This is a genomic window from Fervidobacterium sp., assembly GCF_059913585.1.
Genome location: NZ_DBOLZL010000020.1, coordinates 1 through 57,671, shown reverse-complemented (window position 1 = coordinate 57,671; position 57,671 = coordinate 1). Strand labels below are relative to the sequence as shown.

General features: G+C 38.1%; 55 protein-coding genes and 1 tRNA gene (1 of these 56 running past the window's edge). 34 read left to right on the top strand and 22 right to left on the bottom strand.

Translation table 11 applies throughout. From position 1 onward, the window contains the following. A protein-coding gene (locus AC3M61_RS07475; RefSeq protein ID WP_500780243.1) for a SpoIIE family protein phosphatase crosses the window boundary here: on the bottom strand, positions 1-1,235 show its 5' portion. The gene continues 124 nt to the left of window position 1, outside the view; 1,235 of the gene's 1,359 nt are visible here — the first part of the coding sequence; its start codon is at positions 1,233-1,235; its stop codon lies beyond the left edge, outside the window. Positions 1,236-1,356: 121 nt separating this feature from the next. Between AC3M61_RS07475 and aglA the strand changes: the two genes are divergently transcribed. Then, positions 1,357-2,766: an alpha-glucosidase AglA gene (gene aglA / locus AC3M61_RS07470; protein WP_500780242.1), complete on the top strand. Its 1,410-nt coding sequence runs from the start codon at positions 1,357-1,359 to the stop codon at positions 2,764-2,766. A gap of 51 nt (positions 2,767-2,817) precedes the next feature. On the opposite strand, the gene AC3M61_RS07465 is transcribed toward aglA, so the two are convergent. The 3 genes from AC3M61_RS07465 to AC3M61_RS07455 are packed head-to-tail and all read right to left on the bottom strand — an operon-like array spanning position 2,818 to position 6,120. Then, positions 2,818-4,350, bottom strand: a complete 1,533-nt coding sequence (locus AC3M61_RS07465; protein WP_500780241.1) for an AAA family ATPase — start codon at positions 4,348-4,350, stop codon at positions 2,818-2,820. Positions 4,351-4,394: 44 nt separating this feature from the next. Then, the gene (locus tag AC3M61_RS07460) at positions 4,395-4,799 is read right to left on the bottom strand and encodes a cytidine deaminase (RefSeq protein ID WP_500780240.1); all 405 of its coding nucleotides are present in this window, start codon (positions 4,797-4,799) and stop codon (positions 4,395-4,397) included. Further along, positions 4,792-6,120, bottom strand: coding sequence for a hemolysin family protein (locus AC3M61_RS07455; protein WP_500780239.1), 1,329 nt, complete (start codon positions 6,118-6,120; stop codon positions 4,792-4,794). The genes AC3M61_RS07460 and AC3M61_RS07455 overlap by 8 nt, the downstream gene beginning before the upstream one ends. Positions 6,121-6,290: 170 nt before the next feature. Here AC3M61_RS07455 and AC3M61_RS07450 point away from each other — a divergent pair, with 170 nt between their 5' ends. Beyond that, complete coding sequence (locus AC3M61_RS07450; protein ID WP_500780238.1) at positions 6,291-7,862, top strand: sensor domain-containing diguanylate cyclase; 1,572 nt, start codon at positions 6,291-6,293, stop codon at positions 7,860-7,862. 28 nt (positions 7,863-7,890) lie between these two features. Here AC3M61_RS07450 and AC3M61_RS07445 read toward each other — a convergent pair whose 3' ends face one another. From AC3M61_RS07445 to AC3M61_RS07415, 7 genes are all read right to left on the bottom strand, one after another. Then, positions 7,891-8,967, bottom strand: coding sequence for an iron-containing alcohol dehydrogenase family protein (locus AC3M61_RS07445; RefSeq protein ID WP_500780237.1), 1,077 nt, complete (start codon positions 8,965-8,967; stop codon positions 7,891-7,893). Positions 8,968-9,095: 128 nt separating this feature from the next. Next, entirely contained in the window at positions 9,096-10,535 is a 1,440-nt protein-coding gene (locus AC3M61_RS07440) for an S-layer homology domain-containing protein (protein ID WP_500780236.1), read from the bottom strand. A 68-nt stretch (positions 10,536-10,603) separates the two neighbouring features. Continuing rightward, positions 10,604-11,641, bottom strand: a complete 1,038-nt coding sequence (locus tag AC3M61_RS07435) for a protein-glutamate methylesterase/protein-glutamine glutaminase (protein ID WP_500780235.1) — start codon at positions 11,639-11,641, stop codon at positions 10,604-10,606. Continuing rightward, the gene (locus AC3M61_RS07430) at positions 11,623-12,138 is read right to left on the bottom strand and encodes a diacylglycerol kinase family protein (protein WP_500780234.1); all 516 of its coding nucleotides are present in this window, start codon (positions 12,136-12,138) and stop codon (positions 11,623-11,625) included. Before AC3M61_RS07430 ends, AC3M61_RS07435 begins: the two co-directional genes overlap by 19 nt. After that, a complete protein-coding gene (locus AC3M61_RS07425) occupies positions 12,062-12,658 on the bottom strand; it encodes a 2-oxoacid:ferredoxin oxidoreductase subunit gamma family protein (RefSeq protein ID WP_500780233.1) in 597 nt (198 codons plus the stop codon). The genes AC3M61_RS07430 and AC3M61_RS07425 overlap by 77 nt, the downstream gene beginning before the upstream one ends. 2 nt (positions 12,659-12,660) lie before the next feature. Further along, positions 12,661-13,485 (bottom strand): 2-oxoacid:ferredoxin oxidoreductase subunit beta, encoded by an 825-nt coding sequence (locus AC3M61_RS07420; RefSeq protein WP_500780232.1) that lies wholly within the window; start codon positions 13,483-13,485, stop codon positions 12,661-12,663. Beyond that, positions 13,472-13,978, bottom strand: a complete 507-nt coding sequence (locus AC3M61_RS07415) for a deoxycytidylate deaminase (protein ID WP_500780231.1) — start codon at positions 13,976-13,978, stop codon at positions 13,472-13,474. Before AC3M61_RS07415 ends, AC3M61_RS07420 begins: the two co-directional genes overlap by 14 nt. Positions 13,979-14,102: 124 nt before the next feature. On the opposite strand from AC3M61_RS07415, the gene AC3M61_RS07410 reads away from it, so the two are divergent. Genes AC3M61_RS07410 through ndk form a run of 4 tightly spaced genes read left to right on the top strand, consistent with a single transcriptional unit; the run spans position 14,103 to position 17,596 of the window. Beyond that, entirely contained in the window at positions 14,103-14,561 is a 459-nt protein-coding gene (locus tag AC3M61_RS07410; protein WP_500780230.1) for a methylated-DNA--[protein]-cysteine S-methyltransferase, read from the top strand. Beyond that, positions 14,558-16,615: a transglycosylase domain-containing protein gene (locus AC3M61_RS07405; RefSeq protein WP_500780229.1), complete on the top strand. Its 2,058-nt coding sequence runs from the start codon at positions 14,558-14,560 to the stop codon at positions 16,613-16,615. Before AC3M61_RS07410 ends, AC3M61_RS07405 begins: the two co-directional genes overlap by 4 nt. Positions 16,616-16,637: 22 nt before the next feature. Beyond that, positions 16,638-17,171, top strand: coding sequence for a hypothetical protein (locus AC3M61_RS07400; RefSeq protein WP_500780228.1), 534 nt, complete (start codon positions 16,638-16,640; stop codon positions 17,169-17,171). Beyond that, positions 17,153-17,596, top strand: a complete 444-nt coding sequence (ndk, locus tag AC3M61_RS07395) for a nucleoside-diphosphate kinase (RefSeq protein WP_500780227.1) — start codon at positions 17,153-17,155, stop codon at positions 17,594-17,596. Before AC3M61_RS07400 ends, ndk begins: the two co-directional genes overlap by 19 nt. A 68-nt stretch (positions 17,597-17,664) precedes the next feature. Here the strand turns inward: ndk and AC3M61_RS07390 are convergent, their stop codons facing one another. Beyond that, complete coding sequence (locus AC3M61_RS07390) at positions 17,665-19,278, bottom strand: Na+/H+ antiporter NhaC family protein (protein ID WP_500780226.1); 1,614 nt, start codon at positions 19,276-19,278, stop codon at positions 17,665-17,667. A gap of 226 nt (positions 19,279-19,504) precedes the next feature. Here AC3M61_RS07390 and AC3M61_RS07385 point away from each other — a divergent pair, with 226 nt between their 5' ends. Both AC3M61_RS07385 and AC3M61_RS07380 read left to right on the top strand, forming a co-directional pair. Then, on the top strand, positions 19,505-19,984 hold the full coding sequence (locus AC3M61_RS07385) for a ferritin-like domain-containing protein (protein WP_500780225.1): 480 nt from the start codon (positions 19,505-19,507) through the stop codon (positions 19,982-19,984). A gap of 102 nt (positions 19,985-20,086) precedes the next feature. After that, the gene (locus tag AC3M61_RS07380; protein WP_500780256.1) at positions 20,087-21,253 is read left to right on the top strand and encodes a CapA family protein; all 1,167 of its coding nucleotides are present in this window, start codon (positions 20,087-20,089) and stop codon (positions 21,251-21,253) included. A gap of 100 nt (positions 21,254-21,353) precedes the next feature. On the opposite strand, the gene AC3M61_RS07375 is transcribed toward AC3M61_RS07380, so the two are convergent. Further along, positions 21,354-21,429 (bottom strand) — tRNA-Asn (locus AC3M61_RS07375). A 271-nt stretch (positions 21,430-21,700) separates the two neighbouring features. Here AC3M61_RS07375 and AC3M61_RS07370 point away from each other — a divergent pair. Next, positions 21,701-21,907 carry an FmdB family zinc ribbon protein gene (locus AC3M61_RS07370; RefSeq protein ID WP_500780224.1) on the top strand — a complete coding sequence of 69 codons (207 nt, stop codon included), beginning with the start codon at positions 21,701-21,703 and terminating at the stop codon, positions 21,905-21,907. 51 nt (positions 21,908-21,958) lie between these two features. Here AC3M61_RS07370 and AC3M61_RS07365 read toward each other — a convergent pair whose 3' ends face one another. After that, entirely contained in the window at positions 21,959-22,159 is a 201-nt protein-coding gene (locus AC3M61_RS07365) for a cold shock domain-containing protein (RefSeq protein ID WP_500780223.1), read from the bottom strand. Between the two features lie 340 nt (positions 22,160-22,499). Here AC3M61_RS07365 and AC3M61_RS07360 point away from each other — a divergent pair, with 340 nt between their 5' ends. The 3 genes from AC3M61_RS07360 to AC3M61_RS07350 all read left to right on the top strand — a co-directional run bounded on the left by AC3M61_RS07360 (position 22,500) and on the right by AC3M61_RS07350 (position 26,259). Beyond that, on the top strand, positions 22,500-23,579 hold the full coding sequence (locus AC3M61_RS07360; RefSeq protein ID WP_500780222.1) for an NAD/NADP octopine/nopaline dehydrogenase family protein: 1,080 nt from the start codon (positions 22,500-22,502) through the stop codon (positions 23,577-23,579). Then, positions 23,579-25,249 carry a cobalamin-dependent protein gene (locus tag AC3M61_RS07355; protein WP_500780221.1) on the top strand — a complete coding sequence of 557 codons (1,671 nt, stop codon included), beginning with the start codon at positions 23,579-23,581 and terminating at the stop codon, positions 25,247-25,249. Before AC3M61_RS07360 ends, AC3M61_RS07355 begins: the two co-directional genes overlap by 1 nt. 107 nt (positions 25,250-25,356) lie before the next feature. After that, positions 25,357-26,259 (top strand): D-alanine--D-alanine ligase family protein, encoded by a 903-nt coding sequence (locus AC3M61_RS07350; protein ID WP_500780220.1) that lies wholly within the window; start codon positions 25,357-25,359, stop codon positions 26,257-26,259. A gap of 61 nt (positions 26,260-26,320) precedes the next feature. On the opposite strand, the gene AC3M61_RS07345 is transcribed toward AC3M61_RS07350, so the two are convergent. After that, positions 26,321-26,521, bottom strand: coding sequence for a cold shock domain-containing protein (locus AC3M61_RS07345; RefSeq protein ID WP_448378388.1), 201 nt, complete (start codon positions 26,519-26,521; stop codon positions 26,321-26,323). Positions 26,522-26,894: 373 nt separating this feature from the next. Here AC3M61_RS07345 and AC3M61_RS07340 point away from each other — a divergent pair, with 373 nt between their 5' ends. From AC3M61_RS07340 to AC3M61_RS07305, 8 genes are all read left to right on the top strand, one after another. Continuing rightward, complete coding sequence (locus AC3M61_RS07340) at positions 26,895-28,760, top strand: putative glycoside hydrolase (protein WP_500780219.1); 1,866 nt, start codon at positions 26,895-26,897, stop codon at positions 28,758-28,760. Positions 28,761-28,848: 88 nt separating this feature from the next. Next, complete coding sequence (locus AC3M61_RS07335; RefSeq protein ID WP_500780218.1) at positions 28,849-29,097, top strand: S4 domain-containing protein; 249 nt, start codon at positions 28,849-28,851, stop codon at positions 29,095-29,097. Further along, positions 29,081-31,402, top strand: coding sequence for a diguanylate cyclase domain-containing protein (locus tag AC3M61_RS07330; protein WP_500780217.1), 2,322 nt, complete (start codon positions 29,081-29,083; stop codon positions 31,400-31,402). Before AC3M61_RS07335 ends, AC3M61_RS07330 begins: the two co-directional genes overlap by 17 nt. 54 nt (positions 31,403-31,456) lie before the next feature. After that, positions 31,457-33,232 (top strand): ABC transporter ATP-binding protein, encoded by a 1,776-nt coding sequence (locus AC3M61_RS07325; RefSeq protein ID WP_500780255.1) that lies wholly within the window; start codon positions 31,457-31,459, stop codon positions 33,230-33,232. After that, positions 33,229-34,131, top strand: coding sequence for a LipS2 family lipoyl synthase (gene lipS2, locus AC3M61_RS07320; RefSeq protein ID WP_500780216.1), 903 nt, complete (start codon positions 33,229-33,231; stop codon positions 34,129-34,131). Before AC3M61_RS07325 ends, lipS2 begins: the two co-directional genes overlap by 4 nt. Positions 34,132-34,190: 59 nt before the next feature. Continuing rightward, positions 34,191-34,964: a flagellar biosynthetic protein FliR gene (locus AC3M61_RS07315; RefSeq protein WP_500780254.1), complete on the top strand. Its 774-nt coding sequence runs from the start codon at positions 34,191-34,193 to the stop codon at positions 34,962-34,964. After that, a complete protein-coding gene (gene flhB / locus AC3M61_RS07310) occupies positions 34,895-36,052 on the top strand; it encodes a flagellar biosynthesis protein FlhB (protein ID WP_500780215.1) in 1,158 nt (385 codons plus the stop codon). Before AC3M61_RS07315 ends, flhB begins: the two co-directional genes overlap by 70 nt. A 50-nt stretch (positions 36,053-36,102) precedes the next feature. After that, entirely contained in the window at positions 36,103-36,894 is a 792-nt protein-coding gene (locus AC3M61_RS07305; protein ID WP_500780214.1) for a hypothetical protein, read from the top strand. Here AC3M61_RS07305 and AC3M61_RS07300 read toward each other — a convergent pair. The 3 genes from AC3M61_RS07300 to AC3M61_RS07290 are packed head-to-tail and all read right to left on the bottom strand — an operon-like array spanning position 36,807 to position 38,773. Next, entirely contained in the window at positions 36,807-37,040 is a 234-nt protein-coding gene (locus AC3M61_RS07300; RefSeq protein ID WP_500780213.1) for a lysoplasmalogenase family protein, read from the bottom strand. The genes AC3M61_RS07305 and AC3M61_RS07300 overlap by 88 nt on opposite strands. After that, positions 36,947-37,312: a metallophosphoesterase gene (locus AC3M61_RS07295; RefSeq protein ID WP_500780212.1), complete on the bottom strand. Its 366-nt coding sequence runs from the start codon at positions 37,310-37,312 to the stop codon at positions 36,947-36,949. Before AC3M61_RS07295 ends, AC3M61_RS07300 begins: the two co-directional genes overlap by 94 nt. 42 nt (positions 37,313-37,354) lie before the next feature. Next, positions 37,355-38,773 (bottom strand): PDZ domain-containing protein, encoded by a 1,419-nt coding sequence (locus AC3M61_RS07290; protein ID WP_500780211.1) that lies wholly within the window; start codon positions 38,771-38,773, stop codon positions 37,355-37,357. A 357-nt stretch (positions 38,774-39,130) separates the two neighbouring features. Here AC3M61_RS07290 and AC3M61_RS07285 point away from each other — a divergent pair, with 357 nt between their 5' ends. From AC3M61_RS07285 to AC3M61_RS07275, 3 genes are read left to right on the top strand one after another with little or no spacing between them, the layout of a single operon-like run. Further along, positions 39,131-40,270, top strand: coding sequence for an acyl-CoA dehydrogenase (locus AC3M61_RS07285; protein ID WP_500780210.1), 1,140 nt, complete (start codon positions 39,131-39,133; stop codon positions 40,268-40,270). 10 nt (positions 40,271-40,280) lie between these two features. Then, entirely contained in the window at positions 40,281-41,075 is a 795-nt protein-coding gene (locus tag AC3M61_RS07280; protein ID WP_500780209.1) for an electron transfer flavoprotein subunit beta/FixA family protein, read from the top strand. Between the two features lie 25 nt (positions 41,076-41,100). Next, entirely contained in the window at positions 41,101-42,105 is a 1,005-nt protein-coding gene (locus AC3M61_RS07275; RefSeq protein ID WP_500780208.1) for an electron transfer flavoprotein subunit alpha/FixB family protein, read from the top strand. 42 nt (positions 42,106-42,147) lie between these two features. Here AC3M61_RS07275 and AC3M61_RS07270 read toward each other — a convergent pair whose 3' ends face one another. Next, a complete protein-coding gene (locus AC3M61_RS07270; RefSeq protein WP_500780207.1) occupies positions 42,148-43,392 on the bottom strand; it encodes an MFS transporter in 1,245 nt (414 codons plus the stop codon). Positions 43,393-43,595: 203 nt separating this feature from the next. Between AC3M61_RS07270 and AC3M61_RS07265 the strand changes: the two genes are divergently transcribed. Beyond that, positions 43,596-45,158, top strand: coding sequence for an FGGY-family carbohydrate kinase (locus AC3M61_RS07265; protein WP_500780206.1), 1,563 nt, complete (start codon positions 43,596-43,598; stop codon positions 45,156-45,158). Positions 45,159-45,298: 140 nt separating this feature from the next. Continuing rightward, a complete protein-coding gene (locus AC3M61_RS07260) occupies positions 45,299-46,618 on the top strand; it encodes a S8 family peptidase (RefSeq protein ID WP_500780205.1) in 1,320 nt (439 codons plus the stop codon). Positions 46,619-46,689: 71 nt separating this feature from the next. Here AC3M61_RS07260 and AC3M61_RS07255 read toward each other — a convergent pair whose 3' ends face one another. Together AC3M61_RS07255 and AC3M61_RS07250 are read right to left on the bottom strand one after the other, a co-directional pair. Beyond that, positions 46,690-46,917 (bottom strand): DUF3783 domain-containing protein, encoded by a 228-nt coding sequence (locus AC3M61_RS07255; protein ID WP_500780204.1) that lies wholly within the window; start codon positions 46,915-46,917, stop codon positions 46,690-46,692. 151 nt (positions 46,918-47,068) lie between these two features. Next, positions 47,069-47,254, bottom strand: a complete 186-nt coding sequence (locus AC3M61_RS07250; RefSeq protein ID WP_500780203.1) for a transposase — start codon at positions 47,252-47,254, stop codon at positions 47,069-47,071. Between the two features lie 117 nt (positions 47,255-47,371). On the opposite strand from AC3M61_RS07250, the gene AC3M61_RS07245 reads away from it, so the two are divergent. The 9 genes from AC3M61_RS07245 to AC3M61_RS07205 are packed head-to-tail and all read left to right on the top strand — an operon-like array spanning position 47,372 to position 55,382. Continuing rightward, positions 47,372-48,460, top strand: a complete 1,089-nt coding sequence (locus tag AC3M61_RS07245; RefSeq protein WP_500780202.1) for a glycosyltransferase family 2 protein — start codon at positions 47,372-47,374, stop codon at positions 48,458-48,460. After that, positions 48,450-49,103: a glycerol-3-phosphate acyltransferase gene (locus AC3M61_RS07240; RefSeq protein ID WP_500780201.1), complete on the top strand. Its 654-nt coding sequence runs from the start codon at positions 48,450-48,452 to the stop codon at positions 49,101-49,103. Before AC3M61_RS07245 ends, AC3M61_RS07240 begins: the two co-directional genes overlap by 11 nt. After that, positions 49,100-49,870, top strand: coding sequence for a tetratricopeptide repeat protein (locus AC3M61_RS07235; protein ID WP_500780200.1), 771 nt, complete (start codon positions 49,100-49,102; stop codon positions 49,868-49,870). Before AC3M61_RS07240 ends, AC3M61_RS07235 begins: the two co-directional genes overlap by 4 nt. Before the next feature lie 24 nt (positions 49,871-49,894). After that, complete coding sequence (locus AC3M61_RS07230) at positions 49,895-50,440, top strand: methyltransferase family protein (RefSeq protein ID WP_500780199.1); 546 nt, start codon at positions 49,895-49,897, stop codon at positions 50,438-50,440. A 21-nt stretch (positions 50,441-50,461) separates the two neighbouring features. Next, complete coding sequence (locus AC3M61_RS07225) at positions 50,462-51,445, top strand: Rieske 2Fe-2S domain-containing protein (protein ID WP_500780198.1); 984 nt, start codon at positions 50,462-50,464, stop codon at positions 51,443-51,445. Positions 51,446-51,456: 11 nt separating this feature from the next. Beyond that, entirely contained in the window at positions 51,457-51,942 is a 486-nt protein-coding gene (locus AC3M61_RS07220) for a nuclear transport factor 2 family protein (protein WP_500780197.1), read from the top strand. Further along, on the top strand, positions 51,939-52,922 hold the full coding sequence (locus AC3M61_RS07215) for an SDR family NAD(P)-dependent oxidoreductase (RefSeq protein ID WP_500780196.1): 984 nt from the start codon (positions 51,939-51,941) through the stop codon (positions 52,920-52,922). The genes AC3M61_RS07220 and AC3M61_RS07215 overlap by 4 nt, the downstream gene beginning before the upstream one ends. Before the next feature lie 5 nt (positions 52,923-52,927). Next, entirely contained in the window at positions 52,928-54,523 is a 1,596-nt protein-coding gene (locus AC3M61_RS07210) for a phytoene desaturase family protein (RefSeq protein WP_500780195.1), read from the top strand. A 31-nt stretch (positions 54,524-54,554) separates the two neighbouring features. Further along, positions 54,555-55,382, top strand: coding sequence for an SDH family Clp fold serine proteinase (locus AC3M61_RS07205; RefSeq protein ID WP_500780194.1), 828 nt, complete (start codon positions 54,555-54,557; stop codon positions 55,380-55,382). A 44-nt stretch (positions 55,383-55,426) separates the two neighbouring features. Here AC3M61_RS07205 and AC3M61_RS07200 read toward each other — a convergent pair. After that, positions 55,427-57,671, bottom strand: a 2,245-nt coding sequence (locus AC3M61_RS07200; RefSeq protein ID WP_500780193.1) for a hypothetical protein, incomplete at its 5' end; no start/stop codon positions are given.

Genomic DNA, 57,671 nt, shown 5'->3' with positions numbered 1-57,671 from the left:
TTAATCAAGAGAGTATAGTTATCCGCTCTAGCACTCAGAAGAATTTCGTTCACTAATTCTTTCATGTTCTGGTCAAAAGGTATCGTCTCGTATTTTGAATTCTCCGAATAGTAGTTTATCCCCCGACTACGTCCAAAAGCAACAAATGAATAGTCATCGGGTAATTCTGAATATCTCTTTTTGAGAGCACCAGCCACTGCAAATGGCAAAGCCTCAGGCATTATACCAGAAAGCTCTTTGTTTAGAAATTCTAACAATAGACGCATTGAATCCTCAAAAGACCTTATTCGCTCGAATATGGAATATAAACCATCTGAGTATGTGATAAAAGTAATACCGTTTTGTAATTCAAATCGCCCACAGTCTTCACTGGTATAGTTATAATCCATGAGTCCGACTGGAAAAACGGACTTCATCATCATCTGACTGAATCTGTGCCCGTCGTAAACAATCAAAGGTGGGTGCCCGCAATTAATGTACTCAACTTCGTTACCGCTTATTTTTAAAAAAAGTCCGGTAACATAGTTGTACCCTAAGACTGTCTTTATACTTTCCTGGAGCTCGTTGACTGTATCAGCCATATTTAGACTCCTCTGTGCTGCCGAACGAACAACAGACTTTACGGCGGAGCACAAAAGGGCCGATTGAATGCCGTGGCCAGATATGTCGGCTGTGTAAAGGTAGACATCATTATTAACAGTAAAGTAATCGTAAATGTCACCGCCTACTATTTGGGAAGGCATGTATTTCGATGTTATCCAAATTTCATTACAAGCCTGAACTGGTTCTGGCAACATTAATGTTTGAAGTGAACTGGCAAGATTGAGGCTGTCTCGAAGTTCTTTGTATAAATTTTCGATTTTTTCCCTGTTCTTTTTGAGTTCGATATGCAAGGCTATTTTCGATATAAGTTCTACATCGATAATCGGCAACTCGATATAGTCCGATATACCTATTTGGTATAATTCCAACAATGTGACATAGTTCTTCTCTTCTATTATCACAATAACAGGCAGGTCCTTTATTTCACCATTTGTCTTAATATACTTAACAACGTCTTGCGCATTTCTAAGAAACCGATAATAAACAAGAATAAGTTGAGCACCTGTTTTTTTCAAAATTGTGCTAACATCTGAGGCAATACTGACATCATAGCCAACAAACTGCAGTAATTCGGCAGTATCTTGGATAACATCTGGGCTGTCTGTAAGGATTATAACACTATCACTCGGCATCCCAGCCACTCCTCAAGCTTCCAATGATTTTTTGTCACTCTTTCACAGTTTTTATTATACAATACTTTTGGAAGAATTAACACTTCAATCTTTCCAGTAACAAAAGAGGGGGGCGCATTCGATGGGTAAAACAGGGTTAAGAGTAAGTATTATAGGTGCTGGGAGTGCAGTGTTTTCAATGAAAATCATCTCGGATTTTTGTAAGATTTCCAACCTTTCAGACTCTCACATTGTGCTCATGGATATCGACAAAACACGAGTTGAGAATGTTGTAGTGCTTGCAAAAGAACTAAGTCAGTACTTTGGTGCAAAACTCACATTTAAGATTGCTGATACTATTAAGGATGCTGTTGAAGGTTCCGACTTTGTTATAAACACAGCGATGGCTGGAGGGCATGGATATCTTGACCTTGTCAGGTCTATTGGTGAAAAGCACGGTTATTATCGTGGAATTGATGCTCAGAACTACAATTTTGTATCTGACTATCTCAACCTCACGAATTGGAATCAAATGACTTTGTTTCTGAAGATAGCTCGAACAATTGAAAAATACGCTCCAAAAGCTTGGTATCTTCAGGCTGCTAACCCCGTCTTAGAAGGTACCACACTTGTCTCTACCCAAACTGGAATAAAAATGGTCGGATTTTGCCACGGACACTATGGAGTAGAGGCTCTTGCAAGGTTCTTAGGTGTTTTAGAATACGAATGGCAAGTCGGTGGAGTAAACCATGGAATTTGGTTAACAAAATTCACAACAAAAGAGGGCAAAAACCTCTACGAGGAAATCGAAAAAGTCGCTCAAAACGTTAAATACGAAGAATTTAAACCTTCCAATCCTTTTGATGACCAGATTTCACCGGTTGCTTGGGAGATGTATAAAACGTATGGTTTGTTCCCAGTGGGTGATACCGTTAGAAATTCAACATGGAAATACCACAGAAATCTGGAAACTAAAATAAAGTGGTATGGAGCTCCATGGGGTGGTGCAGATTCCGAAATAGGATGGAAATGGTATGTAGAACAGCTATCACAAGTTGTTAATGTGATAGATATGTTTGCGAAAATGTTACTTAGTGGAGTAAAAATAAACGAGCTAAAAACCGGAACACCTATTGATAATTATCTAAAAGAGATACTAAGTGAAAAATTGAGCGGTGAGCAACACGTACCGTTTATAAACAGTGTTGTCACTAAAACTCCAGGAAGATTTGTTGTAAACGTTTTAAACACTGGCAAAATTAAGAACCTTGATAACAATATAGCAGTAGAAATCTGCGCTACAGTATGCGGTGAAAATTTTGAGTTTGAAGAAACTCACATTCCAGAACGAATCGTGAACTGGTATTTAAAACCAAGAATCCTACTTGCAAAGCAAGCTTTAGATGCATTCTTAAGCAAAGATGTCAAACTGATAGCCGATATTTTAGAGAGAGACCCAAGAACAAAAAGCAGTGAGCAGGTGGAGAAACTGATATCCGAACTTTACCCGATAGTAATTAAAAAGGCAAAGGAGATAGAAGAACAAGAGTAACACAGTGAGTTGTAAGCAAGTGTTGAAAAAGGCTGGGAACCCATCCCAGCCTTATTTTTCTTTACCATTACTTAAATCTCCAATAATTTCTATAACCTCTTTTCCACCAAACATTCTCTCAATCTCTTCGATTCGCCCTTTTTCATCTAATTCTATCACACGACCGGTGTCACCAATTCTTCTCAAAGACAAATGCTTGTCAGCTTTCAAAGCAATCTGAGGCAAGTGGGTTACAACTATCACCTGATGTTTTTTCGAAAGTTCACTTAGTTTCTGAGCCAATTTTACAGCAGTTACCCCACCTATGCCAGCATCAATTTCGTCGTATACCAGCACATCGGTACTAGCCATGCTGAGTTCCAACGCAAGCATCAAACGTGATAATTCACCACCAGAAGCTATCTTTCGCAATGGATACAGTGGACCATCGGAGAGCGTGCTTCCAACAAGTTCAACTTCATCTATCCCGTTTCTTGCCATTGTTTTTTCATAGAAGGAAAAATCTATCCTTGCGTTCATATTCAAATCCTGCAAATGCTCAGAAATCACTTTCACAATTTTTCTCGCAGCACCTTTTCTTTTTTCGCTTATTTGAAGTGCTAAGTCACGCAATTCGCTTTCCAATCGCTGACGTTCTCTTTCCGCATTTTCTAAGATTTCAATCGTCTTTTCAACAATCCTTATTTCCTCGGACCACTTTTTGAAATTTGCCAGTACATCTTCCGTTGTTGGACCGTATTTTCTGCGTAATTTCTTGTAAACCCACAATCTGTTTTCAATCTCTTCAAGGTTTATATCTTCTATCTTTGCCAATTCTTTGCCAATTCTGTTGTTAAGCTCGGCTATCGATTCAACAGCATTGTCCAGTAAATCGTGATGTTTATCTTCTAACAGTGAATAGACTCTTCTCAATGCGTATTCTATCTCTTCCAGCTGTTGAGAAGCGGTGCTATAATTTTGGAGAAGAGTTTGCATGTTAAGTGCCCTTTTGTATTTTTCTTCGAGTTCTTGTTCTTCGTCTTCACTGAGATTTGCATTCGCTATTTCGCTAACTCTTTCCTTTAGCTCTTCAAGTTTTTTCAACTCTGTAGCTTTGTCCGTGGTAGTGATAATTCTAACAACTTGTTGATATTCATCGTAAAGCTTTTTGTAGTTCTCGAGTTTTTTTGAGTTTCCAGCTATTTCGTCGAGTATCTCAAGGATAAAATCTTTGTCTAATAGCTTCATATGTGAGTTTTGCTTATGGATAGTTATGAGACTCGAAAGGACGTTTTGGACTTGCTCACGACTAACCAATCGACCGTCTATTTTGTAGAATAATCTCTTGTTTTTTCGCTCAACACTGAACACATGTTGACCTTTTTTAATCCCTAGCTCATCGCACTCCATACGGAGGTTTACAACCATATCTGCCGAGAAAGTCTCACTACGGATGTTATGATAATCCAAAAATGAACCAATCACGTCGAGAATTAAGCTTTTCCCAGTTCCTGTCTCACCAGTTATTACGTTAAGGCCTTCCGAAAGATATATATCCACATCCTTTAAATAAACATATTCATTGATGTGTATTAATTCAATCAAGAGCAACTCACCTCAGCAAAATTCAAACAAATGTCCAAAGCGTTTTACTTGTGTTCATCTTTGTCCTTCAAATCTTCTTTATCAAATGCATATGGTAGCAACTCGTCAACAGTGGTCTCAAACACTTCACCTTTCAGATTAGCCAGTATGACTTTAAAATTTCCGAATTCAGCCATAACCTGCCTACACGCTCCACAAGGAGCAACTGGTTTTTCCGTATCAGCAATCACGACCAAAGTGTCAAAGTCCCTTTCACCGTTTGCTACAGCACTAAAAATTGCAGTTCTTTCAGCACAGTTTGTTAAGCCATACGATGCGTTCTCAACATTTGCACCTACATAGATTTTACCACTCTTTGTAAGCAAAGCAGCACCAACATGAAATTGAGAATACGGAGCATAAGCGTTTTTCATAGCCTCTTTGGCTTTCTGTATAAGTTCTTCAGTCATCCTTATCCTCGTCCTCCTCGTTCTCATTCTTAACTGTGTCTTTTTCTTGCTTGATAGTTACCAAGACCTTTTCTATCTTATTTCTTGAGGCAGCAACAACTTTAAAAGCTATTCTCTCATCCTCGTATGTTTCTCCTACCTTCGGAATGTGCTTAAACTTTTCAAGAAGATACCCTGCTAATGTGTCAAATTCCCCTTCTGGGAATTCTATCCTGAGTTCCCTCTCGATGTCATTGAGTGAAAGCGTGGCGTCAACCAAGTAGGAATTATCATCAATTTTCTTGATTCCGATATTTTCTCCTTCATCGTATTCGTCCATTATCTCCCCGAAGATTTCTTCAAGGATGTCTTCCATAGTGACTATACCGGCTGTTCCTCCGTATTCGTCCACAACTATAGCCATATGAACCTTCTTGGCCTTGAACTCTTTTAGCAATTCAGACACTGGCATAAACTCAGGCACAAAGAGAGGTGGTCTCATCAGTTCCTTGACTAAAACTTTATCCACAACATCCATCCCTCTTTCAGCAATGAAGCTGAGCACATCTTTTGCGTAACATATTCCAACAATGTTATCTATTGTTTCGCGATAAACAGGAATCCTTGAGTATTCTTCTTCCACGATGATTTCCATCGCCTCTCTCAATGTCTGAGTTTCTTCTATAGCTACTATATCTATCCTTGGGATCATTATTTCCTTAACCAGCGTCTCGTCCATTTCGATTGTGCGCTCTATCATTAATCCCTCTTCGTGCGTAATCGACCCTTCCTCACGTCCCATCTCCAAATAAGAGGCTATATCATCCATCGTTATAAATGGTGTTTCCTGAACCACATTCCCACCTAAAAGTTTAACTATTGCGTTGGCAATTGCAATAAACATAGTAATTGCTGGTGACAGCATCTTCGAGATAAAAATTATGATTTTGATACTTCTCTCGAACATTTTCTCACTGTTTTGTCTCGCCAAAATCTTTGGAGTAATCTCTCCGAATACAAGCAAAAGAAAGGTCATCACAAGTGTAGAAAGTATTGCTGAAAGCGATTCTGACTTAACCACTTGCGAAAACATTACCGCAGCTAATGAAGAAGCTAAAATGTTCACCAAATTGTTTGATATCAACAGTGCTGTGAGCAATTTGTTAAAAAAGTGCATTTCACTTTCTTCCTCTTCCTGCTCTTCTTTACTCTTGGCAAGAAGTCTCAGCCTGTGACGACTAACAGATGTCAGCGCAGTTTCTGAGGCAGAGAAAAATCCCGATATCATAATCAACAGAACAATGAAAAACGTATACCACAAATAACTCAGTGGGTCTTCCACAAAAACTTCACCTCCAAGGATTTTTAAAAAAGCGTGCACTGATTTATATTATACCATAAGGGCAATACAGGGTCACGTCAAAAAATTTAACGGTATGATATAAGATATGATATAATTTGGATAAGCGGTAAAATTAAAACTAGTCACGATTATAAATTCAAATAAAAGAGGTGGGGTATATCCAAAGCAGCGGACCAGTTTTAGATTTTGAAACCCTTAATGTTGCCCTCGAAAGGTCAAAGATATTCTTACTTATCTTCGATGAACGCGGAGAAATTTTAAAAGTCTCCGATAATGTTCCCGTTTATCTAAAAAATCTAACAAACATTTTTCGTATCTTTCCGGACTTTTCTAACGTAATCAAACGCGTTAATGAAAATGGTTCTTCACAAGATATTATAACTTTGCACAAACCAAAAGCTGAAAAAATAAAACTTTTAACGTTTAAAGCCGAAGAATATTATTGGACCTTAGGCGAAGTAATAACAGAACAGTTACTTGTCGACGAGGTTATAGCTCAAAAGCTTGAAACGTTAACAATGTACCTTGAGTTTGCTCCCGTTTTCTTCGTTGTTTTAAACGAGAAAGGAGAAATCGCATACGTTAACAATTGGACTCTTGAAAAAACAGGCTACAGTTTGGTAGAAGTTCTTGGAAAGAATTGGTTTGATATATTTATTCCAGAGGATATAAAAAGTATAGTTAAGCAGGTTTTTGACGATATCATGAATGGACGAGTTGAACTTCGCAAAACATTTGAAAACGATATCTTAGCAAAGGATGGAAAAACCATTACAGTGCTTTGGGAAAATAAACTGCTCACCAGAAACGGTAAACCATTCGGAACAATAAGTGTGGGAGTTGATGTCACTGAACAAAAAATCAGAAATTTCGAAGAGGATATACTACTTTCCGTTCTCAGCGCTACTTCAGAAACTAACTATCATGACGCCATAAGCAAATTGGCAAAGATATTAGAAGAAAAGTGCAACATAAGAAAAGTAATTGGAAGAGTCCAAACACATGAAGAAACAAAATCTCTGGAACTTCTGAATAAAATTGAAACCTATGAAACGGATACCCACAAGGTCATCTATTATGAACGTAGGTTAGATGAAAAAATCCTAAGCATAGAAATGTTTTACCAGACACTGCCAAAATATGCTACAGCAAGATGTTTGGAAAATATTGCAACGGTCATCCTGAATTTCATAGACCGTGTTTACTATGTTCAGAAGTTAGAAGAAGCCTCCTTCAAGGATCCATTGACCAAGCTTTTCAACAGAAGGTATTTCGTGATGATGTTACAAGCTGAAATTAGACGAATAAAACGATATGGTGGTGACTCGTGTGTCGTGATGATCGACTTAGATGGATTAAAACAAATCAACGACACCTATGGTCACGACAAAGGTGACCTTGCGATAACTACGTTAGCCCAGGTCATGATAGAAAACACACGAAATACCGACGTGTGTGCGAGATTTGGTGGCGATGAATTTGCAATACTACTTCCAAATACTCCTCCGGAATTCGCCAATCTAATTATTCAAAGAATAATTGACAAGCTCGATACTCTTGATATAAAAGAATTTCGAATATCAATAAGCGCTGGTATTACCAAAATCCAACCAAGTGATGATGCCGAAGGTATAAGTGTGCTCAAAAGAGCAGATGAGTTGCTTTATAAAGCAAAAAGAAGTGGTAAGCACACCATATGTATTGATGCTACTGAAGAATAGAATAATTCCTATAACTGAAATTTTTATTTCAGCAAAAATGTTCTCTAACCTCCTTGTACGCCTCAACAATGGTATCCAAATCGTATCTTCCTGGCGTAACACTAAGGTGCGAAGCATTTATTACAATTGATGCCCATGATTGTATCTCGTCCTCGGTAATTATGGTATCAAGTCTTACGTTCAACAAACGGTAGAATTCGTACAGTGAACCGTCGAACATATCGATGATAACGTTAGCTTTTTCACACCCATATCTTTTTGCGATTTTTAATTCATATGGTAGAAAAACAGCTGTAGCAAGTCCATGTTTTACACCTTTGTCCGTTGTTAAAGAGTAACCCAATGCATGCGCAACCGTGGTCCCTGTTTGAGCAATAACCATTCCTGCTAATGTCGATGCAAACATCATCCGTTCTCTGTAGAATTCATTAGTCAAATCATTCATTAACTTTGGGAGATACTCTTTGATTATCTTAACACTTTCAATTGCAATCATGTCACTGAAAGGTGTAGCTCTTGTTGATAAAAAGCCCTCTATTGCATGAGACAATGCATCAAGAGCTGTAGAGAGTGTTAGTGCTTCACTTAACGTAAGTGTGTATTTATAATCAACAAATGAAATTTTTGGAAACACGCATTCGTGTGAAAAACCACGTTTTCTGCCATTTACAGTCAACACAGAGTACTGAGTCACCTCACTACCAGTTCCTGCCGTAGTAGGAATACATATTATGGGTTTTGCACTTTGGTATTTGCTTTTGTCGTACAAGTCTTCGGGTTCCAAGTGTTTGTTTTCGATAAGCACTGCCACAGCCTTTGCAGTGTCCATGGGACTTCCACCACCAAGTCCAATAACTACATCAATGTCTTGGAATCTTTCTGATATCTCATTTACAACTTCCAAAGGAGGATTTTCGGGAGTTTCATCGTATATGTAAACATGCTTTCCCTCAAGCACATCTAAAATATCATCAAAACTACCATTTTTTCTTGAACTTCTTCCAGTGATAATAAGAAATGTCTCACCAAGAGATTGGAAAAATTCTCTATTCCTAAGAACAATATCTTTCCCGTACAGCACTTTTGTTGGCATGAAAAAACCCATCCGACTACCTCCCTTTCATCTCTATTTTTCAACTGTTTTCAATCTTCCAGAGGATTTACAAGAAAAAGCTGGTCCGAAAGGACCAGCAGTTGAGTAAACTTTAAAAAATACCAATTAGGCAGATATCATCACTGCCTCTGAACAGCAAACCAGAGGGCTATTCCACCTAATATTACCCCAACAATACTGAAGATCAAAGATATGTTACCCATTTGATTTGTTTCAAGTGCCGACACTTTTGTCTTTAAGTTATCATTTTCGCTCTTTAGTTGTGCAAGTTCATCTTTCAAATTCTCAACATCTTGCAAACTCTGCTGTTTTAAGGCTTCAACATGACTTGAAAGCGTTGAAATGTCGTTCTTAGCTCCTGTAACTTCTGATTTGAGATTTTCGATATCCTGTTTTGTTTTTTCGTTCGCACTCAGCTGTTGCTGGACTTGTTTTTCAAGGTCTTCGATTATGCTTTCAACTGTCGAAATTTTACTTTTGAGTTCAGAGTCAACTTGTTTTAAATTGATAATCTCAACTTTTAAGTCGTTCACTTCAACCTTCAGATTTGCAACTTCGTCTTGTAAAGAAGAGTCCATTTTTTTAAGTCCAATGATCTCGTTGTTAATAGCATCAACTGTGCTTTTAAGTTTGCTAATATCAGACTTCATGCTATTTACATCTGTGAAAATAGTTGACTGAAGTTTTGAGACTTCGGAAACAGACTGTTTGATAGTATCAATCTCTAAAGTTTTCTTCTCTAAATTTGAAATTTTTGTTTCTATGGTTGATAGCGTTGTCAGTTGTGTACGAATAGGGTTAACAAAATCCTGCAAATCTTTCACGTTTTTCTCAACTTCGGAAATTCTTGAAGAAAGAGTTGTGACACTCTCCGTAGTTGCAAGTGACGAAATTTTTTGATTTAAAGAAGCCACCGTCTGTTCAGAACTGGTCAACCTCTTCTTCAGGTTTTCTACATCGTTCCTCACATCATCAATGTTCTTTGATAACTCATTGAGGTTCTGTCCCGTAGGTGTTATTGAAACTAAACCCCTCATCTCGGTTACTTTAACTGTTAAAGCATCGTACATTGCTTTAAGATCATCTAAATCCCTTTTTAAGTTATCTAACTGCTTGGAAGAATCCTCTACTGTTGACGACAAAGAATTAACCTGAGCAAGTAAATTATCAATGCGTGTGTTGATGTTTTTATCAGCTGTTGCAAGTTCAAGTATTTTATTTGAAATATCCTTAAGTTGCGCATCGATGTTCGCTGGAAGTGTAAATTGTTGTGATTGCTGGGTTGATGTTGTTGAAGTAGGTAGCTTCTTTTCCACAGCAGAAATTCTATCGTTTAATATATTTAACATTCTATAGAGCGCAACAGCAAGTTGATACCTAGTTAAAGGTTGATTCCCTTGGAAAGTTCCATCCGGCATGCCACTCAGGATTCCGAGTTTTGTTAATTGGTCAACGGCTTCATAAGCCCAATGGTTCGCTGGTACATCCTTAAACGTTGCTGCGTAAAGGCTACTGAATAATGCAACAACAATAAAACAAACCAAAAGTAGTCTTTTCATCTTTAGATACCCTCCTTTTTATTTTAGTTTTCCAAGCTCGTTAACTCTATTTTATCACAGGTTTTACCTTACACAAGTTCCACAAGTTTTTCTGGAATCTTATCTGCCGGAAGTACATGATCAGCGTAACCCTCTTCTATAACTGACTTAGGCATACCAAAAACCACGCAAGTTTCTTGACTCTCGGCTATGACAACACCTTTGAAGAATTTAACTTTAAAGGCACCCTTTGTACCATCCTTCCCCATTCCGGTAAGAATAACAGCGATAGTATTTTCTTTGTAGATTTCTGCAACTTTATCGAGAGTATAATCAACAGCAGGTCTAACGTTGTTAATTTTTTCCGTGTTTTTATCAAGATAGATAATACCTTTTCTGTCCTGATACTTAATTCCCATATGGTAATCCCCTGGAGCTACATAAACCCATCCAGGCTTAAGAACATCACCTTCTTCTGCCTCTTTGACAGACAGGTTGGAAATTCTATCTAATCTCTGCGCTAAGGATTTCGTAAATCCTGGAGGCATATGCTGAACCAGCAAAATAGGTGCAGGAAAATCCTTGGGAAGGGGCGGGATTACAAGATCCAAAGACCTTGGTCCCCCTGTTGAAGAACCTATAACAACTATTTTGCCTGATACTACAGATTTAACACGGAGATTAGTCAATGGCTTTCTCTTCATAAGGATTTGCGAAATATTTATTTTCATAGCATCTCGAATTTTTTGGACTAATTCTGGTCCCATTCTTCGAAAATCCATAGATACGCTACCAGAAGGCTTGGTCACAAAATCAACGGCACCTAGTTCAAGTGCTAAGAGTGTTATTTCTGCTCCTTCTTCTGTCAAGCTACTTACCATTATAATCCGCGTAGGTGCTCTCTTCATTATCTCCTTTAGTGCCTCAATACCATTCAACTTTGGCATTTCAACGTCCATCGTAATTACATCTGGTTTGAGCTTCAAAGCAAGCTCAACGGCTTCCATCCCATCCCTTGCTACACCAACAACTTGCATATCTGCTTCTTTGTCGATTATATCCTTTAGAATCATTCTCATAAATGGCGAATCATCAACAATCATCACTTTTATTTTTTCTTTTTCCAACTTCTCACCACCTTGATACTTAGTAATGGGAACGTTACTGTTGATATTATAGCAAAAATCTTCGCTATTTCCAAACTCCAGTCAAATAGAATACCACCAAAGACCATTATTCCTACTGTTACGGAGAAAAGTGTTGCCCACAATACAACACCTGCACTAGCATCTTTAACTATTTTAATTACAGGGTGGTATTCCTTACTATACAAGTTCATCAGGTGTTCAATAATAGTGTTCACAAGCTCCGACCAGATGACAAAGAAAACAGCGAATATAATCCACAACGTGTCTTCCCTTTTCACTGGGAGGAAAAATGTTGCGGCAATGACAAACAACCCTATCGCAAAATGTATCCTTAAGTTTCTCTCTGATATTATTGATTCAACAATGCCCTCTATTGCATGTTCAAATGATTCTTTTAGATTATTCGAACCCAATTGTTCGTTTTCTTTTCCTTTCGATGCGTGGTTTGTATATTTTGTCTGTAAGCGACGCTCCAAATTTTATCGCCTCCACGTTTAGTTCGTAATATTTGGGGTTAACTTCTTCCTTTACAGCTTCGAACAATGTATCGAAATCAACTAAAGCTGTGCTTTTTACCAAAGTCCCGAGCAATATCATGTTTGAGACCATCACATTGCCGAATTTTTCAATCGCTAGTTTGCTGGCTGGAATATCAATTATTCTTTTTGTGACTCGTCTGAATTCGTTTGGAATGTCCTTTATATATGTGCTATCATAAACAATTATACCATTGGTTGCAACAAATTTAGCCTGGCTAACCATGGAAGGATGCATTATTATCAAAGAGTCAAATACTACAGCTTTCGGATAAAGTATCGGCTCGTTTGATACCAAAACATCGCAGTAACTCGGTCCACCACGAACTTGTTCGCTGTAATTTTGTGTTTGGACAACATATTTTTCTGCTAAAACAAAGGCTCTTGATAAAACATAACCAGCAAGCAAGTTACCTTGTCCACCAATTCCTGCAATCCTTATAGAAAAAGGTCTGGTCATTGTCATTCCCCCTTGCTTTGATTAGCGTAGGTAAGTTTATATCTTGTGTAGAAATCAGGCTTAGACTCATCTTTTCTAAACACTCCTATAACGATTTTGCCCTTTAGCTCTTCTTCTGTCATTTGGTCAGCCTTCTCTTTCATGACGGTATTGTTCTTGAAGTAATCCATCATCTGCCAGGGCTCTCTTAGTCCATTGTATCTTCCGTAATACGTATGGCAGTTTGTGAGAACTTCTACGATAGAGATACCCTTGTGGAGAAGCGCTTCTTTTATGTATTTCACACTCAGCTGATAATGATATACAGTCGACCTTGCAACGTACGTAGCACCAGCAGAAAGAGCAAGCTTTACAACGTCGAATTGCTCCTCGACATTACCCAGTGGCATTGTTCCAGCAATTTTTCCAGCTGGAGTTGTAGGTGAGTGTTGACCGCCTGTCATTCCATAAATCATGTTATTGTATATTATGACTGTTAGATTTATGTTTCTTCTACATGCATGGATGAAATGATTGCCACCGATAGCTGTAATATCTCCATCTCCACCCATCACAACAACCTTGAAATCTGGCCTTGCCAGTGCCACACCTGTTGCAAAAGCTATGGCTCGTCCATGTAGCGTATGCATGGTGTTAAAATCAAGATAACCCGTCGACCTCGATGAACAACCTATACCAGAAACAACCGCTGTTTGATCCGGATTCAAATTAGTTTGGTCGTAAGCTTCCAAAAAGCTTTTGAGTATTATTCCATTTCCGCAACCTGGACACCATACCGTGGGCCATCTATCTTCCCTTATATACTTGAGCAGCCTATCTACCTTCACTCTCTCCACCTCCACACACTTCTATTCCACACGTTCTGAAAAAGAAATCGGTCAAAGGATCTGGGTAACCTTCTATGTAAACTACTCTCTTAATACCAGCATTGATTATAAGGCGTGCGCAAACCGAACAAGGCTTGTGAGTCACATAAATCGTAGCACCTTCTGTTGAAATTCCAAACTTTGCGGCTTGCATAAGTGCATTCTGCTCAGCATGTAACCCATAACAGATTTCCTGATTCCTGCCTGATGGAATATTCAAATCGTCCCTGATACAACCAATCTGGTCACAATGTGGAAACCCAGAGGGTGGTTGATTGTAACCAGTTGCTAGGATTCGTTTGTCCTTTACTATTAGAGCACCAACTTTCCTGTGAACACAAGTGGACCTTTCTGCAATTAATTTCGCTAATCTTTTGAAATAGTCATCCCAACTTTCTCTTTCACCTTTTGACTCTCTTATGGTAACATTTTTTAGGTACGCCTCTAAATCCATAACTTCACCTCTTTTATCTCTCAGACCGAACATTTAAAGCTGGTAGCTAATTCTATTTTAAACCAATTAGTAAATAATATCAACTGATAGCAAAATTTACGAACTAGAGCAAGGGGGCGGAAATGTGGAAAAGCTTGAAATTTCAGTTGTTAGAGCAGAAATTGGTAGTATTTTAATATTTACAAGAAACGATGTCTGCGAACAAATTCAACTAACTGAAGAGGTTTTACCAGACTACGGAGACAACGTATTTACAAGACAGATTAAGGAGTATCTTAGCGGTGAGAGGAAAGTTCTTGACTTCCCAGTCAGGTATTCAACGGGACCGGTCTTTGAAAAGATTTGGTCGTATTTGAAAGAAAATGTGACTTATGGTAAAATCATAACATACGGAGAACTGGCTAAAATATGTGGTACAAGTGCAAGAGTTGTTGGATTTGCTATGGCATCAAACCCGTTACCTTTGTATATTCCATGCCATAGGGTTGTTGCCAAAAATTCTATAGGCGGGTTTACAGCAAACAATGATAAACCTATGATTAAATGGAAAGAATATCTTTTGAAGTTGGAGGGGTCACTTTGAAGAAATTCTTGTTCACATTGTTTTTAACCTTTTTCTTTTTGTCCCTGTTTACACCTCTTGTGATTTACAACAGATACACTGCAAATCTCACAGCGCCACAGAATAAAATTCCAACAAGCCTGGTAGTTGAATATTCTGACGGGACACCATTGTACAGCCCAAAAACTGTTTGGGTTGATTTTGACGACATTCCAGCAATTATCAAAGACAGTGTTATAGTATCCGAAGATAAGAGGTTTTACACCCACAGTGGTGTCGACCTTATAGGCATAGCTAGGGCACTTTTTACGATAATCACTACCGATGAAATTCAAGGTGGGAGCACTATCACACAACAATTAGCAAGAACGTTGTATCTAACCCAAGAAAGAACTTGGAAACGTAAGATAAAAGAGGCGCTTATTGCACTTTGGTTGGAACAAAATTACTCAAAGAATGAGATTTTAGAAATGTATATAAACTCTGTATACTTAGGTAATGGAGTTTACGGTTTCCCAGCGGCTGCAAAATTTTACTTCAACAAAACTCTCGAACAACTAACACCCCTTGAAATTGCAATGCTCACAGCAACACTTAGATCCCCGGAGAAAGCCAATCCGTTGAAAGAGTTAAATAAGGACTTCACAAAAAACGTTCTAAGAAAGATGAAAGAAGCGGGAGTGTTAACTGAAGTTGAATATTCCCGTGCGCTGGAAGAACTAAATAACATAGCTATAAGAAATACAAATAATTTCGCACGCTCATTTGATCAGGACCTTTTCTGGATAATTGTTACAGAACTCAAAGAGCTTGGATTTGAACTCGGAGATTTAAGGAATGGCTTCAGAGTTAGGACCACAATTGATAAAAAGTTGCAAGAGCTTTTAGTTTCTAATATAACAAAAGACCAATGGGCAGGATTGATAGTTGAGCACACAACTGGAAAAATAAGAGCAGCCTATGGGCTTGGTATAATTAATGGACGTCGGCAGCTTGGTTCGTCTATAAAACCATTTTACTATTACCTCGCATTCATGGCAGGATATAATCTTGATGACTTTCTTCCAGACAATCCTATCAAAATCGGTCGATGGGAACCTGAAAACTTTGATAAGAAATTCAGAGAACAAGTTACTATTGAATATGCGCTCGCACATTCTTTAAACATACCATCCATCAACTTGTTTTTGAAACTCGGACAAGGAAATGTTACGAATTTTCTAAAAAATACATTAATGATATCAGGTTTCTACCCAAACGACGCCACCTTGGCACTTGGAACGTTAGAAACATCCGTTGCCGATGTTGCGCAAGGTTATTCAGCGATATTCACCGGCGGTCTAGTCATCAAACCACGCATTGTTGAGTATGTCAAGGATAAGAATGGATACATTTACTATTCCTACAAACCCGCTTTAGTGAATGTTGTTAAACCACCTAAGGGTTTTGATAAAAGGACTCCACTCGAAGCTTCAATTCTGACACTGAGAGCCATGGAAAAAGTGGTTACCGAAGGAACCTCTCGGTCTGCACAAATGCCTGGAAGAAAAATATACGGAAAATCAGGTTCCGCAGAAAACTACGCATGGTTTGTTGGAGGTGATGGAAAATACCTGTTTATACTGGCGAGGGATAACGTAAAGGAAGTCAGTGGTCTTGTCGTAACTCCAAAGTGGAGAGAAATAGCTATCAAAACCGAAATAGGATACACTCCTATTTCTTTACCACTCAACAGTAAGATTCAAAGATTCAACGTTATGGGAGATTCTGAAAACCTTGCAGAACCTAAAACTGTTGCGGGCGAAGTTTCAGAAAGCGTTTCAACTACTTCACAATCAGAAACAATACCAAGTCCCGTTCAAGAAACAAACGAAAATAAATCAATAAACCTTTCTCGGGAAGAGATTATCTCACGGGTGGAAACATCTTCAATCTCAGCAAACGAGCTTGTTGAAGTTTTGAAATTTTATAGTCCGGGTGAAAGAAGAGCCATCCTTTCTGAAATAAATTCAGTGTCTCAAGAACTCGCAGCTGAAGTCTATCAAAAACTCTTAGAACAAGGTATAGAGTTCTAAAATATATTGGAGGTGTTGGGAAGTGAAATTTTTTTACAACCTGGAGAGAAAGGATAACTTCGAATACATTGTTCTGAGAGTCGAAGAAAACAACCTGTCAGGAACAGGTGCAATACTACCAATTAGAAAAAACGGTGAAAATTACAAGATTTTCATGGGTGTAATTGAAGAATACAGAAGCATTGTCGAAAAGTTGCATTGTGAAGACGTCTTTGTTATTACAGGTATACTTGAAGAACATTTTCCAAACCATCCAAAGGTTAAATTCGCCATCCAAGCAGCGGTACTTGAACTGTTTTCCAAAAAATACAAACTCGACATAACCAAACTCTTAGGAGGCCTAAAGTCAACCAAAAATGAGTTGTGTGGTGAACGACTTTTCCCCGAGTACTTGGGAGATGTCTTTCATGCAAAATACTATCCAGAAACCAAAAAAGAGACAAATACAACGTTTGTCTTAACAAAATACCCAAATAATGAGATGGACACCATCCTCAGTGCTCTTTCTTCAAATTACGAGTATTTGGAGGTGATTTCTTGGAGAGAACTTTTATAATACTTAAACCCAACGCTGTTAGAAGAGGGCTCATTGGAGAGATACTGAAAAGATTCGAGCAAAGAGGAATAAAAATCGTCGGTCTGAAGTTTCTTTGGATGACACGGGAGCAATGCGAAAAACTGTATGAACCTCACAAAGGTAAACCATTTTACGAAGAACTTGTGAACTTCATGATGAGCGGGCCTGTTGTAGCAATGGTTGTAGAAGCACCAAGGGTAATAGAAATGGTAAGACACATCGTTGGAGCAACTGATCCACTCAGAGCTGAGGCAGGAACGATAAGAGGAGAGTTTGCACTAACCGTAACTAAAAATCTTATTCACGCAAGTGATTCTGTCGAAAATGCCGAAAGAGAAATGTCCATCTTCTTCTCACCAGAGGATTTGATAGAGTATAAACTTGATATACAAGATGATATTTGATAAAAAGCCACTTGTAAAATTCAAAACCTGGGGGTTAACCCCAGGTTTTGTTTTATTTAAGCTATCTGTCATTCTTCAACAGGTTTGCTAACACGTACCATAATTTCATAAGCAACGAAGAACACTACAAGCGATGAAACAAAACCTACTATTGGATTATCAAATATACCAGCAAGTAAATAACCCACGACAGAGACTGCCATAACAAACATAGCGTAAGGCATCTGTGTGGCAACGTGTTCAAGATGCGGACAACCAGCTCCCGTTGAAGACAAAATTGTAGTATCTGATATAGGTGAACAATGGTCTCCGAAAATGGCACCACCAATCGAGGCACCAACTGTAACAAGAGCACTGTTCAAAAGGTTAGCACCCGTTTTCTCAGCAAGTGCAATAGCTATTGGCATGGCAATAGGAATCATTATAGCAAATGTTCCCCAGCTTGTTCCTGTAGCAAAAGAAATAGCAGCTGCGATTATAAACACAACAGCCGGTAAAGCCCACAACGGAAAACCACCGCTTGTGACTACATGAGCAAGATACTTTGAAAGTCCCAATCCGCCATCTTCCGGGGAATTTTTAATAACCGTTCCTATTGTCCAAGCAAGGGTCAGTATGACAAGCGCTGGAACCATTGACCTTATACCACTGACAATAGCTTCCCCAACTTTTTGTATTGTAAGTAATCCTCTTACCATAAAGTATACCGATGCAAAAACTAATGTAAACAACGATGCATAAAATAGGGCTTTGGATGCATCAGTGTTGTTAAACGCCTCTTTGAGCGTCATAGACTTCACAGCTTCTGAAAATGTGTGTATGTTTTCTCCGTCTATTGCACCAAGGTACGTGGTAACCGGGAAGAAAATCACCGCAAGTCCGACAAGAACAAGAATTGGCAAAATCATGTCAATCGCTCTAGCCCGTTCCTTGACAACTATACCTTCTTTAACTTCACCTGTTGGTTGACCAAATTCCTCATTGTAGAGTCCCAAACCTTTGAGTGCTCGGTTTTCACTTTTTGCCATTGGTCCGAAGTCTCTTCTGAGTATGGTTTGAAGAACCATAAGTATCGCAAGTATCGCGTATAGGTTTATAGGTATGAGCAGGATAAAAAATGTGAATTCACTAACACCAAGCTTTGAAAAGCCATCAGAAGCTTTGATGATACTCATTATGGTAACCACCCAGCTTGAAATAGGTGCCAAAACACTTACTGGAGCTGCCGTCGAATCCAATATATATGCGAGTTTTGCCCTTGAAATCTTTTGTTCATCAGTAACAGGTCTCATAACGGTGCCTATTGTTAAGGAATTAAAATAATCATCGATGAATATGAAGATACCAAAAAGCCATGTTATGATAAGCGTCCCCTTTCTACTCTTAACCTTCGAAGCCATCCATTTTCCAAAGGCATTTGCAGCACCTGTTGCTTGCATCAGACCAACAAAAGCACCAAGGAGTGCACAGAATAATATGATTCTTATGTTCCACCCATCGTTAAGCGAATTAGCGATACCGTCTGTAGCATCAATTAAAGCAGTAACAGGATTCCAGCCGTTGACTATAAGATAACCTACAAACACTCCTGTGAAGAGAGAAAAGATAACCTCTTTGGTCAAAAGTGCTAACGCTACGGTAATAATGGGCGGTAACAAGCTCAACCAACCATAATGTTCCATGTTTCCTCTCCTCCCTTTGTAATATAGTGGAAACAGAGTATATAGTCATTTTGCTAGATTATACCACTTTTCAGTTACAAAACAAAGCAAGAATTACAATTTTCTGTAAATATCTATAAACTTTGCTATTTACTAAGTTTGTAATTACCACATTTTCGTGGTATAATAAACCTAAAGATGTACTTGGTTCATTAACTTGATTTGAGAAATTTGGGGAGGTGTGAACATGACAGGGAGAGAACTTTTCAACATCGCTATCAAAGTAGAATCGGCAGGTTACACTTACTACTCTAAACTATCCGAAAAGGCTACAGGCCAACTCAAAGAATTCTTCAAAGAACTTGCAGAGGAAGAAAGAGAACATGCAAAAAGATTCGAGGAACTAATGGAAAAGTACCAAGAAGATCAATCACTGGCAACTTGGCAAAACGAAGAAGTGAGTGGTTATGCAGAAACTTACGCAAAAGCTTTTATCTTCCCTGAAATTGAAAGCGAAACAATCCCGGAAACTATCTTTGGTGCTTTGAGAAAAGCTATAGAGGTCGAGAAGGATTCGATAATTTACTATAATGAAATCAAGCAAATAGTCCCCGACCCAAAACCAGTTGAAGAAATCATCAATGAAGAAAAGGAACATCTTAGAAAGCTGTCCGAAAAACTTCAAAGCGAGGATTTATCAACGTACAGTGAAGGAAGCATGATTTAACGGACAGGTAATCGTAAAAAAGAACCCGGGCAACCGGGTTCTTTCTAACACATTTGATTGTAAATTTAGGAGACTGCTGTGGATTTGTCAAATGCATATAAAATGGAGAAATTTTGCAAAATCATCTTTTGGATGTTATTTTTTTACATGAATCTCTTTGCCAGTTCTTTTTTATTCTCCTTGGAAATAAAACTCTCCTTTGTTGGAGACGTCATGTTCCATATGCCTACTGTAAATTCCGCCTATTCGAACGGAAGATATCATTTTGAAAACATCTTTCAACACGTAAAAAAGTATATCGAAAAAAGCGATATTGCCTTTTGTAACCTTGAGACTACTCTCGGTGGCCAACCGTATACTGGCTATCCACGGTTCTCTTCACCTGATGAAGTGCTTGATGCCTTGAAATATGCAGGGTTCGATATTATCAACGTGGCAAACAATCACATGCTTGATAGAGGTGTCTTTGGGTTGAAGAGAACGTTGGAACAAATAAAAAAACGCGGATTAATATACGTAGGTGCACGTTCCACCCCACTTGAGGAACTGTACAAGATTGTTGAAGTGAAAGGTCTTAGAATTTCCTTCGTTTCTTTCACTTATTCAACAAATGGAATCCCTATCGATGGAAAGCACAAATACATGTTCATGTATATCACAAAACAAACACTTCTTTCGATTCTTGATGAAATGAAGAAGATATCAGATGTGATCATAGTTTATTTCCACTACGGAAATGAATACCAAACAACCCCTACAATAGAGCAAACAGAACTTGCATACCTTGCGTTGGACAACGGTGCAGATATAGTTATTGCAAGCCATCCCCATGTTCTTCAGCACATAGAACTTGTAGAATACGGCCCAAAGACAAAACTTATAGCCTACTCACTTGGTAATTTTCTTTCAAACATGAGAGCCCCGGGTACAGATGAGGGCGTAGTACTAAACGTAACTTATCATCCCATAAAGGGCGTTGTTGATGTAACCCCTATCCTTACGTGGGTCCACGGTTACAAGTTAGCAGGTAAATCCTATTATAGAATATTACCTGCTGTGGATTTCACTCTGTATCCCGATGAATGGCTGACACAAACTGATACAAAAAGACTGGCACAAATAGCTCAGAAGAAATTACCTGAACAGAAAGTAAAAAGACCGCTAAGTTCAAAAACTTCTAGTAACATTAATACTGCCTTAAGGAATTACTTTTACAAACAACTTATGAACTCCCTATACTTTTGCACTGACATTAAGCCCTTGCACTGATGCAAAGCTATCAAAGAAATGCTTATGTAGTAATCCTAGTATGAAGAATTTGCCCTTGCTGATAAATAAAAAAGAGGACGACTTTCAGTCGTCCTCTTTTTGGCTCCGGCGGAGGGACTCGAACCCCCAGCCTAGTGGTTAACAGCCACCCGCTCTGCCGGTTGAGCTACGCCGGAACACTCTTCACATATCAATTTCCATTATACCATATTCGTAAAACTTGTCAAGTCCTAACTTTTTTGAAGGTTCTTTTTTTCGTTTGCGCGTTAAAATGATATTATAAAACTTTTCTCTTGTCAAGAGACCTTTTTTAAGTAAATTAAGACATCGATTAAACTGAGAATAAAACTGCATTTAACGTTAAAGATGTTGAATTTTCACAACCGTGACTGTATAATTATTTATAGAACAACCAAAAACAACATAGTTAGCATCGGAGGTGATAACATGCCAATGTACAGATACGTGTGCGAAAATTGCGGAAATGAAGAAGTCCACATGCATGGATTCAACGAATCTCCAACGATAGTATGTTCTTCATGTGGCGGCAAGATGGCAAAAACAATAGGAAGAGTAGGAATTGTGTTCAAAGGTAGTGGCTTCTATATTACTGACAGTAGAAAATCAACGACATCAAAAAACGAAAATGACTAACCAAAATTAAAGCCCCCGGGTTCGGGGGCTAATTTTATCCTCTACAAAGGCTTACTTTATAATCCTTACGTTAGCTGCCTGAGGACCTTTTGCACCATTCTGAATATCAAACTCGACTTTGTCGCCTTCCTTGAGTGTTTTGAACCCTTCAACTTGAATAGCACTGTAGTGAACGAAGATGTCTTCTCCGTCTTCTTTTGTGATAAAACCGTAGCCTTTCTTTGCATCAAACCACTTAACTGTACCTTTCATGTAACAACGCCTCCTAAAATCTTATTTACTAACCGCCGTCGTAATTACAGCGGTTGATTAATTATACACCCGTCCAGCAAAAAAGTCAATAGTCATTCGTTATAATAAACCCTAAATCGTTTAATCAAGCGTTTATTACATCATAACACTATTCTAAATCTTTTGGACAAGACTTTTATTCTACTTACCCAACATACAGTCAGACAGTCAGACGATTCGACCTATTCGAAATCCGCATATATTAACGCATTGCAACTATATTTGACAAATTGTTGCGATTATGATAAAATAGTGATTGGATTGTTAAAAGCACATTTTGCCTTTTTGGAAGGTGATGTTAATGCGCATTTCGGTTATTGGCGCAGGTAATGGCGGTCAGGCACTCGCTGGGTATCTTGCCTTAAAAGGTTTCGATGTTTCTCTGTACAACAGAAGTAAAAAAAGAATTGAAACAATAATGGAAAGCAAGAAGCTAGTTCTAGAAGGTGAAATAAAAGCAACAGTTCAAATTTCACACGTAACAACCAATATTGCAGATGCCGTAAAAGGTCGGAAACTTATACTTGTTGCTGTGCCAGCGAATGCTCACGAAGACATTGCGAGAACACTCGCTCCACACCTTGAAGATGGTCAAGTGATTGTTCTAAATCCCGGTAGAACAGCAGGAGCGCTTGAATTTAGAGCTGTGCTAAGGAAGCTAAATGTGCAAAAGAAGGTAGTTATTGCGGAGGCCGAAACATTCATCTTCGCATCACGAATTGTACAACCAGGTGTGGTGCATATCTTTGGGATTAAAAAACACGTACCTGTTGCTGCATTGCCATCATCAGAGAATACAGTACTTGAGGAAACTTTGCTAAAGGTTCTACCTGAATTTGTAATTGTGCCAAACACACTTTACACAAGTTTTAACAACATTGGAGCTATTTTCCATCCCGCAACCACCCTTTTAAACATAGGGTGGATAGAATCATGCGCCGGAGAGTTTGCATTTTACATGCAAGGTATGAGCCCTTCTGTTACGAAAGTTCTTGAATTCCTTGATAACGAACGGTGTGCAGTTGCTAAGGCATTTGGAATCAAGCCTATGTCATTAAAAGAATGGTTAACGTACCATTATGGTGTAGAAGCAGATACGTTATACGACGCCATCCATAGCTCTCGTGTTTATGAACATATTAAAGCACCTTCAACCATTGAAAACAGATATATTTTAGAAGACGTACCGACCGGTTTGGTCCCATTCTCTGCTTTCGGGAAGTTATCCGGAGTCGAAACTCCTGCCACTGATACGATAATAAAACTTGCGTCACTGGTCATGGGTATGGATTTCTATTCCCTTGGCAGGAACCTCGAAAAACTCTGCTTGACTGGGAAGACGGTCGAAGAAGTCAAGCAGATCATGAAGGAGGGATTTTAATGAAACTTAAGATTTTGGGAGCATCAATTGGTAGTTGCGTGCATAGCGTTGGTGTTTTTAATTTTCTTAAGCTGGCTCAAGAGAATGGATATGAAACCATTTATTTAGGTTCAGCAGTACCAATAGAAGTTTTGGTAAAGGAGATTAAGACAGCCAATCCGGATATTGTTGCTATAAGTTATCGTTTAGGGGCATCCGCTCTTAGAAAGCTGTTAAAAGAACTTGAAATGTTGTTGAAAAGGCACAAACTTTTGGATAATAGAACTTACGTCTTCGGTGGAACATTAGAAACAGCAAATGTTGCAAGGGAATTCAAATTCATTTCAAAAGTGTTTGATGGGACCGAAGAAATCGAAGATGTGATAATGTTTTTAAGAGGAGAAGCAAAGAAAAGTCTTGGGAAGTTTGAGTATCCACAAACCTTGCGCGAAAGGATAAAGTTCAAAAGTCCATATCCACTAATAAGGCATCATATAGGATTACAAACCCTGGAAGAAACAATAGAAGAGATTAGAAAATTAGCAGAATCTCATTTACTTGATATTATATCTATTGCTCCAGACCAAAACTGTCAGCAATTCTTCTTTGAACCGGAAAAAATGGACCCAAGCCAAGATGGAGCCGGTGGTGTACCTATTAGATCAAAAGATGATTTTGTAAAGTTGTACGAAGCATCTAGGACAGGTAATTATCCACTCGTTAGATGTTATTCAGGAACAACTCACTTGTTAGAATTTTCAAAACTACTTAAGGAAACTATTAATAACGCTTGGGCCGCAATTCCTGTAATGTGGTATAGTGATCTCGACAGGCGTTCAGATAGACCTTTGCTAGAAGCTATCAGGGAAAATATGGAAGCAATTCGATGGAATGCACTGAACAATGTTCCTGTTGAAGTAACTGATTCCCATCAATGGGCATTACGATTAGCACATGATGCTGTTGAAGTTGCAACTGCATACATTGCAGCATTTGTTGCAAAAAAGCTTGGTGTTAAGGAATATGTCCAACAATTTATGTTAGAAACACCATCAGGAATATCACCAAGAGCAGATATAGCCAAGATGATAGCCAAGAGAGAGCTGGTTGAGAGTTTGGCTGGTAAAAACTTTACTGTTTACAGAATGATACGTACCGGATTGATGTCAATGCCAGCAAGTATGGATGCTGCGAAAGGCCAGATAGGTATTTCTATGTTCTATGGTATGGCTCTCGAACCTCATATTGTCCATGTCGTAGCCTATAGTGAGGCTGTGGAACGAGCGCGAGCAAAAGAAATTATCGAGAGTGTTAAAATTGCTAAGAGGGCTATAAGTATTGCAATGCGTGGGTATGTAGATCCTTTGGCCGACCCATGGATTAAGAATGAGAAGGAGAGAATTAAGCAGGAAGCGCTTGAGATAATCGAGGCAATAAAATTTCTCGGTGATGGGACAGAAGATTCTTTGGCCAACCCAGAGGTGTTGACAGAGGCTGTTAGAGTAGGTATTTTGGACGCCCCTACGCTTAAAGGTTTCTCAGTTGCAAAAGGTATTGTTAGAACTGCCTTAGTAGATGGTCAATATCGATGTGTCGATGAGCATGGAAGAGTAATACCAGAACACAGAAGATTGCACGCTATACTGAGAGCCGTTAGTATCTCAAAGCACAGCTATATAAAAAGAAGATGAATTTAAATACAGACTGTCCCTGGAAAACAAATAAATGTTAAAAATCTACGTCATAAAAGGGAGGGAAGAGCACTATTTATTGCTCATAAGCCATGAAGGTTGCAGTCGTGTTTGACTTGGATAATCTCGACCCTGAAAGAGAAAAAATGATAGATGCTGTTTATAATTCATTACTAAAACATCCAGAAATTACTTTTGTTGAGAAGATACCATTTAACAAAGATTTCATGCATACTGTTGTAAAATTCGATGCAGTTTTTAACTTGTCAACTGCACACAAACAAATGCATGTTCCAGCTATCTTAGATTTGTTAGGTATACCTTACACAGGTTCTTCGGCTACAACACACGGTATATGTATAGATAAAACACTCACAAAAATAGTTTTGAAGCATCATGGAATACCTACACCAGATTTTTTCGTTGTCAACATTGGTGAGGAACCACAAAGTCTTCACCTTTCACCAGCTATAGTTAAACCATCACGACAAGGAAGTGCAAAAGGTATCTTTTACGATTCTGTCGTACATGATATATCAGGATTGCGAAAAGCAGTTAACAGGATTCATGAGCAATTCCAAGAACCAGCTTTGGTAGAAGAATTTATCGAGGGAAAAGAACTCAGCGTAGGTATTGTAGGGGATAAAGTACTTCCCATTCTTGAAATAGACTTTTCCGAATTACCCGAAGGGTTAGAACACTTTTATTCATATAGGGTTAAGCATTTTTATGCAGAACAAACGCGTTACTATTGCCCAGCACGTATAAGCGATGAGATTGCTGAAATTATTAAATTCTATGCATTAAAAGCATTTCACGCTCTTGGATTAAGAAATTACGCTCGTATGGACTTACGTCTAAAAGGTGACAAAGTGTATTTTATTGAGGTAAATTCTCTGCCTATGTTAACTCCTAAGTACTCAGATATCACAAAAATGGCGGAAGCTGCAGGATGGAGCTATGAAGAACTGATTTTTGCCATATTCAACGATGCAATAAGGAAATTATAAAAAATTACTTGAATATTAACAAAAACCCCCCATTACGGGGGGTATTGTTATCCTCTAAAGCTTACTTTGAAAGCCTTACATTGGCTGCCTGAGGACCTTTTGCACCATTCTGAATATCAAACTCGACTTTGTCGCCTTCCTTGAGTGTTTTGAATCCATCAACCTGAATAGCGCTGAAGTGGACAAAAATGTCTTCTCCGTCTTCTTTTGTGATGAAGCCGTAGCCTTTCTTTGCATCGAACCACTTAACTGTACCTTTAATGTTATAACGCCTCCTAAAATCTTTCTTTCTAACCGCCGTTCCATTTTTCAGCGGATGATTGATTATACACCCCTGGCAAAAAAAGTCAATAGTCAATACCTTTTAAAAAAATATTTTTCCTTTGATAAGAAAAGCTCTTCAAATCCTTATTGTTAATGCTATAATTAATTGATGCAAATCATGAAAGTTTTATAACTCAGTTAAAAAATACCGTAAGCTGGTAGAACAAGGTCTTGAAGGTCTTGTAGTAGATTTTGTCCTCTAAAACTCATTTAAAACTCATTTTTGAACCACCGAAAATCACTATGCTGCAGTATTTCATAAGTCTTGAAACCTCTACATAATATGTCAGACCAAGCAAGGGAGGAAAAACATGAGGAAAGACAAAAAAACAGAAAAAGAGTACAGAAGATTGAACAAGATTTATCAACTTAGCAGAAGCGGAAAGTTGACGATAGAAAGAATCCGAAAAACGAAACTCAAAATTGGCATAGTCGCCTCGTTGGTTTTTCTCATAACCTTTGTCACGTTCTTCACGCTAATATTTTCTGAAACTGGAGTCGTAAACACAAAAAACCCGGAGAACTTAAACCTCTCATCAAATAGCACGGCAACTTATTTAGAGACTCATCAGTCAACCAACATGATAGATAGCGTCTCTAAAAACAGCACAGAAACATCTTTTGACACGAGGATATCTTTGCCGACAACAAATGAACTTCCAGGAGCCAGTTTGCTCTTGTTAGCACCAAAGATGCCCAATGTATCGAACGAAAATGATGAGAACATTAATAATAGCCAGTCAGAGCAAAATGAAGGACAACCAAATGAAGGAAAACAGAGTTCTTTTAACACAGAACAAACCAACCTTAAAGGTACCCAAGTGATTAACGTTATAGCGACAGAAGCAGAATCCAAAAAACAAGACCAAGACGTGGACATTAAAACCGACATTACGTTTTCTCCTTCCAAATATCATTACATTATTGCGTACAATATCAGTGTTTTTGACTCCCCTGAAAACGAGAAAGTTATAGACACGCTAAAATATGCTACGTATGTTGAAAAGATAGATGAGGTTACATACAACAACATTAATTTCTCAAAGGTCAGATATAATACGCCAAATGGATTAAAAGAAGGATGGGTCCGCTCAAGTTTCCTAAGCGATTCGTTAAAAACTATAACAGGTGAAGAATATAAAGAACTGGTATTTGAACCCTTCAAAAAGATTAGGGCGAGAATCGACGATGTAAGAGGAATATATCTCACAAGAACATCATTTAGTAACGTCCAAAAGATACATCGGTGGGTAGAATTTGCAAAGTCAACAAATATAAACGCGTTTGTTGTGGATGTTAAAGACGATGACGGGCTTATGCTTTTTGAGACGAACGCTGCAGCTGAAATAGTGCCTGAAGCAAATGCCAGGGCTTTTTATAAAAAGGATGAAATGAGGGCAATTATAAGTGAACTCAAGGACCAAGGTATCTACTTAATCGCAAGAATTGTTTGTTTCAAAGATCCTTCTTATGCACGTGCTCACAAAGACAGGGCGATAGTATACAAAGATACCGGAGAACCTTATATGGGAATCTACAAAGTGCCATGGGCGTCGGCATATGATAGACAACTGTGGGAATACAACGTGAGAGTTGCTATAGAGGCAGTCGAAGTTGGTTTCGATGAAATTCAGTATGACTACGTTCGGTTTCCGGAGCTCTCTAAGGAAACTCGCCAGAGGGTAAATCTAAGACAAGTTGGAGATGAATCTTTTGCAGAAGCAATTCAGAAGTTTTTGATTTACTCAAAACGAAAGCTTGAACCTTATAACGTCCCTTTAGCAGCGGATGTTTTTGGACTTGTGTCAACTGCTGTTGATGATGTTGGTATCGGCCAATATTGGGAAGCCATTTCAAACGTTGTTGATTACATATGTCCGATGGTATACCCTAGCCATTATGCGCCAGGCTCTTTCGGTTTGAGTGTGCCTGATGCGTATCCTTACGAGACGATTTACAACGCTCTAAAAGATGGAATTAGGCGAAATTTGCACATACCGACCCCAGCAAAAATTAGGCCTTGGCTCCAGTCGTTTACTGCAACGTGGGTAAGAGGGCACATCGTGTACGACGAAGAAGCCATCCGAAAACAAATAATGGCCGCTAAGGACTTGGGAATAAACGAATATATGTTATGGAACGCATCAAACAACTACAAGAAGATCTGGTATAAATGAACGTTTTGTTCGTGTCTCGAACTATATGAGATTTTTGTGATATAATAGATTCTAGATACTGATACTCAAAACTCCCGGTGGTGAGCAAATGCGCTTAGATAAATTTCTCAAAACAAATAGAATAATTAAAAGGAGAACGGTCGCTCAAGAGGTTGCAAAAGCTGGACTTGTGAAGAAAGATGGAAGGGTTCTAAAGCCATCTTATGAAGTCAAGCCCGGAGACATTTTGGAAGTTTCATACGGTAGACGTACTTTGAAAATTTTAGTTACCGATGATATGAAATATCAAATTCTTGAGGAAACATTCCGAGGTGATGAAGATGAGGAGTTTAATTGAAAATCATATCGACGATTTTTTGGAAATACTTACATACGAAAAGAGATTTTGGAAGGAATTCTGGGAAAAGTTACCGTTCAAGCCTATCACTGAAAATTACGCAAAACACTTTGAAAATTTCTATGAGAAATTGGCTAACCTTTCTCGTAACCAGTTGACCGAATTCTCCCACGTATACGAAGAAAGCAAAGAAAGGATGAAAGAAGAACTTTCCATAAGGCTTCGAAAAAATGCCCGCGATTTGGAATTGTCGCGTGAGGATTTTGTTATTTACCTTATAGCAGGCATTGGTGAAAAAGATTGGGTCGTTGTTGATGGTAAACATGAGAAAGTAATCGTTTTTGATGTCTTTTCACTTTGGAAGAAAGGAAAATTTCCGTCTCTTGCCGATGCTGTATACCAAGCTGTTATACATTTCAGACACGGAGATCTGGAAGGAGACTACTATGATAAGTCCGAAATATTCTCAAAATTAAAGGATGAAATCACACAGCTTGACAACGAGAACATCTTGCAAAATATCTGTGAACTTTTGGATAAACATGTTCCATATTATAACTGGACAGGATTCTATTTAATGGATGAAACCGAAGAAGGCGTACTTGTCTTAGGTCCATACGTTGGAGAACCAACAGAACACGTGCGGATACCTGTTGGGAAAGGTATATGTGGCCAAGCCGCTGCAACAAAATTAACATTCGTAGTGCAAGATGTTAGTTTGGAAACCAATTATCTTTCCTGCAGTCCTCATGTGAAAAGTGAAATCGTTGTGCCTATACTGCGCAAGGATGGCAGTGTTTTTGGAGAAATTGATATAGACAGCCACTTCAAAGCACCTTTCGATGAGAGAGACCAAGAATTCTTAGAATGGATAGCAAAACAATTACTGGTGAGAGTAGTGCACTGGAAAGATTTTGAAAGAAGAATTAAGATAGCTTACTTGGATAGTTACATCTCTTATATTTTGAATGAAATAGTGAAATTCAATATTCCTTTTGACGTAAGTCTTTATGTACACTATGATGATGAAAAAGTTCCAGAAAATCTGTACAAACTCTGGAGAATTGCTCGAAAAATGCGCAACGCAAAACTCGATAAAATAGTGGTAGTAGATAACGTTGAGGAACAAAAAGTTGAACTGAGAACAAAGCTTGGTAATTTTATATTAAACTACAACGACTTACAATTACCTGTTCCAGAAATAGTAAGAAAGATGATTGTTGAAGGAGCTCAAGAAGTTTCCAGAATACTCTTTTCAATCCACCATACTGCAACAAAATTAGCGCAAAGCTTGGTGAACACAAGGCTTATAACAGAATACGCGTTGCAACCGGAGAGCAATGTTAATACGATTTTGTACGCTTTTTTAACAGGTATAACCGCGGGCTATTCAGGTTCTTTTAACAGAGCAATGTTTTTCTACCACACTGACGGTCAGTTTGTCTTTCAGAAAGCTCTGGGGCCTAGGACTGAAGAGGAAGCTCACAGAATCTGGGAAGCCATTGAAGACATAGAACTGAATATGTCAGATTTCTTGGAAACGGTCTCTAAAGATTTTAAGTCAGCCTTAGAATTGCTATACGAGGGAAAAGCTATAAGCGAGGAACAAATAACCAGATACCTTGATGGCGAACCTCATGTAGTAAAAAAAGAAGATTTACCAGAAATCGCTGAAGAGTTTGATATTGTTAACGAGTTCGCTATCATGACTCTTAAGAGCGGGAACAAACTTGTTGGTTTGCTATTAGCAGATAACAATTTTGACCGTAAACCTATATCTGAGTACCAACTCGCTGTTTTAAAAGATTTAGGACACCAAATGGTTCTAATTTTGGAAAATAGAAGATTCATCGAAACAATGAAAGAAAAAGCCGAGGTTGATGCATTAACTGGCTTAAGAACTCGCAGAGCTTTGGAAGAATTCATGTTCAGTCCTCCATTGAAACAATTCTCAGTCGTCTTCATGGATTTGAACAAATTTAAGCTTGTAAACGACATGTATGGCCACGAAAAAGGTGACGACGTGCTTAAGAAATTAGGTAAGTGTATAAACTTGAATATAAGAAAAGAGGACCTAGCATTTAGATATGGTGGAGATGAGGTAATACTCATCATCGATTCGATTGACAAAAATGTTGTTCAAAAAGTTGTGGAAAGAATCTCCGAGTGCTTTGCAAAGTCTGCTGAAATGTCTTTCTCAACCGGTGTAGCGTTTTACCCAGAAGAAGGCGACATCAATAAAGTGCTGAAACTTGCGGATGAACGATGTTACAAGTCCAAATTAACAGGAAAGGTTGAGTTCTAAGGTATTGGAGAACTTACGCTACGGGGAGTGGGCTCTGTGAAAAACGAAGACAATATGAAGAAAGAAGGAAAAAAGAAAAAAGCTGGTGTATTTTTCAGACTATTAAAATACGCTCTACCGTATTGGCACCTTTTAGCTTTGGCTATCGTAGTTGTGCTTGTCCTTACATATTTAGCGCTCTTACCACCGCAAATTGTGAGGAAAGCTATAAATACTTATATACTTTCAGAGTCTTTGCAAACAGCTGAAAAGCTTTCGGGAATATCGAAACAATCACTTCTGTTCCTTATCGTTTCAGGCGGGATTTTTCTTTTTGAGTATCTTTCAATACTTGTTACTACGTACATCGGTGGTCGAGTTGTTTACGACTTACGACGGCAACTATACGACCATGTATTAAAGCTTCCCATGTCTTTCTTCGATAGACACCCTAGTGGACAGATAACAACAAGGATAACGAGCGACACACAAAATGTCCAAGAGTTCTTCACATCAGTTATAACCAGTATCGTCAACGATGTTTTCCTGCTTGCAGGTGTAATCATAATGATGTGGAGAATTAGTTCGAGACTTTTCCTTGATATTATTTACATTTTCCCCGTAATTATCTTGGCGATGGTTGTTTTCAGGTTTTTTGATATCAGGGCATACCGAGCTGTTAGAACAAACATCGCACGTATTAATGCCTACATCGCTGAAAACTTGGCTGGAATGCCCGTGATAAAATTGTTTAATGCGGAAGATTTCAAAAGAAAAGAATTTGACCAAATAAACAGAGAACTTTACAAAGCCAGAATGAATCAACTCTACGTTTTCGGTATCTTCCGACCGTTGATTAATTTCTTATACTACCTCACTTTATCGCTTATCATCTGGTTCGGGTCTAAGTATATCTTAGGTAAAGTGTTGAACTTCGGAGACCTTTACGCGTTTGTTTCTTACATAGATACATTCATGAGACCCATCGAGGATTTATCGGAAAAGTACGATATAATCCAAAACACTATTGCCAGTGGCGAGAAAATCTTTGCGCTTCTGGATGAACCGCAAGAGGAACAAGGTAATTCTAATGGAAAAAAGACCATAGAAAAAGGAACCATAGAATTCAAAGATGTGTGGTTTAGCTACGACAACAAACGTTGGGTTTTGCAAGGCGTAAGTCTTTCATTCTTTCCAGGGCAGTTAGTTGCAATTGTTGGCGAAACCGGTGCAGGTAAAACTACAATAATGAACCTTATAAATGGAATGTACAGACCGCAAAAGGGTGTTATTCTAATAGATAATATGCCACTGGAAGAATACGACATCCACGCTTTGAGAAAAGAGGTATCGGCCGTTCCCCAAGACGTAGTGCTATTCAGTGGTACCTTGTTAGACAACATCAGGCTCTTCCATGACGAAATACCAGAAGAAGAAGTTTACAAAGCTCTTGAGAAAGTCGAGGCATTAGAAATTATACAAAGATTACCAAAAGGGATATACACTGAGATAGTTGAAAGGGGAAAAGGTATTTCAGCAGGTGAAAGGCAACTGATAGCATTGGCAAGGTCTGTGTTATTTGGAGCTAAAATATTCATACTTGACGAAGCAACGAGTAATATCGATGTGGAAACAGAACACAGAATCCAGAAAGCAGTTAGAGAGTTGTCGAAAGAAAATACTGTCATAATGATAGCACACAGGCTTTCTACAGTTGTAAATGCTGATAGAATAATCGTCGTTGCTGATGGGAAAATTGCAGAAGAAGGTAAACACTTTGAGCTACTGAAAAAGAAAGGTGCCTACTATAAGCTTTACGAAATACAATTCGCCAAAGAGGAGACTGCATGAGTATGATTCTGAGAGCTTCCTATTGGACTTGGAAGTTGCTTAATGGAGAATCCATACCCGATGAGATGCCCACTGCTTACCTTATGCTTGACGGAGAATGTATGTATAACTGTGCTTACTGCACACATGCAAAAGATTCAGAAAGTGATAATTCGTATTTGTCAAGGGTAGTTTGGAAATTAATAGAGCTTAAAGATTTGAATTCAATAAGCCTAAAGTTTAAGCGTGTTTGTCTTCAGACTGTCAATTACAAAGGTTATTTTGAAGACTTGCTTAACGTTGTTAAACGTCTGAGAGGCTCCGACACCAATAACAAACTACTCGTTTCTGTTTCCACACGTGTGAAAAACGAAAAAGAAATCGATGTATTAATGAATTCAGGAGTTAACGACTTAGGTATTGCTATCGACGTAGTTTCTGAAAGGCTTCACAGATTGTATCGTTCTTGGCCTTTAGAATATACCCTCTCTTTGATACGTTACGGAGCAGAAAAGTATCCAGGAAGAATTACAACCCATATTATCGTAGGACTTGGAGAAACAGACAAAGAACTCTATGAAATATTCCAGCTAATGAAAACTTACAACGTAAAAATCGCACTCTTTGCTTTTACTCCTGTACGTGGGACAAGACTTGCTCATTTGACACCACCATCTCTTGAACGATACAGAAAAATCCAAATACTCAGGTTCTTGATGTTCGAAACAAACGAAACACCTGAGGTAGATTTTGATGAGTCTGGTAATCTGAAGACATTAAAATACGACAATTCTATAGACATCTCAAAAGCTTTCCTTACATCCGGATGTACGCATTGTACAAGACCTTACTACAACGACAGTCCAAGAAATAAAGTGTTGTATAATTATCATACAATCATAGGAACAAAAAAGGAATGATTCTACATTCATGAGATCTTAAAAGATTTCGCCTAACAAGTGAGGCGATTTTGTTGAACATGAATCAGTTCTACGACTTGCTTCAAAGGTATGCATTAAGTTACGGATTAATTCTTACGCGTCTAACAGGAATGATGGTAATTGCCCCGCTATTTGCAGGGTTTTCATTACCGCTGGAGATAATGGTTATACTACTTTTAGCACTTGGGTACGTAACATTGACTAATGTTGCTATTCCTGTTTTGTTGCCTATGCCTATACTCACAATTGTTGGCTCGGCATTGTACAATTTTTTCATAGGTTTCGTTATTGGATTGATAGGATACACCATTGTTAGCTCAGTCTACGTTGGAAGTGAAATCTTTGGTATCCAGTCGGGATTTAATGTAAGTGGTTCGTTAGACCCTACTATGGAAGAGTCACCTTTAACAAGTGAATTTATCTACCTGTTATCGGTATACATATTCGTCTCTTTAAAAGGTCACCTACTTCTGTACAAAGCTGTTGTTGAATCTTTTCACAAATACCCGATTCTTATTTCTGAAATTTCCTTCAAAGACGTTAGTGGACATTATGTAAGGATATTTACCGATGCGTTTTTGTTCTCCTTGCAAATAGCATTACCTATAATTGGTCTAATGTTTTTAATAAATGTGCTTTTTGGAATTCTCTCTCGACTTGTTCCTCAAATGAATGTTTTTATGGTTGCTTTACCTGCTTCTACACTGATACTTTTTGCTGTGCTTGTGGGGATGATTCCTGTATGGGTAGAACTGATATCGCGGATGGTTTACAGATTGGAACCATATCTCAATCAGTTACTATCAAAATAGCCAAAATAAATCTGCAACTATTCGCGGATCCTGATAAAACAGAAAAGGCAACACCACGTAAAAGACAAAAGGCAAGAGAAGAAGGTCAGGTTCCTATATCACGTGAATTCATCTCCGGACTTGGCTTTCTATTTGTATCAACTCTTTTTTTATTTACTGGCAAACAGCTCTTAAATGCGTTAATGAATGGAACGATATCCACCTTCGAGATATCAGATGTCGAGATAAGAACTTTCGAGGACTTTCTAATATATGGTGTCAAGCCTTTCACATCTGCTTTTGTGTCCCTCTCTTTTCTAGTTCTTAGTGCTGCACTTTTTTCCCTCATAATTGGATTATTGCAAACCAGGTTCCTTTTCACACTTAAGCCTCTGAAACTTGACTTCAACCGTCTCAATCCAATAAGTGGGCTGAAAAGAATGTTTTCACTTAGGTCCCTTTTCGAATTAGCAAAAGCTATTGTAAAACTCTTAATCGTCGGTTTCGTTGGCTACAGTGTTATTAAAGGGAATTTCCAAGAGATAATGATAACAGCTGATTCCAGTTTAATTGACGGTGCTTTACTTGTTTGGAGCACCTTTACAGAGCTTATAATCAAATGTTCGATAGCCTTATTAGTTGTTTCAGTAGGTGATTACTATTTTTCACGCTATGAATACGAACAAAGTATCAAGATGACAAAGCAGGAGGTAAAGGAAGAATTTAAAGAAATAGAGGGAAACCCTGAGATTAAAAGGCGTCAAAGACAAATAATGATGCAATACGCAATGCACAGGATGATGCAGGAAGTTCCGGAAGCAAGCGTAGTTATAACCAACCCAACACATTTCGCGTGTGCATTACGGTATGACCCAGAAAAAGACTTTGCCCCAGTATTGGTTGCAAAAGGCGTTGACAGGGTTGCACTGAGAATAATAGACATTGCAAGGGAAAACGATGTTCCAATCGTCAGAAATCCAAAACTTGCAAGGGAGATATACTACACCACTGAACTTGGAGATGTTATACCAGAAAAACTTTACAAAGCAGTTGCAGAAGTTCTTGCTTACGTTTTTACACTGAGGGAGAAAAGAGAAACACTCAAGTAACAGTCAAGTAATTGCTCTGACGAAGATTTACTTTTCAAGGGGGGAATCTTTTGAAAATCTACTATGACCCTAATTTCACTTTCCAAGAACTTTTAGATTATTACTCTCCTTCACTTTTGGATATAGATGGCGAAAAATTTATTGACTTGCACTCACTAAATATTGTGAATTTTTTGGGTGTGCAACCAATTAATCGATACCAAGAAGAAATCAATGGTTGGTTTTTTAACGTCAACGAATATGAAACCAACGAAATTCTACCTCTCGAAAACCTTTTACCATTCACCAATGAAAATTTTGAAAAATTCAAAATCTCAAACGCGTTATCTTTTGAATATCTTAAGTATAATGAAGTTTACAATAACTTGTTTCTTAAAGTGGAGAATACACTTAACAATCTTGAATGCGTAATATCACTAAATAACAACTTTCTTACCCAGCATCTTGAGATTTTTGCAGACGTAGGTTTTGAATTCCTGCTTGAAATAAACATTGTGCTAACCATTAAGAATTTGGCACGTAAGTACTCTTTCAGTTCTTGCTTTAATCATCCATTTGTTTTTCGAATAGAGCTTTCCAACACTTTCTATGAACAGGTCTATGAATTTTTGGAGGAATTTAGAGACTTTAATATGAAAATTTCCAGACAAATACCAACCTTATACAACCAATTCAAAATGCTTCCGAAATCAGATGAACTCGCACGCATCTTGCAGAATAGTTCGATAGACAGTTTCAGTAAAACAATCTACAGCTACGGAAGTATAGAGTTATTCATAGATGATTTGAGAAAACTGGCCGAACTATTGTCCTTGTTTTTCGAGAACTCAAAGTTAGATTGAAGAACTACGCTTAAAGTTATAAGTAACTGCCCAGCAAAATACAATGATAGAACTAACAAATCCCTGTTTGGAATTCTTTTAACATACTTATCATATGAAAGGAGCAAGTCCGATAAAAAGAAAAGGATTGCACCAGAAAAAACCACTGATAGTATTCCATAGGACTTCCCTGGATTAAATCTCCAGTGTCAATTACTATGACATTGCCTTCTCCATACTTTTGTCTCTGTTCTTTAATCACCGATGCTACCTTCGCCAAACCATAGCTTGCTGGTTTGTTTGTTGCATAATCAACAGGATAAATGTAGCCATGCAAATCGCTTGTGTGCAAAATAACAATTTCCCTTGTTTCGGCAAACAGCAAGACAACCGCAAAAAGTATCAAAATTCCTACTAAAACTTTCCTACTAAACTTCATACACAGCACCTCTTCTTTAGGGTGGTGATAAAAAGTCCTTTGTCATTGCTTGAACTTATGTTCTTTTATTATCTCCAATGCTTTCCTCAACATTACATCTTCTATACCTTTCACATAATTAATCCTATCTTCTGTAGTTAACTCTATTTCATAATCCGGTTCTAAGACTGCATCATCTCGAGTATCTTCACTAATCACAGCTGACGGAAAAATGAAATTCATCTTAGCTACAGAATCAAATTTGTAATCTATTTCGGTTGTATGATTTATTCTCATCAATGTTGGCTCGCCTATTGTTCTACCTTTACGAAGTTTTCTGAACGTATATATAAAGTCCAGAGCCGCATTTGATGTGTACCTGTCAAATAAAATCCAAACATCAGCCTTCACAATTGGCTCCCTTGGGTCGAATGTGTGGAGAAATTTTATTCTGAGCAATTCGCTTGTTGTTTTTTCAAAATCTACGCCGTATTTATTAAGCACGCTTATATTGTAAGCAGTGTTAACTATAGAAATCCATCTCTCAACTGCTGTTCTCTTATCTACAAAATGCTCGAACAGTTCTTTGAAGATTGTAAAGTCTCTGCTAGCAACTCCTCGTAAGTCTACTAAGACAGCCTTCATATCTTTATTCTGCACAAGTGTGCTCGTTACAAAATCTCTGTAACTGTTATAAATCGTTCCAGAGAGAGTAAACGTTCCAAACTTGAACACTCCGATGTCGCCTTCCTTATAAAACTCAAAAGGTCTCCTTGTCGGAAGAGCTGGAAACCGGGCACTTTCACGTGGGTAACTCATAGCAGTCATCGTTTTCACAACCACGGTTTTCTCACCATTGTCGTTCTTGACTTTTATATTATACAGCCTTTGCCTATAAAAAATGCCAATTTTATCTTTCTTCTTATCGACTAACTCAGGAATGAGCTGTATTAACGATGATAATTGCTGCTCACGAATAGAGTAATTTTCACCAGATGTGTATGGTAATAACAGGTCTATCAATTCTGAAATCTTTCTCCCGTTTATTTCTACTACCTCATCACCAGCTCTTATCTCTTCCACAGCACTTGAAGACACAATAGCCCTACCATCAACCACTGTTACTGTAAACGGCAAAACACTATAAACAGGTTCTACGGGAGGATAAAGCCTAAAATTCTGGTCATTAACAACAGAAAGTGCAGGTTGGATAACTTTAAAGACATCAATAGGAAGCATTTTCCTCCTGTTTGGCTTATACTTATGATATTCATCCAAGACCCTTCTTGCAATTTCTTCTCTATCTTCTGAGGGATAGGTTTCTTTAATCGTTCGTACAGCACTATCAAATAACCTCTCCACTCTATCCAATGGCACTAAACGTTTTTGGTACTTGTAAAATTCGATAATCCAAGACAAAGAAAACGTCACCACGATGCCACTTATCATGAATATCACGAACAACTTTGTCCCAGTCTTCAAAATAATCCCCCTCCGTTTAAAATATTACCTAAGTCCTCATTTCTGATATTATAACATCCAATCTTATTTATTTAAAAAGCAAATTTCCCACCTAAAATGTTTTCTGCCCGAAAGACAAAGCATTTCAGATAGCTTGCCCAAGAAAACAAGCGTATACTCAAGTTTCTTTCATGATGTAGTTGAAAATTCATAAGTTATAGGATTTTTTACGTGATATTATTCACAACTGTGCTTAACATTTTCCAAACAAGTGATATAATGGAATTGAAGTTGTGAATAATTTCACACTAAGGTGCTTAGAAGAAATATTCAGCATGCAATAGAATTAAAACTATAACTGAACTGGAGGTATAAGCAATGGATTATTTGTTGACGAAAGAGCAATTATTGGCAAGAGAACTATTTCGTGAATTCGCTGAGAAAGAGGTTAAACCTTTTGCACAAAAGGTTGACGAGGACGAATACTTCCCAACTGAGACGGTGAAAAAGATGGCAGAAATAGGTATGATGGGCATACCTTTCCCAAAAGAAGTCGGTGGCGCAGGTGGAGATTACCTAACTTACATAATCGCCGTCGAAGAAATAGCAAAATACTGCGCAACAACCGCGATAATCCTCTCTGCACATACATCTTTGTGCTGCTATCCAATATACACGTGGGGCACAGAACACCAAAAAGAAAAATACCTTAGACCTCTGCTTAGAGGAGAATATCTTGGCGCGTTTGCATTAACCGAACCCAACGCTGGTAGTGATGCCGGAAACCAACAAACAACGGCGAAACTCGTTGGTGATTACTACGTACTTAACGGTTCTAAGATATTCATAACTAACGGTGGAAAGGCTGATGTCTTTATTGTTTTTGCAATGACAGATAAATCGAAAGGAACAAAAGGCATTAGTGCATTTATCGTGGAAAAAGGCTTCGAGGGTTTTAAAATAGGAAAGCCTGAGAGAAAACTTGGTATTAGAGGTTCCTCAACAACCGAGTTAATTTTTGAGGACTGTAAAGTCCCTAAGGAAAACCTCCTCGGAAATGAAGGGATTGGGTTCAAAATTGCTTTGCAGACACTCGATGGAGGGCGTATCGGTGTTGGTGCACAAGCTCTTGGAATTGCTGAAGGAGCCATTGCAGAGGTGTTGAAATACGTTAAAGAACGGAAACAATTCTCAAAACCAATAGGCTCATTCCAAGGAATTCAGTGGTACATCGCGGATATGATAACAAAAACGGAAGCTGCTAAATTGCTGGTCTATAACGCAGCAATAAAAAAAGATAGGGGAATTTTGACAAGTGCAGACGCTGCCATAGCTAAAAAGTTCGCATCCGATGTTGCTATGGAAGTTACAACTCAAGCTGTCCAAATATTTGGAGGTTACGGATACACAAAAGACTATCCCGTAGAACGCATGATGAGGGATGCAAAAATTACGCAGATATACGAGGGGACAAACGAGGTTCAAAAAATGGTTATAGCATCCCACTATATAAAGTGAGGTGTGAATGATGAGTTTTAAAATTATAGTATTTGCAAAACAGGTCCCAGATACAACAGAGGTTAGAGTTGACCCAATAAAAGGCACGCTTATTAGAGATGGTGTCAAGTCAATAATGAACCCTGAAGATAAGAATGCGCTCGAAGCTGCACTACAGCTCAAAGATAGATACGGGGCAAAGGTCACAGTGATAACAATGGGACCTCCCTCGGCCGAAGCTATCCTCAGAGAAAGTTACGCAATGGGAGCCGATGAAGCAGTGTTAATAACAGACCCACTTTACGCAGGCTCGGACACATGGGTCACCAGCATGATATTAGCTAAAACGGCTCAAATAGTAGGCTTTGATTTAATATTAACTGGTCGTCAGGCAATAGATGGAGACACAGCGCAAGTAGGTATTGAAATTGCAGAGCACTTGAAGATACCAGTGATAGCCTACGCTGTTGATTTGAAAATTGAAGGAGAACGAGTAATTGTCACTCGAGAATTAGATAGCACGTACGAGGTGGTCTCAGCAAAGCTTCCTTGCTTAGTGACATGTACAAAAGAGCTCAATAAACCAAGGTATATGAAGGTTGGAAATATCTTCGGATGTTTTGATAGACCTATCAGTATCTTTAACAATTCAGTTCTAAAATTTGACAAGAACGAAGTAGGTTTGGTTGGTTCACCTACAAAGGTTAGAAGAACATTCACAAGAGGTCCAAAGGAACAAGGAACGATTTTCAACGGCAGTGCTGATGAAGCTGCTCAACTGATTTTGTCAAAATTAAAGGCTGAAAAGTTAATAACAGAACAATAGACATGTTTAAAAGGGGCGTGACAATATGATAATGGTCTACTGTGAACAAAGGAATGGTGAACTACCGAATGTTGGTTTAGAACTTATTGGGAAGGCGGTCGATTTGGCAAAAGACTTAGATGGTGAGGTGACTGCAATAGTTTGCGGAAATAAGATAACCCATCTGTCTGATAAAATTTCCCAATACGGAGCGACAAGGGTTATAATAGTAGAACATCCACTTTTAGAAAAATACACAGTCGATGCTTACACAGAAGCACTTTATCAGGTTATCAGTTCAGAAAATCCTGACATCCTCCTTATCGGAGCAACTTTCACAGGACGTGAACTCGGTCCACGACTTGCTGCAAGGCTAAAAACAGGTCTCACAGCAGATTGTACAAACTTAGAGATAGACCCTGAATCAAAGTTGTTACTCATGACCCGTCCAGCGTTCGGTGGCAACCTTATGGCAACAATAATCTGTCCAGAGCGAAGACCTCAAATGGCAACGATTAGACCTGGTGTGTTCCCTCTGCAAAAAACTGACATCCAAAGAAAAGCCGAAGTGTACATCCTCACGCCCAAACTAAGTGAAGAGGATATAAAAGTCAAAATTCAACAAATTATCGCAAAGGTGCGCAAACATAAAGATATAACCGCCGAAAGGGTAATAGTTGCCGGTGGAAGAGGTGTCGGTTCAAAAGAGAATTTTGAACTTTTGGAAGAACTTGCAGAATTACTTGGTGGTGGCATTGCTGGTTCAAGAGCAGCAGTTGATGAAGGGTGGTTGTCAAAAGATTTACAAGTAGGTCAAACTGGTAAAGTCGTTAGACCAAAGCTCTACATTGCCGTTGGAATAAGCGGTGCTATACAACACCTTGCCGGTATGCAGGAAAGTGAATATATTATAGCTATAAACAAAGACCCTGAAGCACCTATAATGAAAGTTGCAGACTTGGCTATAGTTGGAGATTGGAAACCTATAGTTAGAAGACTTATACAACAATTGAAACAGACAATGGATATCCAAGAAGAAAAGATTTCCTAAGATTAATTGAACAGTTGAAAACAGGTCCATGATGGACCTGTTTTATATATATTTATTGATTATAATGTCTTGATTATAAGCCTCAGCCAACTTTTTGGAAGTAAAATAAATATACCTTGGAACAAACAAAAAAAGAAACATTAATCCACCAATTAAAACCAAAATACCTTCAAACAAACCGAGAAAAGACGGTCCAAGATACTGTATTACAGCAGCTCCTAAAAGCGGACTGAATATTCTCATCAAACTATCAACCGAATTGAATATTCCCAGTGTTCCACCGAGTTTATCTCGTTCAACTGATTTTGTAACCAGAGAACTGAGCGATACACCAATCAATGCGGAAGATACTGAAAGCGGAGCTAAAATCAATAAAAGCGTTATTAAATTTGGTGAAAGAGAGTACAAAACAAGAAGTGGAGATGCTATGAAGACCATCATTTTGACAATCTTGCTTTCTTCGTACTTCTTTGTGACTTTTCCAACCAAGAACCCTTGTGTGAAGACAAGAACAAGGCCCACATAAGCGAGCACGTAACTTGTTGTTGAAAGTGGAAGATCAAGTTTTCTCATAGCAAAGAGTGCAAAGGAAGATTCAAACATGGTGAAACCAAGTGAGTAGAAGAATTTTACAAATATTAAAGAACCTACATGAGGAATTGTTATTGTCTTTTTCAGTTCTTCGAATGTAAATGGAACTTGCCTTGATGATTTTGCCGGTTTAGAATCAGGTAGTAGGAACATTATATTCATTAAATTAACAAAAGAAAGTCCAGCGGCAAAGAATGCCGGAACCGAAAATCCCCACCTGCTCAAAAATCCTCCTATTGCAGGACCAAGTATAAATCCTAATCCAAACGCTGCTCCTATTAATCCAAGACTCTTTGCTCTGTTTTTCTCATCTGTAAAATCGCCGATATACGATTGCGCAACAGTTATATTTCCGCCTGTAAGTCCGTCAATTAACCTTGAAAGCAATATTACGGTAATCGACCTTGCGAACCCAAGTGTTAGCAATGATAAGAACGTTCCACCAACACTTAACAAAAGGGCTCTCTTTCTTCCAACCTTGTCGGAAAACCTTCCAATCAAAGGAGCAGCAAATATTTGTCCAATTGGATAAACCATCGACAACAACCCTACTATCAAATCATTAGCACCAAACTGTTTAACAAAATATGGCAAAAGAGGTATTATAAGTCCAAATCCAAGCATATCCGCAAGCACAATAAAAAATAGGGTGATTAAAACTTTCTTCCGTTGAGCTTCACTTTTCATTTCTGTCACCTCCAGTGCAAAAAGAGCAATTAGTTTAACATAATTATACTCTCCCTTTTTTTGTGATGTCAATAGATATTGTATAAACTTGTACTCTATATCGCTTTTCTACTTAATCTAGTTACTAAAATTTCACCTGAAGAGTTATAATTGATTTGATGAGTTATAATTAATTTGATTTGTAATAAATGAATCTTCCAGGAGGAATTTTAATGAGTATTCTTGCAATTGATTGTGGTACACAGAGTCTAAGAGCAATCATCTTTTCAGAAAAAGGCGAAGTTTTAGCAGCTGAAAAAGTTGACTTTGAACCATACTATTCACGTAATATCGGCTGGGCAGAGCAATCTCCCAAAATTTATTGGGAAAGCTTAGCGAAAGCTACGAAACAACTAAAAGAAAAATTCCGGAACATATTTAATTCAATAGAGGCTGTGACACTAACTACGCAAAGAGCGACAATAGTTGTTGTTGACCAACATGGTAATCCTTTAAGAGATGCTTTCATTTGGCTTGATGAACGGGAGGCTGTAGGAAAACCAAAGCTTTATCTTCATGAGAAGTTAGCTTTTTGGCTTATCAAAAAACTTCCCACAGCTGAAATGGCATACAGAAGAAGCAAGGCTAATTGGATAAAACAATTCGAACCTCAGATTTGGAGTAAAATTCACAAATATCTACTGCTTTCCGGATATCTAACTTACAAACTTGTGGGTGAATACATAGACTCAACTGCTTCCCAAGTTGGATACATTCCATTCGATTACAAATACAAATGTTGGATTAAAAGTCCATATCACTATAAGTGGAGACTTTTTGGTGTAGAAAGAGAAAGACTCGCCAACCTTGTTAATCCAGGAGAAATTTTAGGTTATATAACAAAAACTGCGGCACAATTCACGGGATTGAAAGAAGGCATACCGGTCATTGCTGCAGGCGCGGATAAGCAATGTGAGACTCTTGGAGTTGGTTGTCTTTCACCAAACGTTGGAAGTATAAGCCTTGGAACAACAGCAACAATTCAAACAACTACAACAAAGTACGTCGAAGTAATACCGTTTATTCCACCATACCCCTCGATACTTCCGAATGCCTATAACCCCGAAATCGGAATATCCAGGGGCTTTTGGTTGGTTACCTGGTTCAAAAAAGAATTTGCACATAGCGAAGTCAGGGAAGCCGAGGAGCTTGATACGTTTCCAGAGAAAATACTTGACAAATACCTGCGCGAAATTCCAGATGGAAGCGATGGATTAATTATACAACCTACTTGGACAGCAGGACCCGAACGCCCCTTTTCAAGAGGAGCAATTATAGGATTTTCAGACAGACATACTCGGTTGCATGTTTATAAAGCAATTATAGAAGGTATCGCTTACGCTTTGCTTGAAGGAAAAAAGAACATAGAAAGAAAAACCGGTGTTCGAATGGAAAAAATAGGTCTTTCTGGTGGAGGCTCAAAAAGTGACGAAGTGTGTCAAATAACCACAAATATTCTTGGTGTTCCAACATATAAAGTACAGACGAACGAAACTGCCTCACTTGGTGCCGCTATAGCAGGATATGTTGGTATCGGAAAATATAGAACGTTTCAGGAAGCTGTTCAAAACATGGTTAGAATTGAAAAAATCTTTTATCCAGATTCCAATAAAAACAAACTCTACATGGAATACTTCGACAAGGTGTATACTAAAATGTGGAAACGCATGGAAAAATTATATCATGAGCTTGGGAAAATAACTGTCAGAACATCTTCTGCGCAACCAGAACTTTGAAATAGCATTTTCTTTGGTAAGTTTTTATTATTTTTTTATCAAAAACCACAGACTTTTTTCTTGACAATGGCACCATAAATTTTGTATAATCCAGTCATCCATTTAACAATTCAATACTTCTGGATAGGAGGGGTTGCAGGATGAAGAAGTTTGATTTACTTGCATTGATTTTGGCAGTTTTGTTAGTAACGTTCAGTTGTACCAACTCATTTGAACCAAGATTTGAACCACGCGCACAGGGCGAGTTTATGGTTTCAGAAAAACTTGGTGTATCCGGAACAGAAGAGGATTACGTTCCAGGGGAATATGTTGTCCAGTTCGAACCAAGAGAGGATGCTGTTAAGGCACTCTCAAGCGTTGGTGCAGAAATAGTTAGAATGTACTCCTTCGACGATGTACAGATTGTCACGGTTCGTACAGAAAAACCAGAACTTCTTAATTCTGTCCCAGGTGTCAAGTCAGTTGATAAAAACTACATTTATAGAGCACTCGCAACGCCAAATGATACATATTATCGATATCAGTGGCACTACAATAATATCAAACTTCCACAGGCTTGGGATATCATGAAATCTGCCAACATCGTTGTAGCAGTTATCGATACAGGAGTTAGCTTTACACACCCAGACCTTCAGGGTATATTTGTTCAAGGATACGACTTTGTCGATAGAGATTACGACCCAACAGACCCTTCGCAAGATGTGAGCCATGGAACACATTGTATAGGAACAATAGCATCTGTTACAAACAACAGCCTTGGTGTTGCTGGAGTTAATTGGGGAGGTTATGGAATAAAGATAATGCCTATCAGAGTTCTTGGCGCAGATGGTTCTGGAACACTTGACAATGTTGCGGCAGGTATCAGATGGGCAGTTGACAACGGCGCTAAAGTAGTGAGCATGAGCCTTGGTGGAGGCGGAGCACGAGTTTTGATGGATGCTGTCAAATACGCTTACAGTAGAAATGTAACTCTTGTTTGTGCAGCTGGAAATGAAAATAGACCCTCACTATCTTATCCAGCAGCATATATTGAAACGATAGCTGTTGGGGCAACAAGATACGACAACAAACGCGCTCCATATTCCAACTACAATTACACAAGATACTATGATCCTTACAGAAAAGCGTATGTATACCATTACCTTGATGTTGTTGCTCCTGGTGGAGATACAAATGTTGACCAAAATGGTGATGGATACGCAGATGGTGTACTTAGCACAGCCTGGACACCGACATATGGAAATACATATATGTTCTTGCAAGGTACATCTATGGCAACACCACATGTTGCAGCAGTTGTAGCCATGCTTTATGCGAGAGGTTACACAACTCCAGAGGCGATTAGAAGCAGACTTATAAAGACAGCCTACAAGATTCCTGGTTATACGTACAATTCAAAAGGATGGAATAAATACGTTGGTTATGGTTTAATTGATGCATACAAGGCATTGACATATTAAGCTTCAGCAAAAGAGGGAGGGTTTACACCTCCCTCTTTTTTTCTACACAACTGAGTATATCTTTATTTTCCTTACTTTCCTTCCTGCGGATTTGTTTGTCTCCTCCTCTTAAACTCTTCGTGCTCTTGCTTTAGCTCATTAATTAAGTCCTCTACTTTCCAAGTTAGGCTTATCGGAGTGGTACTCGCAAATATTAAATCTTCGCCCTGAAAGTTTTCTTTAATTAATTTCATCACCTTAAGAATCTCAGATTTGTCAAATCCGTGTAATATAATTACCTTCTGTTCTTTTCCATCCATGACACATCTCCTTTCTCAACTGCCAATTTTCTGTTGAACAATATTATGATGATTTATACCAAGTCTAATTGTATAGTTAATTTTACAAATTGTCAATAATTGTATGATATAATAAGCTTACCGAACAATATGAAGAGTCAGCGGGATACCGTTAACTTGTAGTGATGGAGGTAGCTAATTGTGAAATGATGCTATTGACGTGCTTGTGAAAATGAGAGAATCTGAAAGAATGATTGCAGCCTTTACAAAGGAATTGTTGGTTACCGTATTTGTCGTGACCGTTTTTGTAGAAGTTGGTAGAACCACACTTTGGGCAAGAAGGTGTTGAGTTATTCATACCGTGGAACCTGCTTTTGTTAAGAGTTGTTGGGTCCCTATTTAAAGAATAATGCGGTTCTTGGAGAATTTCAATACTTTTAGTTAACATTATCATCAGCAGTCAGGGGGTGATTTTTTGAAATATATTATTTTCGTTACTTTCGTTTTGATTTCTCTATTATATGTATACTATGGAAGGAAGAGAATTTTGCATTCCAAGAAAAGTTTATCAGATTTGCATCTTTTAACAGAAAATCCTAAAATTTCTGTAATTATACCTGCAAGAAATGAAGAAAAGAACCTATCAAAACTTTTGCCGCTTGTTATAAACCAATCTCTGAAACCACTTGAAATAATCGTTGTTGATGACAACTCCACTGATGGAACGTTTTCCATTGCGAGCAGTTTTCCTGAGGTTAGTGTTATAAGACTAACAGAAGAACCTCCAAAAGGTTGGGTCGGAAAATCTTGGGCCATATGGAACGGATATCTGAATTCTTCTGGGGAATATCTGCTCTTTCTTGATGCGGATGTGGAACCAAGCAATGAATTAATTCAATCACTTTTTCTACGCCAAAAGGAACATGGTGGTTTAATATCAGTATGGCCATACCAACGTTTTGAAAAGTTTTATGAGCACTTGACTTTGCCTTTTAACATAATGATTGTTTACGCGAGTAATAACTTGGGATTTCCAAATAAAGTCCCTTCTGGCGCATTCGGTCCGGTGATTTTTACATCAAGAAGTGATTACGAAATCACGGGAGGACATCAAGCAATAAAAGACAGTGTTTTAGATGATATTAAGCTTGGTAAGTTATATCTTAGTCATGGTATCAAAGTTACAAACTTTCTTGGAAATCATACCATAAAGTTTAGAATGTATCCATCAGGTTTTAAGCAACTTTTTGAAGGTTTTTCAAAGAACATGTCTGCCGGAGCTACAACTGGTGGGCTTTTTTCGTTTCTTTTGTCACTTATCTTTATGGCTGGTATTTATTCATCGCTCACTTCAGTTTTTACATTAAATGGAATGGTGCGTTATTTAACGGTTGCTCTAATTATATATTTAATGGCAAAACCCACAGGTGATTACAAATGGTTTGATGCCATTTTTTACCCTCTGCATTACATCTTTTTCTTAATTGTATTTTTTACTTCACTTTACTTAACAATATTCAAAAAGCAAGTATATTGGAAAGGGAGGAAAATAGATGTTCACTAACCAATTAGCGTTTTATATGCTGATTGTCACAATCCAGTTCTTCTCTGGAAGTATTATGTATTCTTATATATTTGCTAAATTGCTCAAGGTCGATTTAAGAAAAGTTAGAGATGGTAATCCAGGTTCTTCTAATCTTTGGCGAGTAGCTGGATGGAAGTGGGGACTTTTAGCACTTGCACTCGATTATTTCAAAGGAACACTACCACTTGCGATATTTGTTGGTATTTTTGGACATTCATTAAATAAATTTGTTATTTCGATAGCAGCACTTTTTGGTATTCTTGGTCATGCATTTTCTCCGATGCTGAAATTCAAAGGTGGAAAGGCAATAGCAACATCCTTTGGTGCGTGGTCTGTTCTAACGAAATGGGAAGCGCCGACCTTACTTGGCGTTGTTTTTACAATTTTCTCGATATATCGAAAGATTTCAAGGAAAGAACCCACAACTCCTGAAGAAGATGCATTGAGAGTTTTTCTGGGGTATTTGGTTCTTTTAATTTACGTTGTGTGGAAAGTTTCTCAAGGGGCTTTAGAGTTAATTATTCTGTACTTTGGGAATGTTTTGGTTATACTTTATAAACACAAAAACGAGTTGTTTAATCTATTAAATCAATACAGGACAAAAAGGAGTGAAAGGGCATGAAAATATTAAAGTTGACTTTAATATTTTTGCTGTTAAGTATTTTTTGTCTTATTTCATTCTCTCAGAACAGTAATTCAGTGAACAATGTAGAATATTTTACTCAGAAATTCGTTAATGCTCGGTCTTTGAAAAACATTGAGGACCTCAAGAACTTGATTAATATCTTAGAGAACGAAATCAAAAATGGCTCTAATAACTCTCCTAACTATGAGAAAATTCGTACATTACTTTCAGAAGCATATTTCGAATACGGTCAGTTGCTCAACGATAATAAGCTAAAAGAAAGATACTACAACCTTGCACTTCAAACAGCAAAGGATATTATAAAAACAGCTCCTGAGAACGGCAAAGCTTATTATATTGCTGCCATGTCTTCAGCGGCACTTATAGATTTTGTCAATGTGTTTCAAAAACTTCAACTAATGAATGATTTTGATTTTTATATAGAAAGGGCAATAAAATACACACAAGATAACTTAGATAAAGCAATAGCAAACATAGCCAAAGGTGTTAGATTCATGAATCCTCCTTGGCCATTTTACGATTACAAAAAGGCAGAAGATAGTTTCAAAGAAGCTGAAAAATACGCGTCGAATTATTCTGGATTGTATCTGAACTGGGGACAGCTCTACCTAAAAATGGGCGATAAGAAGAGAGCTGAAGAAATGCTTAGGAAAGTGTTAACAATGGAACCGCATCCATTTTTCATGAAACAACATGAAGATAATGTGAAAATAGCCAAACAACTCCTTGGATTGATTAAATAGTTTGAAATAAGTGGAGGGATTGATATGAAGTATGTATTTTGGCTTACAGTATTTTTTTGGTGGGCAATGGATTTTTATATACTCGTTCTCAAAAGGAACTCATATAGCAAGATATTGGACAAAAAGAGCAAGTTCATTGTTACAATACTAATACTTCTTGGGGTTGCACTTGCCGTTGGACCTGAAAATTTTAGAGCTGTCTGGAGGTCTAGGGATTTTGGTTTGTTCCAGGTAGTTGGCACATTCGTTGTCCTGACTGGAGTTATTTTAAGATTATTCGCTATCTTGACGCTTGGCGAATACTTTGCGCCGGATATAGCGGTTAAATCAGATAAGAAACTCATTCAAAGAGGCTTGTATAAGAAGATTAGACATCCAAGCTACACTGGTGAAATTATTGCTTTTATAGGATTAGCAATAGTTTTTCAGCATATCCCAGCTTCTATCTACATATCTATTCTACCAACTCTCGCTTTTGTTTACAGGGCATTTGTTGAAGAACAAAAATTAGCCCAAGAGTTCGGTGATGAATTTATAGAATACAAGAAAAGGACAAGAATGTTTATTTAAAATTGTAGGAGGAGAGCAGTTGTGATAAAAAACCAGTGGTATGTTGTCATGTCTTCAAAAGAAGTAAAAGAAGGAAAGCTCATTGGAGTCACAAGATTTGGTGAAAAACTTGCGATATGGCGTGATGCAGAAGGAAAAGTACACTGCATTTCAGATATCTGTTGTCATCGAGGTGCGTCTATATCACACGGAAAGCTTCTTGAAAATGGTAAAAGGGTTATGTGCCCATTCCATGGCTTTGAATATGACCCAACAGGTAAGGTTAGGGTGATACCTGCCAATGGACGCAGTACACCAGTTCCTAAAAATTTTCGGGTGAAGGCGTACGAAACTTATGAAACTGCTAACTTTATTTGGATATGGTACGGCGACAGCAAACCAAGTTATACGCCTTCTTACTTTGAAGACATTGATGATTCACTAACTTATGCGGAATTTAGCGAAGTGTGGAATGTACACTACAGCAGAGCAATAGAGAACCAACTTGACCCAATACATGTTCCTTTCGTCCATTACAATACAATAGGAAGAGGAAATAGAACCGTTGCCGATGGACCTATCGTAAGATGGATAAATGATACAATGTTTTACTTCTACGTATTTAATAGAGTTGATGACGGGACACCTGCACGCAAACCTGAAGAGATTCAAATCTCTGAAATGAGTAAAGTATACCTCGAGTTCAAATTTCCCAACATTTGGCAAAACCATATAGATGAAAAACTTAGGATAACGGCTGCATTCGTACCTATTGATGAAGAACATACCAAGATATACATACGATTCTACGTTGGTTTTACGAAAATAAAAGCTTTGAACAAGCTCATTGCAACCTTAGGTATGCCTTTCAATAAGAAAGTCCTTCACCAAGACAAAGCCGTTGTAGAAACGCAAATTCCAAAGAAGACAGAACTGAGAATGTCGGAAAATCTTATAAATGGTGATTTACCAATTCTTGAATACAGAAAGAAAAGAGAGCAACTAAAAAGTGCAAATAACAAATGAGGAGTGAACATATGAGCAAAGACAAGGAAAAAGAAAGAATAAACGTCCAATCTGAAACAGAATACGCAATAACTTCTTTAGAGCAACTTATCCAACTTTGGACAAAGACGTACAACCACGAAGGAAAGCCAGATTGGTCGCATCTGCTCCCATATTATGATGAAAACATACATTTCAGAGACACAGTTCAGGAAATACATGGTATTGAGGAGTTTAAAGCCATGGTCGAACGTTTGACCAAACGCTCTCAAGAGCTCCACATGAATATTTTGAATGCGGTTATGGAAGGCAACATCATTTTTGTCGAGTGGGATATGATTATCAATTTTAGAAAGACAAAAACTTCCGTAGTACACGGTGTAAGCAGGCTTATTCTTAATGAAAAAGGAAAGATAATAGACCAGAGAGATTATTACGACCTTTGGGGCGATATTTTCGACAATATCCCCGGCTTTGGTAGGTTGTACAGGAAATTCATGAAGAAGGTGTTCGGATGAAAGAGTTCAAAGGATGCTCTATTAGAAGATATTGGTTTCAATACAAATGGTCAAATATCTTTGAGATGATACGGAATATGTCAGGTAAACCACAGACATGTTCAGAACGTTTCGATGGAAGGTTAGTCGTTATAACGGGGGCAACATCCGGCATTGGATATGAGACGGCGAAAAAGTACGCTTCAAAAGGCGCAAAGTTACTAACAATTAATCGAAATAAGGAAAAATCGGAAAATCTGTGCAAAGAAATATCTCAGCTTTATGGAACAGAATGTAATTACATCCTTGCCGATTTGAGCAAACTGAAAGATGTTAAGCACGTTGTAGAGAAATTGAACTCTCTAAATTCCAGAATAGACGTTCTGATTCACAACGCTGGTTTATACCTAAACAAGCGAACACTCACAGAAGATGGGCTTGAAATGAATTTCGTTGTCCATTACCTCGCTCCGTTCATTATCAACTACTTCTTAATGGATAAACTGAAAAAAGATGGCTCGACAAGGATAATATTCGTAAGTTCAGAAGGATACAGATTTGCAGCTTGGGGAGTATGCTTGGACAATTTACAATGGGAAAGAAAAAGATACTCAGGTTTGAAAGCCTACGGTTCGGCAAAGCTCGCCCAGATATTGAGTATGCACATATTCGCTGAAATTTTCTCTTCAGAAAACATGAACGTGACAATCAACGCTATGCATCCCGGTTTTGTGAAAACAAACACCGGGCAAGATAATGGACCTGTGTACAAGTTTTTTAAGAAGAATTTCTTAGATAAAATGTCGCGCGACCCTTGGGAATCCGCAGAAACGCTTTACTATCTTGGCGTTTCGAAAGAAGTTGAAGGTATAACTGACAAATTCTTCCATTATACTACAATCGAAGAACTTGCACCTCCAGCCAAAGACATGGAACTAGCAAGAGTACTATGGGATAAAACAATCCAGATAATAAATGAAAAGTACCTAAAAGTGAGGTGAGATAAATGAAAAGTAGCAAGAGAGTAGTAATAGTCGGTGGTGGAATTGCCGGACTAACCTCAGCTGTATACCTTGCAAGAAAAGGTCACAAAGTGAAACTATTTGAAAAATACGAAAAATGTGGTGGACTTGTTAATACTTTTGAATACGAAGGATTTAGACTTGAAGGTGGTGCAAGAGCACTTGTTAACGCGGGCGTTATAAAGCCCATGATTGAGGACCTTAAACTGGATATCGATATTCTACCAAACCATGTATCGATAGGAGTAGAAGATAGAATATTGAGGGTTCGTGGAGAAGAAAGCCTTAACAATTATGCTCGCCTTCTGAAAGAGCTGTATCCGGAATCTGAACATGAGGTAGATGAATTGATAAAGGTTGAGAAAGAAATACTTGAATACATGAAAATTCTCTACGGTGTTGATAACCCACTATTCTCGTTCAACAAGATAAAGGAAGAAGGTAAACTTGCCGAGATGTTACCAAGATATCTTTTTTGGTTCTTTAAATTCTTGAAAACTGTCAAGAAAATTAATGAGCTTAAGGAACCTATAGAAGTCTATATGTCGAAGATTGTTAAGAATCACTCTCTAAGAGACATTGTAATACAGCACTTCTTCCGCGGAACACCTTCATTCTTTGCTCTGAGTTATTTCTACCTTTATGCCGACTACATATATCCAAAAGGTGGCGTAGGTGTTTTCCCTCAAAAACTCGCTGAAAAAATTACCGAATTTGGTGGAGAAATATATACAAATACTCAAATCGTCAAAGTCATTCCTTCCAAGAACATGGTAATTGATGAAAAAGGAAATTCATTCGAATACGATGCAATGATATGGGCAACTGATTTAAAGACATTCTACAAACTTCTTAACTCAGAAGGACTTTTTGGCTCTACGTTGAGTAAAGTTGAAAACGAAAAGAAGAAAGTGTTGTCATCTAAAGGAGCAGAGTCTGTTCTAACCGTCTACCTCGGCGTTGACGAACCACCTGAGACATTTGAAAAGATATCCACAGGGCATTTCTTCTACACACCATCGAAAGAGGGTCTTGGAGAAATTAATAGGTCTTGGCTAAGGAAAATAACAGAAAATTATGAAAACACAAGCAAAGAAGAAATACTTAAGTGGCTTGAAGATTTTATAAAGCACAACACATATGAAATCTCAATACCAGCTTTAAGAGATAAATCAATGACTCCGAATGGGAAAACAGGATTAATCGTTAGTGCTTTATTCGACTACGAAATTATCAAAAAGATACACGAAGATAATTGGTACGATGAATTCAAATCTCACGCAGAAAATCTGATGATTAAAAATCTAAAAGAAAAGATTTATCCTTTCTTAGAGGAAAAAATTATCTTCAAGTTCACATCAACACCATTAACGCTTGAAAGAATGTATAATACATCAGAAGGTTCAATTGTTGGCTGGTCTTTTGAAGAGCAAATTCCAGTACCATCAGGGATGTTCAGTTTGAAGAGCGCTATAAAAACTCCAATAGCCAACATTTACAAAGCAGGGAAGTGGGCTTACGCCCCTGCTGGTGTACCAACTGCCATTATTACGGGGAAACTCGCAGCGGATATGATATAGCAACTTTTAGATTGAATAGGAGGTGGTAGAGATGGTCGACATTTTCACGATTATCTTTCAAATTTTCTGGATGGTTTTGATTTTCTCGTCATTTGCTCCACTTTTCAAAAACTTTTCCCTTCACTCTGCACGGGAAGCTATTATACGACAGATTGAACAAAAAAGAAAAAGCAGAGTTATAACGTTGATTCACAGACAAGAGTCATTTAACTTTTTCGGATTTGGTATAAGGAAGTTCATAGATATTGAAGATTCTGAAGAAGTACTCAGAGCCATCAAAATGACCCCAGATGATATGCCGATAGACTTCATTATTCACACGCCTGGTGGTCTGGTCTTGGCAGCAGAGCAGATAGCAAACGCTCTTAGAAAACACAAGGGTAAAGTAACCGTTTTTGTCCCACATTATGCGATGTCCGGTGGCACATTGATAGCTCTTGCTGCTGATGAAATTGTAATGGATGAAAATGCCGTGTTGGGACCTGTTGACCCACAACTTGGACAATATCCCGCAGCTTCAATTCTTTCGGTTGTAGAAAAAAAGAACATCAACGATATCGATGACCAGACACTGATTCTGGCAGATATCGCCCAAAAGGCAATGAAGCAGATGAAGGAATACGTAACAGAACTTCTAAAAGAAAAGTATCCAGACAAAGCTGAAAAACTTGCAGAAGAGCTGGTTAGTGGGAAATGGACCCACGATTATCCTATCACCGTGGAAAAAGCGCGGGAGCTTGGTATTAAGATATCAACAGACATGCCCAAAGAAATCTACGCGTTGATGAGTCTTTACAAAAATCCGAACTCAGGTAGACCATCTGTTAACTACGTGCCAATTAATTACAAAGAAGAATAAAAGTGAAAAAGCGGCTCGAAAGAGCCGCTTTTTTGATTTAAAGATTAATACCCTTCTGTCTGTAGACTTAGCGAAAACAAAGATAAAGGTAGACCATGCGGTGATGAATTGAGACCTATGTAAAACAAAAATTCCTGACTTTCCCCTGCGGGTTTAGCCAGTTCTGAGAACGGCGCAAATATACCAACAGAGGGATAAAATCTCAATCCTTGCATGTACATTTCCACAAAGAAATGAGTGTATATACCATGTTTGAGTACAGTCTCGACCGATGGATTGGTAACACCAAACGTAATCCCGCTATTTCTCAGGTAAATAGCGTTTCCAAAAAGAAACGCATTATCTGTGAATAGAGTAGAGGCGATTGACATATCATAGCTTGCCTTCTCTGGTTTGTTTAAGTTGAGAGCAACTTTACCTTCAAATGTTGTAGACTTTGTAAGTGCGATATCCACTAACCCTGCGATAAAGAAATTAGATTCAATCTTCTCTGGATTAAAGAGGTCCTCAAGCTTGTCATTGCTTAACAACCCAAAAACTTGAACATTATAGGGCATTCCAAATGCATATGATGAAACCAAAAGTCCAAATCCGATGTTATTCAGATAAACTGCTGGGGCATTTGCAGTAAACAAACTGAAAACAGAATCGAGTAAACCTATGTCCCTGGTCTTGAAACTAAACGTCAGATAACTGTACATATCTGTTATCGGACTCAATGAGAGCCCGCCAAATCTAAGCATGCCAGTAAGATTGTAATCGTTCGTTGGATAGTAGTAACTTGCGAATAACTGATAATTGTCCTTCATCGTAAGCCAGCTCACATACTGAGAATAGGTCACATCAAACTGAGTATCGGTCAGTATAAAATCAAATATCGGTGTTAAGACCCAAAACGTGTCATTTTCAATATTAGCAAATGTGAATATAATATAACCCCTGCGAATATCGTTTTCGATATCGTATTCGTAAATAGGTATCCAGGTAAGTGGTTGTGTCATTTTCTGAATTCTAAACGTAATTTCAGAACCATACTGATATTTCTTGTCTTGAAACTTTAATACTGGTTCTTTTCTGACTAAATCTGCTTCTTTCTTTTGTGCATTTATTCTATAGACCCCCGTTCCTGTGCTTGCCGAGTATGGAATGTAACTTACGTAATATAACTCGTCTTTGTCAAGCACAAAATCGTATACGAGCAGATTCTCACCCAATTTGTAAAGCTTTCCCTCAGCTAAATCGTAGTAGTAAGGATTGACGTATTTTTCATCTACTCTTGTAAAGAGCAACCCGTTTTCCCAAAATCTCAAATAAGGACCTTTCATAGCATTGTCTTCTAATACAACAGTTTTTTTAGTAACCAAGTCGTACACAATTATTTGATAATCAGAAGTAAGCAGTGCTATTTTGTTATTTTTTACGTCCATGTAAGTAACGTATTTGTCTATCAACAGTTCCAAACTTTTCCCAGAAACTGTTGTTTTCATTTTCTTAGTATCGTATCGTGCAATATACACATTCCCATCATCTACATCAAATGCAGAAATATTGCCCTTGGCTATCAGCTTATTCGAATTAATATCCCAAATTTGGTTTTCATATTTTCCAAAATTTTCAGCTTTTGTAAGAACATAAGTTTTGTCTTTATCGTATTTAATATCTAACGCAATTAATGTTTTACTTCCTTGTTCTTTACCATCTTTACCTAGGAAAACAAGCCTTGGGTTGACACTACCAACATAAGACGTCGCGGGACCAAACTCTACAGAATAGACCCCTAACTTCTCACCCAAAAGGTCTAACTTATATATCTTTGCATTTGGCGCTTTATATATTAAATCCCCTTCTGAGTAGTTCAACTTCATCAACGACCTTATCCAATCCGTGTAGAGCTCATCAAATGGCTTACCAAAAACCTTTTCAAAAATATCTTTGTATTTTAACCCTATTTCAATATCTGGAAGAATCGTGGACGTTAATGCTAGATATTTCTTCATCTTCTCAATACCGTAAGTATCGACCAAGTATTTATAGAACCCTGCTGTGAAATTATAGTAAAGTTGTCCTCCTCTAAAGTCATCAGGTGGCATGATTTCCTTGTAGGTGAAAGATGGAAAGTTTTGTATGGCATAGTAATATAACCCATCGGAAACATACGGATTGTTCAACCTACCAGAATTCTTGGAAAACGAACTTTCCGCAAATACCGTCGTCCCTTCTACAAACGGTCCATTCATCTGTGGCAAATACGGAAATCCCATAACGATACTTACAAGCTTTGTAAACCAA

Bases quoted from the DNA above. Each gene is read 5' to 3' on its own strand.
- aglA (WP_500780242.1), top strand. From the start codon at position 1,357: ATGGGTAAAACAGGGTTAAGAGTAAGTATTATAGGTGCTGGGAGTGCA.
- AC3M61_RS07460 (WP_500780240.1), bottom strand. From the start codon at position 4,799: ATGACTGAAGAACTTATACAGAAAGCCAAAGAGGCTATGAAAAACGCT.
- AC3M61_RS07445 (WP_500780237.1), bottom strand. From the start codon at position 8,967: ATGGGTTTTTTCATGCCAACAAAAGTGCTGTACGGGAAAGATATTGTT.
- AC3M61_RS07440 (WP_500780236.1), bottom strand. From the start codon at position 10,535: ATGAAAAGACTACTTTTGGTTTGTTTTATTGTTGTTGCATTATTCAGT.
- AC3M61_RS07425 (WP_500780233.1), bottom strand. From the start codon at position 12,658: ATGACCAGACCTTTTTCTATAAGGATTGCAGGAATTGGTGGACAAGGT.
- AC3M61_RS07415 (WP_500780231.1), bottom strand. From the start codon at position 13,978: ATGGATTTAGAGGCGTACCTAAAAAATGTTACCATAAGAGAGTCAAAA.
- AC3M61_RS07390 (WP_500780226.1), bottom strand. From the start codon at position 19,278: ATGGAACATTATGGTTGGTTGAGCTTGTTACCGCCCATTATTACCGTA.
- AC3M61_RS07385 (WP_500780225.1), top strand. From the start codon at position 19,505: ATGACAGGGAGAGAACTTTTCAACATCGCTATCAAAGTAGAATCGGCA.
- AC3M61_RS07380 (WP_500780256.1), top strand. From the start codon at position 20,087: ATGGAGAAATTTTGCAAAATCATCTTTTGGATGTTATTTTTTTACATG.
- AC3M61_RS07370 (WP_500780224.1), top strand. From the start codon at position 21,701: ATGCCAATGTACAGATACGTGTGCGAAAATTGCGGAAATGAAGAAGTC.
- AC3M61_RS07365 (WP_500780223.1), bottom strand. From the start codon at position 22,159: ATGAAAGGTACAGTTAAGTGGTTTGATGCAAAGAAAGGCTACGGTTTT.
- AC3M61_RS07360 (WP_500780222.1), top strand. From the start codon at position 22,500: ATGCGCATTTCGGTTATTGGCGCAGGTAATGGCGGTCAGGCACTCGCT.
- AC3M61_RS07355 (WP_500780221.1), top strand. From the start codon at position 23,579: ATGAAACTTAAGATTTTGGGAGCATCAATTGGTAGTTGCGTGCATAGC.
- AC3M61_RS07340 (WP_500780219.1), top strand. From the start codon at position 26,895: ATGAGGAAAGACAAAAAAACAGAAAAAGAGTACAGAAGATTGAACAAG.
- AC3M61_RS07335 (WP_500780218.1), top strand. From the start codon at position 28,849: ATGCGCTTAGATAAATTTCTCAAAACAAATAGAATAATTAAAAGGAGA.
- AC3M61_RS07330 (WP_500780217.1), top strand. From the start codon at position 29,081: ATGAGGAGTTTAATTGAAAATCATATCGACGATTTTTTGGAAATACTT.
- AC3M61_RS07325 (WP_500780255.1), top strand. From the start codon at position 31,457: ATGAAGAAAGAAGGAAAAAAGAAAAAAGCTGGTGTATTTTTCAGACTA.
- lipS2 (WP_500780216.1), top strand. From the start codon at position 33,229: ATGAGTATGATTCTGAGAGCTTCCTATTGGACTTGGAAGTTGCTTAAT.
- AC3M61_RS07315 (WP_500780254.1), top strand. From the start codon at position 34,191: ATGAATCAGTTCTACGACTTGCTTCAAAGGTATGCATTAAGTTACGGA.
- flhB (WP_500780215.1), top strand. From the start codon at position 34,895: ATGGGTAGAACTGATATCGCGGATGGTTTACAGATTGGAACCATATCT.
- AC3M61_RS07295 (WP_500780212.1), bottom strand. From the start codon at position 37,312: ATGAAGTTTAGTAGGAAAGTTTTAGTAGGAATTTTGATACTTTTTGCG.
- AC3M61_RS07285 (WP_500780210.1), top strand. From the start codon at position 39,131: ATGGATTATTTGTTGACGAAAGAGCAATTATTGGCAAGAGAACTATTT.
- AC3M61_RS07280 (WP_500780209.1), top strand. From the start codon at position 40,281: ATGAGTTTTAAAATTATAGTATTTGCAAAACAGGTCCCAGATACAACA.
- AC3M61_RS07275 (WP_500780208.1), top strand. From the start codon at position 41,101: ATGATAATGGTCTACTGTGAACAAAGGAATGGTGAACTACCGAATGTT.
- AC3M61_RS07265 (WP_500780206.1), top strand. From the start codon at position 43,596: ATGAGTATTCTTGCAATTGATTGTGGTACACAGAGTCTAAGAGCAATC.
- AC3M61_RS07260 (WP_500780205.1), top strand. From the start codon at position 45,299: ATGAAGAAGTTTGATTTACTTGCATTGATTTTGGCAGTTTTGTTAGTA.
- AC3M61_RS07255 (WP_500780204.1), bottom strand. From the start codon at position 46,917: ATGGATGGAAAAGAACAGAAGGTAATTATATTACACGGATTTGACAAA.
- AC3M61_RS07250 (WP_500780203.1), bottom strand. From the start codon at position 47,254: ATGAATAACTCAACACCTTCTTGCCCAAAGTGTGGTTCTACCAACTTC.
- AC3M61_RS07240 (WP_500780201.1), top strand. From the start codon at position 48,450: ATGTTCACTAACCAATTAGCGTTTTATATGCTGATTGTCACAATCCAG.
- AC3M61_RS07235 (WP_500780200.1), top strand. From the start codon at position 49,100: ATGAAAATATTAAAGTTGACTTTAATATTTTTGCTGTTAAGTATTTTT.
- AC3M61_RS07230 (WP_500780199.1), top strand. From the start codon at position 49,895: ATGAAGTATGTATTTTGGCTTACAGTATTTTTTTGGTGGGCAATGGAT.
- AC3M61_RS07220 (WP_500780197.1), top strand. From the start codon at position 51,457: ATGAGCAAAGACAAGGAAAAAGAAAGAATAAACGTCCAATCTGAAACA.
- AC3M61_RS07215 (WP_500780196.1), top strand. From the start codon at position 51,939: ATGAAAGAGTTCAAAGGATGCTCTATTAGAAGATATTGGTTTCAATAC.
- AC3M61_RS07210 (WP_500780195.1), top strand. From the start codon at position 52,928: ATGAAAAGTAGCAAGAGAGTAGTAATAGTCGGTGGTGGAATTGCCGGA.
- AC3M61_RS07205 (WP_500780194.1), top strand. From the start codon at position 54,555: ATGGTCGACATTTTCACGATTATCTTTCAAATTTTCTGGATGGTTTTG.